Origin of the sequence: Comamonas testosteroni ATCC 11996 (assembly GCF_000241525.1) — a bacterium.
Lineage (GTDB): Bacteria > Pseudomonadota > Gammaproteobacteria > Burkholderiales > Burkholderiaceae_C > Comamonas > Comamonas testosteroni.
On sequence record NZ_AHIL01000043.1, the window covers coordinates 346,029 to 403,387 of the forward strand.

Below are 57,359 nucleotides of genomic sequence, written 5' to 3' on the forward strand. Positions count from 1 at the left end.
TATCAAGGCCTTGCCATTGATGGAGTAGCTGATACCCGGACCAGGCATCACTGCCACGAACTCCAGCCCTTGACTCAGGTTATCCACGATGCTGGAGACGGCTTCGTTCAGGGCTGCATTACGGACATCCATCTCCACCACATAGCTGATGATGTCACCCACTCGTGCGCTGGTGTTCGGCGAGGTCTTGCTAAAGACCACCTCAGGCTTGACAACCGGCGTATCGGTCACACAAGCGATGGCGCAGCTTGGATTGTCATATCCGCTGCCGATCACGGCATTGCGCACCGTACCGGTCGCCTGCGGGGTCACTTTGGCCGTGTACGTCAGACTATGGATCTGCTCTGCACCAGCAGCACCGGAAACCAAGCCGGCGGGAATCGTTACCTTGATGTCGCTTCCAGAGTTCGTCACAGTCCAGCCCACTGGGCTGGCCTGAACTGCGACAAAGGCCAGGCCCTTGCCAAGCGTGTCCAACAGTTCCAGCTCACCCAAGGTCGGCGCATTCTTGACTTTGACATTGAGCCTGAAGGTCAGAACGTCACCCACCTTGACGGGCCCGGAGGCGCCGACGAGCTCCTTGTCATAACGCACATCGGAAACGACCAAGGGCGTGGATGTTTCGCAGCGTGCCCCAGCCAAGCAAGTGGGTGGTGTGCCGCCACCAGCTCCGGGGGTGACCACATTGGTCAATGGATTGCTAGCTCCGGCAGTGACCTTCACCTTGTAGGCCACTTTATAGCTACCCGGCAGACTTGGTGCGGGCAGTCTCAAAGTAATGCTCTTGGAGCCAGGAGTCGCCGAGATCTGCCAGGCACCGGAGGAGCTGACCGAGTCAAACTCAAGACCGGCACCCAGGGTGTCAACCAGAACCACATCCGAGGTGGTCTGAGCGTCCGAGACCTTGGCCACTACCTGATACTCGATCAAATCCCCTTCCTGCGCCTTCACCGCCGTTGTGGACTTGGAGTACTCCACTTTGGGATCGCTCTTCTTGTGCTCGGTCTGACATTGCGTGCAGCCCGGCCCGGGATCTGATGGATTGCCGCCACCCGAAGCGGTCACCACGTTTGTCAGGTTGGCGCTCGAACTGGCATTTGCCTTGACCTGGGCCGTATAGCGCAGCACATAGGTGCCCGGAAGCTTGCCCGCAGGCAAGGTGAACACTCGTTGATTGCCCGATCCAGACAGCACAAAGCCATCATTGGCAACCACGACGCCAAAGAGCAGATCAGCGCCCAGGACATCGGACAGGACCACCGGAGACACCGTCTGAGAACGAGACACCACAGTGGTCAAGGTATAGGTAATGGTCTGACCAGACTTCACCATCTGGCCAGAGACAGGGTCTGAAGACTTGCTGACCGTCACCAGCGGGCTTTCCAGCGAATGCTCTGTAGAGCAGGTCACACATGCTGGCACGGACGGGATCGGGTCGGAAGGATTCCCACCACCGGAAGGCACAACCTTGTTTTCCACCTTGGAAACGGCACTGGCAAGTACTTTGGCGCGATAACTGACCGAGTAGTTACCGGGAGCAACTCCCGCAGCCAGCGTGAACGTCCGGGTACTTGCGCTGCCGCCCTCAACAAAACCCCCAGTGTTGCTTGCGATGCCGGCATATTCCAGTCCCACACCCAATGTGTCCGTCAGAACGACAGGGGACAAGGTTGCCGAATCTTTCACGGAGACTTGCAAGGTATAGGTAATGATGTCATCGACCTTGACTTTGGAGCGATCGGCTGGGAGAGCGATCTTGGATACCGAGATCGCAGGTGCCTTGACCGTCACCGATGTGGAGGCACAGTAGTTGGCTGCACTGCAAGCTCCGGGAGCAGGTGGCTCGCCCCCATTGTTAGGGTCCATGCCACCGCCCACGCTGGCGTAATTAGTAATGGCCGATCCGGTCGCTGCCTGGCTAGTGATCTTCACCGGCAGTTCGATGCTCGACTGTGAAGTTGCACTACCACTTTCACCCAGATGCATGGACGCGTTTTCGCAGGTCACGAGTTGACCGCTGAATGAACAGTTCCAGCCTGTCGCGGTAGTCAGCACACCGCTCCAGGCAGGCTGAACACCATCAGGCATCAGATCCAGCACTTTCAGCGGCTTCCAATAAGGAGCCGGGCCTGGCCCCGTCGGGATCGAGCCACGGTTGGAAACCGTCAGTCGGTACAGCGCCCCCGCTTGGTCCACGGTCCACGCGCCGGAGATCGCATTGCTGCTCTTGATAATGGCTAGCGCAGGCGCCAAGATGGTGACCGCGTGATCCTCCACTTCACCGTCGCGAGCCACGCCCTCGGCCTTGTCTACATCAACCCCGACACCGCCGATGCGCAAACGTACAAAAGTTGTACCGCTCTTAACGTCCACTGGCACATTCCAGCTCAGTTGCGCCCAACTGCCGCTGCAGATACCCGATGCTTTTTCCGCTGGCGAATCAAACGCGCCATTTTGGTTGAAATCAATCCAGCCCGAAACGACTGCAGAACCAGAACCAGCCGTCCCAAGATTGCAGGCAATGCTCACCGTGTGCGTTGTACCTGCTTTCAGCACGCTGATTTTTTCGTTTGCAGGCCAGCCATTTTCCTCACCAGCAAAGGCCGGACTGCTGGCGCTTTGGCCGCTATTGTCATCACCCAGCGCATCGGCACTGAATTTGGAGCTGGGTTCGGAGTCAGGACCCTTGGTCCCCAGATACAGTGTTCTGGGCGGCTGCATATAGGCCACATTTAAGGCAGTCACTGTCTCAATTGAGTTCTGGCCAATACCATCCGACGAGAGATTGACATCATCAATCAGATGCATGGCCGCACCATAGCTCGCAGGAGCATCGCCAAAGTCGGCAAAAGGCGTCAATACACCTACTGCAATTGCAGTGTTGCCGCCACCTTTGATCTGAAAGCTCATAACCTGTGAAGCCGCCGGCTGCGAAACCGGAAACTCCAGAAATGTCACCACCGAGCGATTGCCATCCGCCGTGCCACCAGTCGTGAGTTTCACAAAGCTATCGCCCGAATTACCAATGGCAGGTGTTCCCAGTTGGGTGTCGCTCTTTTCGACAAAGTAGGGATCCGAACTGCTGCCAAAACGCTCAATCGCATGCCAGTTTCCCTTTGCAGCGCCCACGATGTATTCACGTGTCCCGCCAGGTGCCATAGCCTCGGCGTCGGCGATGGCAAAACCGCGCAAGGCAATCGGGGTACGGGTTGCGCCCCCCACGAACTCCGATGTACAACTGATCTGGAAGCTGGTTGTAGTTGATCGGGTCATCAACCCCGCCACCAACTGATTGGCTCCGCCAGAACCGCCGATGTTGTATGCATCGTCGAAGGTGTCACCGCCAAAGCCACCAGGAGCGTAGCTCTCCAGGCTGCCATTGATATTCAGCAACTTGCACTGAACGTCAATGTTCACACCATTGGCCACCTGGATGCTGGCCTTTGAGATGGAGGTATTGGAAAGCGCCTTCCCCTTTACTCCCAAAGGATTGGTATCACTCCCCCAAGTCAGCCAGAGGATTTCATTCTTGTATTTTCCGTCTCCGCTGGTTGCATAGGCTGCCGAATTCGCCAGTTGCGGCAGCCAAAGCAGCTGCAAAATCAGAAAAATCCGCCCTAGCCAAGCAAAGAGATTAAGTCGCCCCATATTCAATCTCAGAAGTGAAATTGGAGGCGATTTTCTTTAGATCAATTTAGTTCTGAAAATTACAAAAATTTACCTAACTAAAAATTGCCAGATTATCTTGACAAGAAGAAAGCACTAAAACCCTCCCCGCAAAACCTCGGTAAATTATTGCCGCACAAGAAGATATCCCAAATTCAACAACCAATCGAATAGATATGAACCTCCAGAAAAATCTATAAGAAACGGATGAAAATACAAACAAAAAATAAAAAACAACATGTCAAATTGTTAATTTTTGTAAATTCCATTGATCAGCAATTCATTCAATGAATACAGATAATTAGATTGGAATTTTTCTCCATATACCAGAAATAGATTAAATTGATTTCCTTGGAATAAAAAAAACGCCCCTCAGGGCGTTTTTTGAAAATATTTAACAATTACTTTTTTCGAGCCTGCAATAGAGTCAGCAGCAAAACAATCGTGAAAGCAGCAAAGGCTACAAACGACCAGTTGGCAATGGAGCCGCCCAGCAAGGTCCAGTCAATGGCCGCACAGTCGCCCGAGCCCTGGAAGATCATGGGAATGGAGCGGCTGAAGGAGTAGTGCTCGATCATTCCATAGAAGTCACGGCCACAGGTCGCAAACTCGGGGGGATACCACTGCAGCCAGCTCTGACGTGCGGCCACAAATGCGCCGAAGCCGCTGGACAGCAGAGCCAGAACGCCAAAGCTCATCCACCAGCCTTTTTGACCTCTAAGGCTTGCCAAGCCTGTGAAGATAGCTACCAAAATCAGTGCATAGCGCTGCACGATGCACATGGGGCAAGGCTCCAGGCCCACCACATGCTGCAGGTAAAGGCCAAACGCCAGCATGGCCACACAGGCAACGCTGATGAGCGCCAGGATGCGCCGCGGCGCGGTTTCAAACCATTGAAGCATCAAGATTCTTTCTGCGAAATAAACGGATCATGCCTGAGGCAAGGATAACGCCCCCCTGCACCTGCACGATTCCTTTCGCAGGAGACACCTAGGAAGCGCTGTCGCGCACCGAGGGTGCCGTCCCCCTCCCGCAACAAAGCGAGAGAGGGTGAAGGCGCGTAGCGCCTCAGGGGGTATCAAATCCCAGCCGCCTCATCCAGGAACACCTTGGCACGGCGCGGCGTCACCACCAGGGTTTCACCTTCGCGCAAGCCCATGTCCTTGAACTGCTGCGCGGGAATCTGGGCTTCGATCAGCCCGTCTTCACCGGCATTGCTGGCGTTTGGTGTGGTCTCTGAGGGAATAAGTTCCAGCCTGGCGATGGGGCCGACCACAATGGCGCGCGAAAGCTGGGCCACGATGCCTGTGGGGCGCCCCTGGGCGTCGAGATTCTGGCCCGGGGAATAGCGCTCCACTTCCAGATCATGGGGCCGCACATAGGCAAAAGCCTGACTGTCCTGAGCACCGCGCGCATCGCTGCTGTCGAGCTGCATGCCTTCGTCCAGATAGACCCGGCCGTCGCTGGCGCGGCCCTTGAACAGGTTCACATCGCCCAGGAAGCCATAGACAAATGGCGTGGCAGGATTGTCCCAGACCTGCTGGGGCGTGCCTTCCTGCTCGATCTTGCCCTGGTTGATGACCACCACACGATCCGCTACCTCCAAGGCTTCCTCCTGGTCGTGGGTCACGAAGATGGAAGTCACATGCAGCTCGTCGTGCAGCTGACGCAGCCAGCGGCGCAGCTCCTTGCGCACCTTGGCATCGAGAGCGCCAAAGGGCTCGTCGAGCAGCAGCACCTTGGGTTCGACAGCCAGGGCACGGGCCAGCGCGATACGCTGACGCTGGCCACCCGAGAGCTGCGATGGGTAGCGCTCGGCAATCCAGTCCAGCTGCACCAGCTTGAGCAGCTTCATGACCTTTTCCTTGATGACTGCCTCGCTGGGGCGCTCCTTGCGCGGCTTGACACGCAGGCCGAAGGCCACGTTCTCGAACACGGTCATGTGACGAAACAGCGCATAGTGCTGGAACACAAAGCCTACGTTGCGGTCGCGCACATGCACATCAGTCGTGTCTTCGCCGCTGAAGTGGATGCTGCCCACATCAGCCGTCTCCAGACCCGCGATGATGCGCAGCAGCGTGGTCTTGCCGCAGCCCGAGGGGCCGAGCAAGGCGATCAGCTCGCCCGACTTGATATCCAGACTCACGTCGCGCAGGGCCTGAAAATCGCCGAACTGCTTGCTGACATTACGAATTTCGATACTCATGATGAATCTCTTGTTCTGATCCGGGCAGCTCAGGCTGCCTTGGCGGTTTTGTTCGTTGTGAGGCTGATCTGGCCTGGGCGCTCGGGTGGTGCTTCGGCTGCGGCCTTGGCCTGCTGCTCGGCACGCCACTCGGCGAGGGACTTGATGACCAACGTCACCAGCGCCAGCAGCGCCAGCAGCGATGCCACGGCAAAGGCGGCAGCCGCCTGATAGTCGGCATACAGCACTTCCACATGCAAAGGCATGGTGTTGGTCTGGCCCCGGATATGGCCGGAAACCACGGACACGGCGCCGAACTCGCCCATGGCGCGCGCATTGCAGAGAATCACACCATAGACCAGACCCCATTTAATATTGGGCAGGGTGACATTCCAGAAGGTCTGCCAGCCCGAGGCACCGAGCACGATGGCGGCCTGCTCCTCATCGCTGCCCTGGGCCTGCATCAGCGGAATCAGTTCGCGGGCGATGAAGGGGAAGGTCACGAACACGGTGGCCAGCACAATGCCGGGCACGGCAAAGATGATCTGGATCTCATGCTTGGCCAGCCAGGGGCCCAGCCAGCCATTGGCACCAAACACCAGCACATACATCAGACCCGCGACCACGGGCGAGATGGAGAACGGCAGATCGATCAAGGTGGTCAAAAATGCCTTGCCCTTGAACTCGTACTTGGCAATGCACCATGCGGCAGCCACACCGAAGACCAGATTCAGGGGCACGGCAATCAGCGCCGTGATCAGCGTGAGCTTGATGGACGAAATCGCATCGGGCTCGCCCAGCGACGTGACATAGACATCCCAGCCCTTGCGCAGCGCCTCGCCAAAAACGGACAGCAGCGGCAGGATCAGGAACACCAGCATGAAAAGCAGAGCCACCGTGGTCAGAACCCAGCGCACCCAGCGCGGCTCGGTCGTGGTCATCTTCTCCAGCTTGGCACTCTTGGGCGGGGCCGTGATCTTGTACAGCGCGACCAGCACCACCAGGGCAATCGCGACGATGGTGATGAGGTGTGCCCAGATGGGCAGCAGATTGGGGAACAGCGCTTGAATGGCTGCGTGAATCGAAGACATCTCAGCGGCCTCCCTGCGCCTTGCGCTGCCATGCCTGCAGTGCGTTGATCAGCAGCAGCAATACAAAAGAGATCAGCAGCATGACCACGGCCACGGCCGTGGCACCGGCCACATCATGTTGGTCCAGCTTGGCCATGATGATCAGCGGAGTGATTTCCGAGACCATGGGAATGTTGCCGGCAATGAAGATCACCGAGCCATATTCACCCACGGCGCGCGCAAAAGCCATGGCAAAGCCCGTCAGCAGCGCCGGGCCGATATGCGGCAGGATGACCTTGTAGAAAATCTGCCAACGCGATGCCCCCAGGCTGGTCGCGGCCTCTTCCAGCTCCTTCTCGAAGTCTTCGAGCACCGGTTGCACGGTACGCACCACAAACGGCAGGCCGATGAAAATCAGTGCAATCGCGATGCCCTTGGGGTTGTAGGCCATCTGGATGCCCAGTGACTCGAAGTACTGCCCAATCCAGCCATTACCCGCATACAGCGCCGACAGCGAGATGCCGGCCACGGCCGTGGGCAACGCAAACGGCAGATCGACCAGCGCATCCACCACCTTCTTGCCGGGGAACTGGTAGCGCACCAGCACCCAGGCAATCAGCATGCCGAACACCACGTTCACGCAGGCCGCGATAAAGGACATGGTGAAGGACAGCTCGTAAGACGCCACCACGGCCGGTGCCGAGACTGCCGCCCAGAACTGATCCCAGGTCAGGGTAAAACTGGCGGACAGCAGGGCCACCAGCGGGATGAGCACGATGATGCTCAGATAAAAAATGGTGTAGCCCAGCGTCAACCCGAAACCGGGCAACACTCGCTTGGCACTACGCGCCTTGCGGGGGGCTAGAGCAGCAGAGGACATATTCAAGGACGAAACGGGGGGTGGATTTCACTGAAGGTCAATCAAGCACGGCCCAGCTCAAAAACATCGAGCAAGGGCCGTCCCGCAGCGAGGATGTTGCCCCCTCCCGCGCAGCGAGAGAGGAGGAAGCCGCAAAGCGGCCAAGGGGGAGTAGGTTACTTACCGGGGGTATACAGCTTGTCGAACTGACCGCCATCGTTGAAATGCACCTTCTGCGCTTCGGTCAGCGAGCCGAAGTACTTGGCCACGGTGAACTGCTTGATGGGCTTGAACTGGTCGGCGTGCTTCTTCAGCACCGCTTCGGAGCGAGGACGGATCGCATGCTTGGCAGCAATTTCCTGGGCTTCGTCAGAGTACAGCCACTGCAGATAGTCGGTGGCCAGCTGTGTCGTGCCCTTCTTGGCCACGGTGCGCTCAACCACGGCCACGGGGTTCTCGGCCACGATGCTCACCGAGGGGTAGACGGCGTCGACCTTGCCCTGGCCGAATTCACGGTCCACGGACACGACTTCGGATTCGAAGGTGATCAGCACATCGCCGATATTGCGCTGCAAGAAGATGCTGGTCGCATCGCGGCCGCCCTTGCCCAGCACGGGCACGTTCTTGTAGAGCTTTTGCACGAATTCGGCCGCTTGCGCATCGGTGCCGCCCTTTTCACGCACCGAGCCCCAGGCGGCCAAATAGGCGTAGCGACCATTGCCGCCGGTCTTGGGGTTGACCACCACGACCTTCACATCGGGGCGCACCAGATCGGACCAGTCCTTGATGTTCTTGGGATTGCCGTTGCGCACCAGGAACAGCATGGTCGATGTGGTGGGCGATGCATCATGCGGGAACTTCTTGTTCCAGTCCTTGGCGACCACGCCGTTCTGGGCCAGAAAATCCACATCGGTGGTCGTATTAAAGGTCACTACATCCGCAGCCAGACCGTCATTGACAGCGCGCGCCTGGGCACTGGAGCCGCCATGGGACTGGTCCACCTTGATATCCACGCCCTTGGTCTTCTTGTAGTGGGCGATAAAGGCAGCGTTGTAATCCTTGTAGAACTCACGGGCCACGTCATAGGAGACATTGAGCAGTTGAGTCTGAGCCGAGGCAGCGCCTGCTGCTGCCAGTGCGATGGATGCCAACAATGTCTTGAGCTTCACGGAATGCATGGTTCGCTGCCTTTTCTTGAGCAATGTGTATAGATGTACACATTGTGCGAACGAGTCCTTAAAACTCAAAAGAATATATTTTTCTTTGTTTTTCTGAAATTCAATATAAAGAATAAAACAGCACGCAAAGCCAACGCAAAAGTAGCTGAAAACGCTTTATCAGCAAGCGCTTTAAGCTATCAAAAGTAAAGCATAATCGGGAACCTGGTCAAGAATTTCAAGCCGCAAGTGCAGCTGACTGCAAGGGCCGGCCTGAGGTCTGGGCATTCCAGCCGCCCTGCTCGGTCAGCGACTGCAGCAGTGCCAGCCCCAGCGGCCAGGCGCCGAAGCCCGATTCGATATTGATATGTCCGGCGTTCTGCAAGCGCACCAGCTCGCTGCCCCAGGCCCTGGCATAAGCGCCCGCACGGCGAATAGGGCAGAACGGATCATTGCTGCTGGCCACCAGCACGCTGCGATAAGGCAGCGGCGCATAGGGCACGGGAGCGAAGTCGGCCAACTGGGCGCGGCGCTCGGGATCGGCAGGAGCCACCAGCAAGGCGCCATGAACGCGCGCTGCAGCAGCCTCACCCAGATGTGCGGTCGTGATGCAACCCAGGCTGTGAGCCACGATGACGGCAGGACGCTCATCGGCGAGCAAGACTTTTTCCAGCTCCCCAACCCAGGCATCGCGGTGCGGCACCAGCCAGTCCTGCTGCTGTACACGCACTGCTCCCTCCAGCTGCTCGGCCCACAGGCTTTGCCAATGACCGGGGCCGGAGTTGCGCCAGCCCGGCACGATCACGATGCGAAATGGGGATGTCATGCTGCCTCCTGTAATCTCGGAGCGACAGCCAAGCCAGGGGAAAAAGCCCGGCGCGCTCCTGATCTGATAACAAGGCAGTCATTGTGGGCAGGGCCTGCACAAATCCCAACGAATGTTTTGTTGTTACCTTATGGGCAGAAGCTAATGCAGCGCCGAGGCAGATGCAGCCTTCTGCGCGGCAGAGATGCTGCTGCCCGGCATGCGCTCACCGAGAAAGTCCAGAAAATGCCGGACTGCCGGCGCCAGCCCGCGCCGCGAAGGAAACACCGCATGCACAATGCCGCGTGGAGGCGCCCATTGCGGCAGCAACTGCACCAGAGTGCCTCGGGTCAATTCGTCCTGACACATATAGTCAGGCAGCCAGCACATGCCGCTGCCGGCCAGGGCTGCAAACTTCAGCGTCAGCAAATCGTCGACCACATAGCGCGGCTGCAACTGCAGCCGGTGCTCCTTGCCTTCGGGCCCGACAAGCAACAGGCTGGAATGGCCGTCAACTGCCGCCATCGCCATGCTGTCGAGCAACTGCAAGTCCTCCAGCGACCTGGGAGTGCCCTGGCGCTGCAGCAGGTCGGGGCTGGCCACCAGGATCTGGCGTGAGCTGTCGAGTCGCTTGACGACCATGGAGCCGCTGTCCTCTAAAGTGGCACGCACGCGCAATGCGACATCCACCCCCTCCTCGACCAGATTGACAGGGCGGTTGGTGACCTGCATCTCCACCTGCACCAGCGGGCAGCGCTTGAGGAATTCGGGCATCAGCTCACCCAGCACCGTCTGCGCGAGTGTCACCGGACAGGTCACACGAATGGTGCCGCGCGGCTCGGTCTGGACTTCGGCCACAGCATCCGACGCGGCCAGGGCGGCATCGCGCATGGCCTGGCCATGGCGCAGAAAGGTCTCCCCCACTTGCGTCAGAGACAGCTTTCGGGTGGTGCGTTGCAGCAAGCGCACCCCAAGATGGGCCTCCAACTCGGCAACACGACGCGAGAGGCGCGACTTGGGAATACCCAGTGCTCGCCCCGCAGCGGCAAAGCCGCCGCGCTCGACCACTTCGACGAAGTACAGCATGTCGTTGAGATCCACCATGCATAAATCCTTGGACTCGATTGAATTGATATTTGGAACGATCTATCGCATTTTTGCAGACTTATTGCCGAATCTAAACAAATCTACAATCTATCCCATTGCAATTCAAAACGAATCACTGTTTTGCCGCAACGCAGCATCCGGGCTGGGCAAGAAGTGCTCTCTTACTCATTTTTAGAGGTATAGGTACCAATATGCAAATCCTGCACATCGACTCTTCCATCACTGGCTCCAATTCCGTTACCCGCGCACTGACAGCCGATATCGTTGCCAGCCTCAAGCAGGCCAACCCCGAAGCCAAGGTGGACTACCTGGATCTGGCCGTGAGCGCCCCCAGCCACCTGAGCGCGCAGTCTCTGGGCTTTCGCACCGGCCAGGCCGCTGCCACCGAAGTCGAACGTCAGGAAAACGCTGTCTCCGAAGCGCTGGTCAGCCAGTTCCTCGCAGCTGATGTGATCGTCGTGGGCGCTCCCTTCTACAACTTCACCATTCCCTCGCAGCTGAAGGCCTGGCTGGACCGCATCGCCCAGGCTGGCCGTACCTTCAAGTACACCGCTACCGGCCCCGTGGGTCTGGCCGGCGACAAGAAGGTCATCGTCGCTTCCGCTCGCGGCGGCGCTTACTCCACCAGCGAAGCGGGCCAGGCCATGGAACACCAGGAAAGCTATCTGAAGGTGATCTTCGGCTTCATGGGCGTGACCGACGTGACCATTGTTCGTGCTGAAGGCGTGGCCATGGGTCCCGACGCCAAGGCTGCGGCCATGGAAGCTGCCAAGGCTCAGATCGAGCAAGCACAAGCCGTCGCTGCCTGATAGCTGACTGAGGTGAAAAAGCCGGCATCGCGTAAGGCATGCCGGCTTTTTTTTGCACGACAAAACTGGTCCCTACCGGGGTTTCGACATTTCCGACTGAAGTTCTCGAAAAAAATGCCGATCTGAAGGCCTGAGCCCGCTGTTTTTGATACGCTGAAAACAGTTAGATACTTATCAGGACCGAGTCCCGCTTGACCCGGTCACGCTTTCCCAGATGCCAGCTTCCCGCCCCATGTCCACCGCCATCCATCAAGCGCCTCAGCGCTCCGACGAGAACCTCGTCGTTACCGCTATTGCCGCGTTTCTGGTGGCAGCACTGATTCTGGGTACGGTCGCCTATCAATATCTCAAGCATTCGCAGCAGCAGGAGCAGACCCGTACCGACCGTCAGGCCTACAAGCGCTACAACGACTATCTGAACTCCACCGAGCAAGCCGCTCCCAAGCCTGCCACCAGGCCGTCGGCCCCCGCTCAGGTCAGCGCACCTGCCGCAGCGCCCAGCATGGCCGAGAAGCTGCTCAGCCACCCGGCCGTCACGCCTGGCCCGGGCTTCAACGCCCCCGGCGTACAACAGACCGGCGTGGCCATCATCGATGCGATGGATCACGCCCAGGCATCTGCCAAGCAGTAAGGTCAAGAAGGCAGACAGGCTTTGCCTTGCTGCCTGGCAGTTCAGCGCATCACCAGGCCGCCGTCGACAAGCAGCAGCTGCCCGGTCATGAAACCGCTGAGTTCCGACGCCAGGAACAGCACCGGCCCCGCCACATCTTCGGGCCGCGCCAGCCGACGCAGCGGCGTGGCCGCCATCAGCGATTCACGAAAAGACTCCTTGCTGCCCTGTGTGCCCTGCGTGGGATAGACCAGACCGGGCGCCACGCAGTTGACGCGGATGCCCACTGGCCCCAGCTCGCTGGCCAGATTGCGGCTGAAAGCCAGCAAGGCGCCCTTGGATGTCGTGTAGTCGTGGTAGGCGACGACAGGCTGCTCCACCAGATTGCTGACGATGTTGACAATGCTGCCGCGCGCGCGCTGGCGCATCAACGGCAGCACCGCACGGCAGACATTGAAGCTTGCACCTACGGCCCCGTCGAACTGTGCCTGATAGTCCGCCCATTGCAGATCGTCAAACCGGCTGCGTCGTTCGGGGTCAAATGCATAGGGCCTGAAGGCATTGTTGACCACGATATCGATGCCCCCCGCTTCGCGCACGATGCCGTCCACCATGCTCTGCACTGCATCGGGCGAACCCACATCGGCCTTGACCGCCCAGGCATCCCCCCCCGAGTCCTTGCCCGCGGCCAGGCAGGCATCCACAGTGCTGGCTGCAGCCTCGTCGTTGGACAGGTAGTTGATGGCCACCGTCGCGCCCTCGCGTGCAAACGCCAGGGCAATCGCAGCGCCAATGCCGCGGCTGCCCCCCGTCACCAGCACCACCTTGCCGCGCAAGCCCATTGAAGAAGACTGACTCATATTCACGATTTCCGCTCAAACACTAGCAGGCCCCAAGCAAGAGACAGCAAGCAAGGTCCTGCCCAACGATGCTGTCGCCCCCCTCCCCCAGAGAGAAGAGGAAGGCGCTGGCCGCCCAGGTAACACGCCTCAGGGGGAGATTTACAGCGGCACAACCACATCCGCCACCTTGATCTGTCGCTGCACCATGCCCAGCGCACGATAGGCATCGGCGCCTTTTTGCAGCGCGGCCATATCGAAGCTGCCCAGCGGCTGACCCTGGACTGCCGGCATGGAAGAGGCGTTACGCAGGCGGATCACATCCAGATTGATATCGCGACGCGTACCGTCGATGGCATATTTGCTGGCCAGCACCGAGGCTTCCTCGGGATTCGCCATCATCCAGGCAGCGCTTTCGCGGTAGCCCTTGACGAATGCCTTGAGCAAGTCCTTCTTCTGCTGGAACACTTCCTCGCGCACCACAAACATGTCGCTGGACATATTGAGGTGGTCGCTGACCTGCATCACATTGACCTCGCCTATGCCCTTGCGCAGCCCCACCGCCAGGCCTGTATCCGTGGCGGCAGTCGCATCAACCTGCCCTTGCATCAGGGGCGCAAAGTTCAGCAGGCCGGTCACGACAATGCTGACATCCGACTCCTTGAGGCCGGCCTGATGCAGCATCACCAGCAGGTTCTGGCGCGTTCCGCTGGCAAGGCTGTAGACACCGATCTTCTTGCCCTTGAGGTCTGCCGGCTTGCGAATGCCCGAGGACTTGAGCGAGACCACGTTGAACACGTTCTGCGGATAGATGTCGTAGATCGCCACCAGCTTCTCGCCCTTGTCCAGAGCCATGAAGAAGGAGCCGGGGTCGGTAAACGCCACGTCGGCCTGGCCGCTGAGGATATTGCGGATCGCATCGCCGCCGCCCGCGCCGGGCAGATAGGCCAGTTCCACGCCATTCGCCTTGAAGAAGCCTTTTTCGGGCTCGACCAGAATATTGGTGATCTCGCTGATGGGCTTGCTCCAGCCGGCCAGGCGAATCTTGCCCTGCAGGGGAACCGCCATGCTGGTGCCGGTCATGGCAAGGCCGCTCAGGCCTGCACAGGCGCCGAGCAGGCTGCGGCGAGAGATGAACGAAGTCTGGTTGCTGTTGTGCATGACAAATGGTTTGAAGATGCAGTCAGGCCCGGTTGCCCGACTGCGAGGTTGAAAAGTGATGGGAGCGCAGCAAATAGCGCTCCAGAACAAGACAGGCCTGATACAGCAGCAGCCCCATGGCGGCAATCAGCACCAGCGCCGCAAACATCAGCGTGGTGTCCATCATTCCCTGGGCTGCAATGACCACTGCCCCCAGGCCCTGGCTGGCGCCCATGAACTCGGCCACCACGGCGCCGACCAGCGCCAGCACCACGGCCACGCGCAGCCCGGCCAGAATCGCGGGCAGCCCCGTCGGCAGTTTCAGGCGCAGCAAGGTCTGCAGACGTGTAGCGCCCAGCATGCGAAACAGCTGCAGGCGCTGAGCATCCACCTGCCGCAGGCCCGTCAATGTGTTTTCCATCAACGGAAAAAAGCAGATCAGCGCCGTGATCAGCACCGTTGGCAACATGCCGAAGCCGAACCACAGCACAAACAATGGCGCCAGGGCCAGCTTGGGCACGACCTGGCTGACCACCACATAGGGCTTGAGCACGCGCTCCAGCAGTTCAGACTCGGCCAGTGCCATGCCGGCCAGCAGGCCCACGGCGCTGCCTATGAGTAGGCCCAGCAGCAAGGCCTGCAAGGTCGCCCAGAGATGCGGCCAGAAATAGCCGGATGCCAGACCCGAGCACAGCGACAGCGCCACTGCCGAGGGCGCAGGCAACACCAGCGCCGACAAGCCAAATTGCCTCGCAGCCAGCTCCCATATTGAAAGAACGGCTATCAAAAGCAAGGCAGACAGCCAATGTGTCTTGCTCAGCAAGCTGCTCATGCGCCCCCCCGGTCCATCGAGGTGCGCACCCGGGCGCAGTAGTCGTTGAACGCCGCACCATGGCGCATGCTTTGCTGACGCGGCTGCGGCAGCTCTATCGACCAGTCGTCCACGATGCGGCCCCCATGCATGAGTGCAATGCGGTCGCCCAGATAGACGGCCTCGTTGATGTCGTGGGTAACAAACAGCACCGTCGTTCCATGCCTATGGCAGGTGCGCAGCAAGTCGTCCTGCAGCTCGGAGCGTGTGATGGCATCCAGCGCCGCAAAAGGCTCGTCGAGCAGCAGCAGCGGCGGCTCCAGGATCAGGGCTCGCGCCAGAGCCACGCGACTTTGTTGTCCGCCCGAGAGCTGGCCCGGGTAAAGCCGTGAATGGGTGGCAAGACCCAGTTGCTCCAGCAACTGCATGGCCGCCTGTTGATCTTGCTGTGTGGGTTTGCGCTGCAGCGACACGGGCAGCAGCACGTTATCGATCACCGTATGCCAGTCCAGCAGTGTCGGTGCCTGGAACATGAAGCCCAGCTGCGGCCCCGGCGCTGCCAGTTCGCTGCCGCGCAGCAAGACATGCCCCGACTGAGGCCTGAGCAGGCCTGCCGCCAGCTTGAGCAGCGTGGTCTTGCCGCAGCCGCTGCGCCCCAGCAGGCAGTGAAACTCTCCGGCCCCGACCTGCCAGTCCACGCCATCCACCACGGGCACTCGTCCCGGGTAGCTGAATCGGGCCTGTTTGAACTCCATGAATGCCACGGCTGTATCCACTCCCTCAGTCCGCATAAGAGGCCAGCGGCTGGGCCGCCAGTTCTGCCGACTGCTCGATCTCCGTCATGCGCACCAGATCCAGCAGGTTGAAGCGCCCGTCATGGTGCCAACCCGCCTCGGGCATGCTCATGGAGCCGATGGCGCTGATACGCGTGACGCCAGCCGCACCCAGCAGCCCGGCCAGGCGGTACAGCTCTTCGGGGCCGGCCGCAATGCCGGCGGTCTGCAGATAGTCGCGCTGAGCGGCCACCACGGGCAGCACGGCATCGAGCCGGTCCACGGCCACCACGGCAATCGTGCGGTACAGCGCGGTCGGTGCCAGAGGCTGAAGACTCTCGCTGTAGGCAACGCTCCAGGGTGCATCCACAGGCCCCAGCAGCTGATGAGCTTCGCCGCCCCACTCCATGTTCTGCTGCCAGCGGGCCAGCGCCGCCCCTTCTTCAAGATCCAGCTCGCGGCGTGCAAAACGTCGCTGCAGATTGGCAAGCTCGGCCGCCAGATAGTCGGCAAAAGCACGCGGCGAAACCGGCGCCCCACGCTGCACATAGAACACATGGGGCGAATAGCAGCCCTGCTGGTCGTAGCGCATCACGTCCCAGGCTGCCTGCCTTGCCATGGCCGGAGCCTTGAGCGTATCCAGCGCCTGGGCCCCGATCAGGCCAAAGCCCAGCTTGTGGCCATGGGGCAAAAAGCGCGTCGTCACGGGCAGACGACGGCGCAGTGCATCCAGCGTCTGATTGCCGCCATAGGCCAGCACCGTATCGGCCTGGGCATAGAGCGCGTCGGCCTCCTCCCCGCCTGCACCGCGCCACCACACCACGGCCAGGCAATCGGCCAGCGGCGGGTGAACCTCGGCCAGCAGGCGTGCAAACCATCCCGCAAACAAGGGCTCGGCACTGGCCAGCTTGCCAATCGCAGGGGCCTTGACCAGCAAGCCACAGACCAGACTCCACAGCGACAGCGCAGGCACGTTGCCCGCCCAGCTATGCACCAGCAGATCCGGGCCGAAAGCACGTACGGCGCCGCCCTTGGCTGCCGGTTGAAAGCCATCGAGCACCGCCGGGTTGGCAAAATCCTCGGCCACAAAGCGCTTGAGCTGCGCTGCACGAAAGGTCTTGAAAAATCCTGTCAGCCCCAGCCGCACCATATCGGCGTCATAGCCGCTGACCACGGGCAGCCAGGCTTCGGCCTGCTGGCGGTAGATGTCGTTACGGTCCAGCAGGCGAGCCATCGCACGATCGACGGCATCGATGATCTCGGCCACCGGCATGGGACGCAGATGGATGGCCGCAGCTGTACGCACACGACAGGCCAGTGCCTGCATCTGCGGCGCCGTCAGCACGGGAACGCAGACTTCCAGCACCTGGCCGTTCCGAGACTTGAAGTCCAGCGTCTGCCACTGCACTTCATCGTCGTTCAGGCCTGGCAGATAGCCAGCCCTGATGCGCTGTAGCTTGCGCTGCTCGTTCATGCGCCGGCAGCTTTCACAAACTCTTCAACCGCCAGCGAGCAGCCCTTGGCTGCGGCCCCTTCGGCCCGTCCAAGCAGCAAAAAGCCGTCTTTTTCCTGCGGGCCGGCCCACAGGCCCACATCCTCGGTCAGGATGGTGGTCACCGCGTTGTAGTTGGCCAGATCGCAATGCACCAGAATGCCGCGCTCACCAGCGGCCACGTCCCTGCCGGTGATCGGCTCGACCAGACGCGAGCGAATCCAGTGCGGGCCGGACTTGACCGAAGGCAGCACCGCATTGCCATCGTCATAGAACTGGGTGCTCAGCTCCGTCATGCCATACATATTGATGCACAGACTGCGCGGCACGCCCAGCAACTGGGAAAGCTCGGCATAGAACTGCTCAAGCGGCAGCTCGCGCGACTGCCCCTTGTAGCCGCCCGTATCCAGCACGCGGCTGCCTGCGGGCAGGCGGAAGCTGCGGCCCTGCGCACGCAGGGCATCCATCACATGGACCAGGCTGAAGCTCGCGCCCAGCAGGGCAAAGGGCTGGCCGCTGCGCTCTGACTCCTCCAGCGCGGCGCACAGGGCCGGCATGTCCAGCCCTTCCGAGTTCAGGTAGTAGCGGCTGCCGGCCGAGCCGAATTCGGAGCGGGCAAGTGCCAAATAGTGGGCCAGCGAGGAATTGGGCATGGCCTGCTCATCGGGAAACAGAATGCCCATGGGCATGCGCTCCAGCCCCTGCATGAAACGCCTGGAGAAATAGCGCTTCATGGACAGGTCGTAGACATCGAGCTGCGGATGGAAATGACGTCCACGTGCGGCGCGGCCCGTGGTGCCACTGGTCATGAATACGCGCTCGGCGGGCGATGGCGGCTCGCTGCGCAGCTCCATCGCCTTGAAGGCATCGATGGGCACAGCAGGGACATCGCGCCAGCTCCTGACATTGCGCAGCGTGGCGCCGCGTCGCTGGCAAAAGCTGCGAAACGGCGCATTGCATTCGTACTGGTAGGCGAAAAGGCGCAGGGCGAATTGATTGAACTGGTCGTCGGTGCAGTCATCCATTGCGATGAAAGCAAGCAGATCGGCGACCAGCGAAGCGGCCTTGTCCATGAAATTCCTTCGAGAGCGGGGACGTCATGCTCCGAAGGCTTGCTGACCATGCGAGAACGCACTGCCCTGAGGTCAGCTTGCAAGCTCTTCTTCCGCCGGTATGAACCGGGTCAAGTTCGCGGGTGTAGATCTCAGCACTGGTGTGCACCCCGGAGCGCGGCGCCATCTTACCCCAACGGCATCGCTGCAAGGGGCCGGAGCTGGCGCATGAAAGTCGCGTCACTTGTAACCTGGGGTAAGGCTCCAGCACGCGCAAGAAGGACATCCAGGGCAAAAACATCAAAACACTGCTGCCCAAATACAATCGACCCAGCACCGCAAGCTGCCTGAGACGCAACCTGCCGCTGCGCCGACAATGGCGCAGGTACGACATGCCTGAAAGCGCGGCATGGCGCGGCGATGGACGGCGTCAGCAGAGCTTGCAAGCCATCCAGGGCACTGAACGCCCGCCCCAAGCCCCAGAGATATTCACATGCATTTTTCGCGCCTTTGTCATCTGGCAGGCTGGCCTGTGGCCGCCGCCGGACTGCTGCTGACGGCACAGTCCGCAACAGCCCAGCAAGCCGCCGCCCAACCGGACCTGCCCCAGTTGTCCGAAGTCACCGTGCGCAGCACCTTGCAGGAGTCCGCGCTTGAGCAGACCCCGGCCTCCGTCACCGTGCTCGACGGCGAACGCATGCGCGAGCGCAATCTGCAGGTCAATCTCTCGGAGTCCCTGAGCGCAGCTCCGGGACTGCAGCTGCAGAACCGCCAGAACTATGCGCAAGACCTGCAGCTGTCGATTCGCGGCTTTGGCGCGCGCTCCACCTTCGGTGTGCGCGGCATACAGATCTATGTGGACGGCATCCCCTCCACCATGCCCGACGGCCAGGGTCAGACCAACAATATCGATATCGCCTCGCTGGAGCGCGTGGAAGTGCTGCGCGGCCCCTACTCTGCGCTCTATGGCAACGCCTCTGGCGGCGTGATCAATGCCTATACCGAACGCGGCGAGGGCGCGCCCTCGGTGGAAAGCAGCTTTGCACTGGGCAGCGACGGGCAGAAGCGTCTGGGCCTCAAGGCCAAGGGCGAAGCCAACGGGATTGGCTATGTGCTCAGCGCCAGCCGTTTTCTCACCGACGGCTACCGAGCCCAGAGCGCAGCGGACAAAAACCTGTTCAACGCCCGTATCGATGTCAAGCCCGACGAATACAGCCAGCTGACCCTGGTGGCCAACCACGTGGGCATCGATGCAAAGGACCCCGGCGGCATAGAGCCAGCGAACTGGGCCAAGAATCCGCAGATGACCACGCCAAATGCGCTGACATACAACTCGCGCAAAAGCGTGAAACAGACCCAGGCCGGCCTGACCTACGAGCGCGAGCTTGGCGCAGGCCAGGCGCTGCGCCTCATGGCCTATGCCGGTCAGCGCGAAATGATGCAGTTCCAGTCCATCCCGTCGGCATCTCAAACTGTCACAAAACCAGAAAATGAAGGAAACCGGTACAGAGGCGGGGTGATCGGCCTCAGGCGCGACTATGGCGGCATCGATGCGCGCTGGAGCGGCAAGTACGAGCTGGGCAGCGGCAGCCTGAGCCTGATTGCCGGCCTGTCCGCCAATACCGTCAGGGAAGACCGCCAGGGCTACAAGAACTTTGTGGGCAACCAGCTGGGCGTGGTCGGCGAGCTGGTGCGCGACGAGCGCAACACCCTCACCAGCGTTGACCCCTATCTGCAAGCTTCCTGGGCCTTTGCGCCGCGCTGGAAGCTCGATGCCGGCCTGCGCTGGAGCAATGTGCAGTTCCAGTCGCGCGACCATTTCCTGGCCGACAAGGACGATAGCGGCAATGCCGGATTCCACAAGCTGCTGCCGGTTGTTTCACTGCAGCACGAGCTCAATCAGGACACCAATGTCTATGCCTCACTGGGTCGCGGCATGGAAACACCTACCTTCAACGAGATCTCGTACCGCCCCGATCTGATGGGAGGCCTGAACATCGGCCTCAAGCCCGCAGTATCGACCAGTGCCGAGCTGGGCATCAAGCAACGCTTCAATGTGGCCGGACTGCGCGGCGACTGGTCTGCCGCGCTGTTCCAGACCCAGACCGACAATGAAATCGTGGTGGCCAGCAACGACAACGGCCGCACCTCCTATCAGAACGCAGGCAAAACACGCCGCCGCGGCATGGAGCTGAGCGGCAGCACCTGGCTGATGCCCCAATTGCGCCTGAACGGCGCGCTGACCATGCTCGACGCCAGCCTGCGCAGCGGCTATTGCGACAGCACAGGCAAGGACTGCATTCCCGCCGGCAACCGCATTGCTGGCACGGCCAGACATCTGGGCTACCTGGGGCTGGAATGGCTTCCCGCCACCGACTGGCGTGTGGGCCTGGACTGGCGTCATGTGGGCCGCATTGCCGCCGACGACAAAAACCAGGTCTATGCCCCCAGCTACGACGTGGCCAGCCTGAGCGTGGGCTACACCCGGCGCCTGGGTGCCTGGAAGCTCAGTGCTTTTGCCCGCATCGACAATCTGGCGGACAAGAACTATGTGGGCTCGGTCATCGTCAACGAAGGCAACGGACGTTATTACGAGCCGGCCCCGGGACGTCAATGGATGACTGGTGCCAGCCTCAGCTATCAGTTCTAGTTAGGTCATCCGCGTTGCCGGACAGCCAAAAAGCGGGCCCAGAGCCCGCTTTTTTTATATCCGGACGGCTCAAAAGCGATTTCTTCAGAAAAATTTTGGTGCTTGCAAACTGCCTGTCTGAGCCCGAAAACTGCCAATCTCGCGCCGGCTTGACTGCCTAAAGGCAGACGCCTGCAACAGGCTTGCGCTCATCAGCCATGCAAGCCGCGTCAAAACATGGCTATCCACGGCCAATCTCATGAATCTTCACGCCAGCGCTCATGCAGATTGAGCGAAGTTAGCCTCTGAAGTCGGCAAGAACAGCACACAGAAATTCTTCACTCTGCAACACGCTGCTATCAGGCGTGCAACAGCCACGAAATGCGGGACAAACGACAACGACCGCCAGCCCAAAGTAAAGAAATCATTTCTTATAGGAAATTCACATAAAAAGAGCTCAGATGGCAGTCTTTTGAAAGCAAATTCACAGCGCTAGAATCCGCCACCAACGCTGCCTCGTATGTTTGAAGCCGGGGCACGGTTTCAGATTCGTCCCCGTATGTCAGCCCTTTTCGTTTCTTGCCATCCACATTCCAGCCCGGCGCCTTGCAGCCCTGCCCTTGCCGCAGCAGGAGCTGGCGCATGAGCGGCGGTTTGCAGATCCCGGCCCCGCAAGGCGTGCAGTTGGTCGACATACGGCTGCAGCGTGGCCAGACCCAGGTGTTTGACGGCCTGAACCTGGCCCTGACGCAAAAGCGCATCGGCGTGATCGGCAACAACGGCGCGGGCAAATCGAGCCTGTTCCGCCTGCTTTGCGGACTTGAGCTGCCCCAGGCCGGACAGGTACTGGTGGATGGCATGCCCTTGCTGCAAGCGCGCCAGCACAAGCCCGGCCTGATCGGCCTGATGTTCCAGAACCCGGACGACCAGATCATCTTCCCCACTGTGGAGGAAGAACTGGCCCTGGGCCTGCGCCCCCAGGGCCTGAACAAGCAGCAGGCCAGAGCCAGGGCACGCGAGCTGCTGGCCGCGCGCGGTCTGGCCCACTGGGCCGAGCGGGCCGTTGGCAGCCTTAGCCAGGGCCAGCGCCAGCAGGTGTGCTGGCTCTCGCTGCTGATTGCCGCGCCCCAGTTGCTGCTGCTGGACGAGCCCTTCGCCAGCCTGGACCTGCCCGGTCAGGCCCGCCTGGCCCAGGATATCGCTGCCGCGCCGCAACAGGTGCTGGTCTCCACCCATGTGCTCGACCATGTGCGCGACTTTGAGCGCGTGATCTGGCTGGAGCAAGGCCGGCTGCGCGGCGACGGAGCGGGCCGCGACATCTGCAGCGCCTACGAGGCCTCAGTGCGGGAGCAGTTGCTGAAGAAAAACGCGCACGGAGACCTGCATGGGTAGTCTCTACAGCGAAGTTGCGACCTGGCTGCATCGCTGGTCGGCCGGCCTCAAGCTCTTGCTGCTGGCAGTTTTCGGCACGCTATTGTTCTTGATGACCGACCCCTGGGTGCAGGCGGGCTGCGGCGTGGCTTGCCTGGTTCTCTGGATCTCGCTGGGTCAGGCCACGCAGGTGGCGCGCCGGCTGATGCGCTCGGTTATCGTCGCGGCGCTGCTGGTGGCGGGCTTTCATGTCTTCATGGGCAACCCTGTGCTGGCAGCCCTCAGCAGTCTGCGGCTGGTCTGCGCCTCGACTCTGGGCATTGCGCTGACCATCACCACGCGCCCCAGCGATCTGGTCGAGGTGCTGGAATGGCTGCTGGCCCCGCTGGCCCGCCTGGGCATCCCCACCGAGCGCGTGGCCATGCAGCTTGCACTCATGCTGCGCTTTACCGAACATTTCTTTGTGCAATGGACAAAGCTGGACGAGGCATACCGCCTGCGCACCGGCAAAAGCGGCGGCCTGCGCCTGATTGCACCGCTGACGATTCATATGCTGCAGGCCACGCGCCGTGTAGCCGACGCCCTCTGGGCAAGACTGGGTTTCTAGGAGAGCATTGATGACTACCACCCCCTCTCACACCGTATCGCGCGGCGGCGCACGCTCCATGGCTCAGGTATCTCTGTTCGCCGCACTGATGGCCGTGATGGGCCTGATTCCCAAGATCGACCTGCCGTTCGGCGTGCCCATCACCATCCAGTCGCTGGGCGTGATGCTGGCAGGCGTCATGCTCGGGCCCTGGCGCGGCCTGCAGTCCATGGCGCTGTTTCTCGCGGCCGTGGCCGTGGGCCTTCCCCTGTTGTCTGGCGGCCGCGGCGGCATCGGCGTCTTCATGGCGCCTTCTGCCGGCTATCTGATCGGCTATATGCTGGCCGCCGCCGTGACCGGCGCCATCATGGCCGCCCTGCCGCAAAGCACGCCACGTCGCACGGCGCTGAGCGCCTTCATCGCCTCCTTGATCGGCGGCCTGCTGTGCCTGCATGCCTTTGGCGTGCTGGGCCTGATGCTGGTCGCCAAGATGAGCCTGAGTCAGGCCTTTGCCGTGACGCTGGCCTTTGTGCCCGGCGACTTCATCAAATGCATTCTCTGCGCCATCATCGTCCACACCGTGGCGCGCGGAATGCCTGACTGGCGCTTTGGCGGTCGCCGGTGAACGCGCTGTCCGCTGCAGCGCCGCTGCAGGGCTTCTGGCAGCTGGTTCACGGCCCGCTGGCCCATTGGGCGCAGCACCGGCCCGATGTGGTGGCCCTGCAAAGCGAGGCCGATTCCTGGACCTTTGGCCGGCTGCATGCCGAGGTCGAGCAGCGCTCGGCACGCCTGGTGGCGCAACGCGCGCCGCACATGCTGCTGCTGGATGCCAGCCGCTCCACGCTGGAGCGACTGGTGGATTTTCTGGCCGTGATCCACAGCGGCCGCTGCGCAGCTGTCGCCGACCCCGACTGGCAACCGGCTGTGCGCCAGCGCATTGAAAGCTGGCTGCCCAAGCAGCCCTGCGAACTGGAATCGGCAGCACCGACGGCAGCCTTCTATACAGGCTTTACCTCGGGCAGCACCGGCCTGCCCAAGGGCTTCAAGCGCCACCATCTGTCGTGGACGGAGAGCTTTCGCGTCGGGCTGCAGGATTTCGGCCCTGTCGTCGCCCAGCGCACGCTGGCGCCGGGGCGCATCTCGCACTCGCTGTTTCTGTTCGGGGCCATGCAAGGCATCTGGTATGGCTGCGGCGCCGTCATGCAGGAGAAGTTCTCGGCCTCGCGCTGTCTCACAACCCTGGCGCGTGGCGATACCCCCTGCCTCATCGCCGTGCCCAGCCAGTTGCTGCTGATGCTGCAATGGGCGGAGCATCGACAACTCGCACCGATTCCCGAGGTCGAACTGATCACCATCAGCGGCGCGCGCTGGATGCGCTCCCACACGCCGGCGCTGCGTGCCCTGTTCCCCCGGGCTCGCATCATCGAGTTCTATGGCGCCTCCGAGGCCAGTTTTGTGGCCTGGATGGATGCCGACGAAGCCAGCGGCCCGCAGGCCGTGGGCAGGCCATTCAGCAATGTCGAGTTATCCATTCGCCCCACCGGCAGCGATGCCGCCGAGAATGCGCTGGCCGAGCATGGCACCCGCCACGCCAGCGACGGCCTGATCTATATCCGCAGTCCCATGCTGTTCATGGACTATGTGGGCGATGCCCATGACGCCACGGCCGTGCTGCGCGATGGCGACTGGCTGTCCGTGCGCGACATGGGCCATATCGACGAACGCGGCATGCTGTGCCTGGCAGGCCGCCAGAGCCGCATGATCGTCACCCAGGGCAAGAACCTGTTTCCCGAGGAAGTGGAGAACCTGCTGGCCAGCCACCCGGCCATTGCCCAGGTCTCGCTGCACGGCCAGGCCGATGCGCTGCGCGGCCTGCAGGTACACGCGGTGCTGCAATGGAGGCCGCAGACCGAGGCGCCTTCGGCCCTGGAGCTGAACCAGTGGCTGCGCGAGCGCACCGAAGCCTTCAAGGTGCCGCGCCAGTGGTGGATCTGCGAGCACTGGCCACAGACAGCCAGCGGCAAGACCGATCACGGCCAGCTGGCCCAGGCCCTGCGCGCCCGGATGACAGCGCCGGCCGATGCTGGCATATCCCCTGCCCAGCTCCCCGCATTGCGGCCGTGGCAGAGTTGAGGCCCATGCCAAGCAAGACCCCCATCATTGCCTGGGCCCGCAGCCCGGTGGCTCCGATCGGCTCGGCCCTGGCCCGGCTCAGTCCCCATGAACTGGGCCGGCCGCTGCTGCTGTCACTGCTGCAGCAAAGCGGCTTGCCGGCCCATGCCGTGGACGCGGTCGTCATCGGCAACGCCCTGGGCGCCGGCGGCAACCCGGCGCGCATGCTGGCACTGGCCGCCGGCCTGCCCGACAATTGCGCCGCACACACCATCGATACCCAGTGCTGCTCGGGCCTGGATGCCGTGGCCATGGCCGTGGGTCTGCTGCAATCAGGGCAGGCCGAGGTGGTGATTGCCGGCGGCATCGAGGCCTGGAGCCGCGCCCCCATTCGCCAGACCCGCCCGCTACACCCCGGCGAGCAACCCCAGGGCTACGAGCGCCCGCCATTTGCCCCCGATCCCGAGCGCGACCCCGATATGCTGCAGTCGGCAGCCGACTACGCGCTCGCGCATGGCTTCAGCCGCAGCCAGCAGGAGCACTATGCGCTGCTGAGCCACAGCCGGGCCCTGGCCGCCCAGGCGCAGCTCGCCCCCGAAATCGTGCCCGTGGCAGGGCTTGCGGCAGACGCCTATCCGCGCGCCCTCCAGCCCGGGCGTGCCGCGCGCATGCCGGTGGTGGCTCGGGGCAGCCATGAGGGTTCGAGTGCCGACGAAATCACCGCCCATGCGCTCAGTACGCTGACCATCTCGGCCAAGGCCGATGGTGCGGCCCTGCTGTTGCTGGCCACGCCCGAGGCCTGCGCCCGCTGGAATCTGCTGCCACGCGCACAATGGCTGGCCAGCGCCAGCGTGGGCGCCGCGCCGGAAACACCGCTGCTTGCCGCGATTGCGGCAGCGCAGATGGCGCTGGCCCGAGGCAGCCATGCGCTGGCCGGGCCGCACAAGCGACAATTGCAGGCCCAGGATCTTTCGGCCATCGAACTGCACGACGCCTTTGCCGTGCAAGGCCTGGCTTTCTGCGCCGCCATGGGCCTTGCGCCCGAGCAGATCAACAGCGCGGGCGGCGGCCTGGCGCGTGGCCACCCGATAGGTGCGTCTGGCGCGATTGCGCTGGTGCGCTGCCTGGCTCAGCTCCAGCTTCAGGCCCGCTCATCGACCACCGGCACTGCGCTCGGTCTGGCGGCCATTGCCGGCGCCGGCGGCATTGGCGCGGCAACCCTGGTGCAATGGCTGCAAGCCACCCCCTGAATTCATTTTTGATAGCTACTACCCCATGTCCAGCAAAGGCTCAACTGCTACAACACTTGAAAGCATCGACTTGCCGGCAGGCATGGCGCTGATGCAGCAACGCCGCTCCACACGTGCTTTCCTGCCCGATGCCGTGCCTGATGCGCTGCTGCAGCAGCTGCTGCTGACGGCGCGCCAGGCGCCCAGCGGCGGCAATCTGCAGCCAGGCCAGCTGATCGCGGTGCGTGGCAAGCTGCGCGAGCAACTGACGGCCGCCCTGCTGCAGGACGTCGAAAGCCAGGTGCCCGAATGCGAGGACTACACCTACTTTCCGCGCCCCATGCCCATGCAGCTGCGCAAGCGCCAGGTGGCTTCGGCCCAGGCACTTTACGGTGCCCTGGGCGTGGCGCGCGACGACCGCGCCGGGCGCGAAGCGCAGTTTGCGCGCAACTACCGCTTCTTCGATGCACCCGTGGCGCTGGTCGTCACCATCGACTCCCATTACGGCCCCGGTGGCTACATGGATCTGGGCATGACGCTCTACGGCCTTCAACTGGCAGCCGCCGCCATGGGCCTGGGCAGCTGCGCCATCGGCGCCCTGGCCTCGTACCCGGCCACCGTGCGCCGCGTGCTGGGCCTGGCCGAGAGCAAACACATCGTCTGCGGCCTGGCCCTGGGCTGGGCCGACGACTCAGCCCCCGTCAACCAGACACGCACGAACCGTGCCCCTATCGCCGAGTGGTTTCAGACGCTTGAATAAATGAGCAGCTAGCGCAATCCCACAATAGATTTCAAGCAACTTTCTATCTAAGATTCAATATAAACAAGCGCCATAAGCTATCAAATAAAGAGCAATAAAAAAGCGCTGCAAGTGCAGCGCTTAGTTAAATGCCTCAGAAACAGGCATACCCCAGCAAAGAGACAGCAAGCAAGAGCCGCCTCGCAGCGAGGCTGTCGTTCCCCTTGGGGGCGCCCGGCCAGGGGAAGGCACGAAGCGCCTCAGGGGGGAGTCATCAGAACGCCGGGAAGACCGAGCCCTTGAACTCCTTGTCGATGAACTGGCGCACCTCATCGGAGTGATAGGACTTGATCAGCTGGGCGACCCAGGGCTGATTCTTGTCGGCATCGCGCACCACCATGATGTTCACATAGGGGTTCTTGGCCGACTCCAGCGCAATCGCATCCTTCTTGGGGTTCAGACCAGCCGAGATCGCGAAATTGGTGTTGACGGTGGAGGCATCCAGATCGTCCAGCGAACGTGGCAACTGGGCCGCATCCAGCTCGACGAACTTGAGCTTCTTGGGGTTGGAGACCACATCCAGGGGCGTCGCCTTCAGGCCCGCGCCCTCCTTGAGCTTGATCAGACCCTGGGTCTGCAGCAGCAGCAGCGCGCGGCCACCATTGGTGGGGTCGTTGGGGAGGCCGAACTTGGCGCCGGTGGGGAGCTCGGACAAGGCCTTGATCTTCTTGGAGTAGATGCCGATGGGGAAATTCACCGTGTCGGCCACCCAGCTGATCTTGTAGCCGCGATCCTTGATCTGAGCATCCAGATAGGGGCGGTGCTGGTAGCTGTTGGCATCCAGATCGCCGGCGGCCAGTGCCGCATTGGGCTGGACATAGTCGCCGAACTCGATGACCTTGAGGTTCAGGCCGTTCTTGGCAGCAACCTTTTTGACCACTTCCATGATCTGCGCGTGAGGACCGGCGGTCACGCCGATCTTGATGGTCTTGTCCTGGGCCTGGGCGGCAAAGCCCAGGGTGGCCGCAGCAGCCACGGCCAATGTGGTGCGCAAAAGCGAGCGCTTGTTCAACATGCAGATTCCTTGTGCCAAAGATTGAGAGTGGCTAAGACTGTAGCGTCAGTTTCATGTGCCAGCGCGCTGTTTCTTAGACAGATTGCTCAGATGCAAACTACAGATTGGCAATACAAGCCGCAACGGCTTGCATGCGACAACCCAAGCGCCCACAAAAAAGCCCGCTCCTTCACGGTGGCGGGCTTGTCTGCATGCGCAGGCTGTCAAAGATCGGACATCGTGGGTGCTGCCAGCACCTGCTGGGCCACCACGTCAAGCACAGCATGGGACTCGTCTTGCCTGTCGATCCAGACCTTGGGCGTGAAGCTGCCACGCAAGGCAATCGCATCGCCTTCGGAGAGACTGCGCAGCACGGCGCAAGGTGCATTGTCAAAAGCGACGATATTCACGGGAATCGAGGAGCCGTCGCCGGCATTGGCTCGCATGCGAGCCACCATATAGGGGCGGCGGTTGCGGTCTACGCGACTCTCGGGGATGCCGGTCAGTCGGCCGGTAATCAAACCATCCATCATTTGCTGTTATCTACCCAGAAAAAATCATGGCCGCCCTTGAGCAAGAGCGGCCTTTCAAAAAATTTTGAACCTGCATTTTAGGGCGGCACCTGTTTCCAGGCAGCAGCCCTTTTCTTAATTTTTTGTAATGTACGGCACGGCTCAGCGATGGCTCAGACGGCGCACGGCCCAGTCGCCCAGGCTTTGAATGGCTTGCACAAAGAAGATCAGGATGATCACCACAACCAGCATCACATCGGGCAGGAAGCGCTGGTAGCCGTAGCGAATACCCAGGTCGCCCAGGCCACCGCCGCCAATGGCGCCCGCCATGGCCGAGTAGCCGGTCAGGCTGACGAAGCTGATGGTCAGACCTGCGACGATGCCAGGCAGCGCCTCGGGCAGCAGCACCTTCCAGACGATCTGGCCGGTGGTCGCGCCCATGGACTGGGCCGCTTCGATCAGGCCGCCATCAACTTCACGCAAGGCGGTCTCCACCAGACGGGCCACAAAAGGCGCCGCCGCAATCGTCAACGGCACCACGGCCGCCCAGGTGCCGATGGAAGAGCCCGTGATCAGACGCGTCAGCGGAATGATGGCCACCAGCAAGATGATGAATGGGGTCGAGCGCAGCGCATTCACGATCCAGCCAACAACCTTGTTGGCCGGGCCGTTCTGCAAGATGCCGCCATGGTCGGTCAGGCGCAGGAAGACGCCCAGCGGAATACCGATCAGACCGCCGATCAGGCCCGAGATGCCGACCATGATCAGCGTCTCCCAGAAGGAATCCAGCAGCAGCTGGAGCATCATTTCCGAAAAATTCTCAAACATCGCTCTCAATCCTTGCTGGACACGATCTGCACTTGCACACCGCTGGCGCGCAGGTGCTCCACGGCCGCGTCAATCTTGGCGGCCTCGCCGCTGGCGTACACTGCCAGCGAGCCAAAGGTCTGCTCCTGGATCTCATCGATCTGCCCGTGCAGAATCGACAGATCCAGACCCAGCTCGCGAATCAGGTGCGAGAGAATCGGCTGATAGGCGCTCTCACCCGCATAGGACAGACGCAACAACTGGCCTTGCTGGCCGGGCTGCAGCTGAGCGGCCAGCTGGTTCACGCGGGTCATCACCGACTCGGGCAGTTGCTGGGGCACGATCTCGTCGATCAGGCTCTTGGTGATCGTCTTCTGAGGGCGGGTGAAGACATCGATCACGGCCCCCAGCTCGGCGATCTCGCCACCGTCGATCACGGCCACGCGGTCGGCAATCTGCTTGATCACCAGCATCTGGTGGGTGATCAGCACCACGGTCACGCCCAGCTCGCGATTGACCTTGCGCAGCAGATCCAGAATGGAACGCGTGGTTTCGGGATCCAGTGCCGAAGTGGCTTCGTCGCTGAGCAGGACCTTGGGGTTGCTGGCCAGCGCCCGGGCAATGCCCACGCGCTGCTTCTGCCCGCCGGAAATCTGGGCCGGATAGCGGTCGGCCAGATGATCCAGGCCCACCAGCTCCAGCAGCGGCGTCACGCGCTGGTAAATCTCGTCCTTGGAAATACCGGCCAGCTCCAGCGGCAGGGCCACGTTGTCATACACGGTACGCGAGGACAGCAGATTGAAGTGCTGGAACACCATGCCGATGTCGCGGCGCGCGGCGCGCAGCTCGCCATCGGACAGCTGCATGAGGTCGCGTCCGTTGACGATGACCTTGCCTTCCGTGGGGCGGTTGAGCAGATTCAGGCAGCGCACCAGCGAGCTTTTGCCCGCGCCGGAGCGGCCGATGATGCCGAACACCTCGCCCGAAGCGATTTCCAGATTGATGCCGCGCAAGGCGTGCACAGGGCCCTTGGGGCCTTTGTATGTCAGGGATAAATCCCGAATTTCTATCATGAAAAATATTGCGTATCACGCATGAAAAATGCGCTTAACGCTATCAAAAGTGATTATTCCCATCCCAGCTGCAGCGCTGCCGGGCAGCGGGCAATGCAGGCTTTCGTTCTGGTAGATGCCGGCAGATCAAGCCAGCCTACTTTTAGTAGTAACCCTCAATAATGCCTGAGTCTAGGCAAACCTGAGAGCAACTGGGACAAGTGAATTCACTTATGGCGCCGCCAGCACGCCATCAAACGCAGGCCTTGCCCGGGCCTGCCCCCACTGGCGGCACGGCCTTGCAGGCCTTAGCATGCTTGCATCTGCCTCTGGTTTTCTCTGCCGCCCTATGCAGCCGCCCCCCCCGCCCATCCGTGTTGAATGCCCACCCGGCGCCTGCGACTGCCGGCGTCAGCAGTTGCTGAGCACGCCGGACGCGGATCTGCGCATCCTGCAGCTCACGCGCGAGGAAGAGAAAAAGCTGCTGCAGCGCCTGGAGAGCATCAGCAGCCTGGTCGATCTAGAGCATATGCAGCAGCGCATTCACGCGCTCTTGGGCCTGGAGATACGTATCACCCCCGGCAACAACGAGGTGCGCACCATGCGCGGCATCCAGATTGAGCTCGGCGACCTGCCGGGTCTATGCCGCAAAACGCGCCAGAGCATTCCTGCAGCCATCCGCAAGGGGATGGAGCGCAGGCCCGAGATTGCCTGGGCTCTGCTGGATGCGCATGACCTGTTTGGCATGCCCGGCAGCTGAGCCAAGCACCGGCAACGCCCGGCAGAAACGTAGACACTTCACCACCTGATCCTTCAGACACCGGTAGTCCTTGCGGTCTACGTCGCCCTGCCCATGGCGGCCTTTCGCTTTCAAAAGCAATACGCCCGATACCCCTCAAGCGCATTTTCATCTTGGTTTTCCCTAGGTCACCTACCACAGGTTTTCCCTTGCTTGCCCGAGTCGGCGCGGGGCTGGAGCGGCAGTCTGTCTCTGTGGTGACTTCGCTAGGCGTTAGTGGCTAGTCCAAACGAGCGATGGCGAGCCGCAAAGCTCGCTTGAACATTGAAATCGTCAACAGGCGTCAAGTCAGCGACTAGCTGACCTGGACTAGACCTTGGCCCGATTCGCGGGCAGATCGATAGTGCAAATGCTGCACACATACATCTTTGAGGATTCGTGATGGAAAGCAACCTGAGCTACCGCGCCCTGATCGCGCTGACCGTGACCGGCGTCATGGCTGGTGCTGCCACCGCCAAAGGCAGCCCCGAAGAAATTGAAAAGCTGGGCAAGTCCTTGACCTGCATCGGCGCCGAAAAGGCAGGCACCGCCAGCGGCGTGCCCGAATACACGGGCAAGTGGCTGGGAACGCCACCTGGAATTCAGTACACGCCGCACGTGGGTCAGCACCCAGTGGACCCTTATGCCAATGAAAAGCCCCTGTTCTCCATCACGGCCGAGAATGCGGCCAAGTACGCCGCCAATCTGACCGAGGGCCAGAAGGCCATGTTTGCGCGCTACCCCAAGACCTTCAGCATTCCCGTGTATCCGGGCCATCGCGACTTCCGCTATCCGGACTTTGCCTGTGCCTCGGCCAAAGCCAATGCGCAGAACGCCGTGATCAACGCAGACGGAATGGGCGCCGACAACGCGGTCAAGGGTGCCATACCGTTTCCCTTCCCCAAGACCGGCATGGAGCTGGCCTTCAACAACCTGTTTCCGCTGCGCGCGTTCACCGAACACACACTGCGTGACAACGCCTATGTGATGCAGGATGGCTCCACCGTCTTCGGCCGTGCCGACAACCGCAACATGAGCCTGCTGCACTCCCCCGAGCAGGCCGGCAAGCCGCTGGAAGGCACCATGGCCCAGGGCATGAATGCGGTCCAGCTGCCCGAGCGTGAGAAAGGCGGGGTCAGCGTCAGCCGGGAGCCAGTCAACTTCAGCAAGGACAAGCGCCTGGGCTGGAGCTATGACCCGGGCACACGCCGGGTGCGCCAGATTCCCGAGTACGGCTTTGACCAGCCCATGGGAGGCGGCGTGGGCGCCAAGATGACGATTGACTCCGACCGTCTCTTCAATGGCTCGCCCGAGCGCTACAACTGGAAGAATCTGGGCAAGAAGGAAATCTACATTCCCGCCAACGCGTACAAGATTCACGCCAATACCGTGAAGTACGCCGACCTGCTCAAGCCCGGCCATGCCAACCCCGAATACATGCGCTACGAACTGCGCCGCGTCTGGGTGCTGGAAGCCACGCTCAAGGAAGGCTATCGCCATCTCTATGGCAAGCGCGTGCTTTTCCTTGACGAAGACACCGGCCACGCCGTAATGAGCGACTTCTACGATGCACGTGGCAACCTGTGGCAGCAAGGCCTCATCAATTACTACTACGCGTTCGACTCCAACGCCTGGCATGCGGGCACGGCCTTCTACCACGACCTGATCGGCGGCGGCTACGTGGCCTACAACCTGTTCCAGGAACGCCCCAAGGGCCCCGTGCTCAACAAGGGAGACATGACCCCCTCCATGTTCACCCCTGAAGCCACACGCAACGCCGGCACCTGAGCGGCTTGTTCCCCATGAGCGGCCAGCACACGCGGTATGCGGTGCTCGCCGCAGAAAAGGCCGGGCCGGGATGGAAAAAGCCAACGGCCTCGGTCATCACCACAACAACACCATCTCAATCACATGTCAAAGTTGAATCGCGCCGGGCTGCGCGCCATGGCAGCTGCTGCATTGGGCCTTTGCCTGGGCATGACCCATGCCCAGACATCCGTAGCCACCGAAGACCAGGCACTGGACAGCCTGATCCGCGAGGCCATGCTCTACGCCTACCCCTATCAGGAATTCATGAAAATGCGACATGAAGCCCTGGAGGTCAAGGACTCGCCCACCGCCACCACGCTCAACCACTTCCGCCACTCGCGCCACCTGGCCACGCCCAAGGACCGCTGGGCCAACGGCCCGATTCGCGACACCTTCTACTCCACGGCCTGGCTGGATCTCGAAAAGTCTCCGCTGGTGCTGTCCCTGCCCGAAACCCATGGCCGCTACTACGTGATCGCCATGATTGGCGCAGACCTCAACACCTTCTCCTACGTGGGCCGGCGCATTGGCGGCACCACGGCACGCAAGGTAGCCCTGGTCGGCCCGCGCTGGAGCGGCAAGATCCCACAGGTCGACCAGATCGTGCGCGCGCCTACGCGGGACGTCTATCTGAATCTGCGCGTGCTGGTCACCGGTGAAGATGACCTCAAGAGCGCCCATGCAGTACAGGATGGGTTTCGCATGGAGCCTGTGCACAAGAACCACGAAGAAAATCCAAAAATCAAGCCGCAAGCCCAGGACTGGAGCCGCTTTGTCGATGTGAGCAATGAGGCCCTGGTGCGCAACCCACCGCCCGGCACAGAGCAACCTCTGCTGCAACGCTTTGCCAGCGTGGGCATCTGCGGCAAGGCCTGCAGCTGGGACAAGCTGCCCGAGTCCGTTCAACAGCGCTGGCTGGCTTTGGCACCCGAGATCGAGAAAAGCGAACTCAAAAATCGCCTGAATGCCGACCGCAAGACGACTGACCCTGGACACAGAAACGGCTGGACCCCCTATCGCCTGCCTGACGGCTTTGGCAGCAACTACGCCATGCGTGCCCAGTCGGCAGCCATGTCGGGCGGCATCCTGGGCCTGGAGGCCGCAGAGGCCACCTATTTCGCTGCCAGTGTGGACGGCAACAATCAGGCGCTCGGCAAGGGACAGGCTTACCGCCTGCATCTGCCCCAAGGCCGTCTGCCCTCAGATGCCTTCTGGTCCATCTCTCTTTATGAATTCGTGACCGGAGGCCAGTACATGGTGGACAACCCCATCAACCGCTACTCCATTGGCGACCGCACCAAGGGCATGAAGTTCAACGCCGACGGCAGCCTGGACATCTGGTTGCAGCCCACGGACCCGGGTCCAGAAAAGCGCGCCAACTGGCTGCCCACGCCCGAGAAGAACCTGTTCTACCTGATGGCCCGCGCCTACCAGCCCTGGCCCGAGGTGCTGGACCCTTCGTGGATTCTGGAGCCGGTGCAACGGATCAACGCCCAATGAATGCAGCAATGGCAAACATGAGAAAAGTATCTCGCCTCTCCCGATACGCCTTTGCCACAGCCCTGGCACTGAGCCAGTTCGGCACAGGCACGGCCAACGCCCACGATCAGGATGATCGCGGTGGCTCGGGAGCGAAAAGCCCCGCTGTGCTTGCTGCCCGCGCCCAGGTGTTCAAGGCCAATCCGCAGATGGTCAGGTCCATCATGGAAGGCGGTGGCTTTGGCACCGAGCTGTCGTATGCAGTAGCCAACAGCATGTACAGCCGAACCGACCAGAACGCCATTGCAGATGCCCGAGCCAAGCTCAAAGTCGAGGCCGTGGCTCCACGCACCTGGCTGCTGCGTTTCCCCATCGTCAACGTGGTGGTCTTCGAGACCGACGAAGGCCTGGTCTTGGTCGATAGCGGCTACGCACCTGCAGGCCCGGCCTTGGCCGAAACGCTGAAGAAGCTCAGCAACAAGCCGTTGCACACCGTCATCCTCACGCACTTTCATGCCGACCATGCCTTTGGCGCCTGGGCGTTGATGGACCAGAAGCCGCATGTAGTGACCGAGCAGCGCTTCATCTCCCAGATGGAGCTGGACATGCGCAGCAACGGTCTGATTGCACGCAACAACCAGCAAAGCGTGGCCGATGTGCCCCGGACCTGGGCAGATGCAGTTCGGCCCACCCAGACCTTCAGGGACAAGACCACACTCAAAATTGGCGGCGAAGACTTTGTGCTGACCCATGCGCGCGGCGAGACCGAAGACCAGATATGGGTTGCCGTTCCAGGCCGGAAAATCGTGGCCAGCGCGGATTATTTCCAGGGGTTTCTGCCCAATGCGGGCAACGGCAAGCGCCGCCAGCGCTACCCCGAGGAGTGGGCCCGGGCCCTGCGCGACATGGCAGCACTCAAACCCGAGCTGCTGCTGCCGGCGCATGGTCCGGCCATCACCAAGCCCGAGGAAATTCAGGACCGACTGCCCGCCCAGGCCCAGATGCTGGACAGCATCTCCAGGCAAGTGGTGGCCGGCCTGAACAGCGGAGTACGCCGCGATCAGGTCATTGAAAAAGTCGCACTGCCGCCGGAGCTGGCCCGGCGAAGCGATGCACGCGAGCTATATGTGTCTGCCAAAGACATAGGCCGCATGGTGGTCAGCGAGTACAGCGGCTGGTGGGACGATATTCCATCGCACTGGCGCCCGGCGTCCCTGGCCAATGAGGCCAAAGAAATCGTGCAGCTAGCTGGCGGTGCCAGGCCGGTGATTCAGCGTGCAGTGGCGCTGGCAGACAGCAATCCGGAGCTGGCCTCCCATCTGGCCGACTGGGCCTGGTATGCAGACAGCGATGACACCGAGGTGGCTCAAGGCGCACTGAAGGTCTATTCCGCGCGTGTTGCCAAGCCTCTGCCCACGCAGGAAGTGCTGGTCTATGCCGAGCACATGGTGCGCCTGCAGCTCAAGCTCAATGAGCTGAACAGCACACGCGCGGCCAGCGCCAGTCAGAGCAGCAAAGCGCATTAATCACTGCTGCAGACCCTGAGGCAGCTGCCCATTCTTGGCAAAGGCATTGATGGGCAGCTGAATATAGGTGCGGCCGTCATCCTGTGCAGGCGGCAGCTTGCCGGCGCGCACATTGACCTGCACCGAGGGCAGAATCAGTGTGGGCATCTCCAGCGTGGCGTCGCGTGCAGTGCGCATCTGCACGAACTCAGCTTCGCTGATGCCATCATGCACATGGATGTTGCTGTCGCGCTGGGCCTGTACCGTGGTCTGCCATTGCGGCTTGCGCCCCGCCGGAGGGTAATCGTGGCAGACAAAGATGCGGGTCGGCTCAGGCAGCGCCAGAATGCGCCGAATCGAACGATAGAGCGTCGCCGCATCGCCGCCGGGAAAGTCGGCACGTGCCGTGCCCACATCGGGCATGAACAGGGTATCGCCTACAAACACGGCATCCTCCACACGGTAGGCCATATCGGCAGGAGTATGGCCGGGCACATGCATGGCCAGCAACTCCAGCTGCCCCAGCGGCAGACGTTCGCCATCCTGCACCAGATGGTCGAACTGGCTGCCGTCGGGCAAGAAGCTGCGCTCGAAGTGATAGATCTTGCGAAACACGGCCTGCACATCGCAGATATGGGCTCCGATCGCCACCTTGCCGCCCAGATGGTGACGAATATGCTGGGCTGCGGAGAGATGATCCGCATGAGCGTGAGTCTCCAGAATCCACTGCAGCTGCCAGCCATTGGCTCGCACATAGTCGATCAGCTTGTCCGCGGAGCGGCTGCTCAGGGTGCCGGATTTGGGCTCGAAATCCAGCACCGGGTCAATCACTGCGGCCTGACCACTGATCGTATCGGCCAGAACATAGCTCACGGTACCGGTTGCTGCATCAAAAAACGGCTCGATATGCATCACATTGGCTGACATGGCGACTCCTAAAACGATGTACCCAAAACTCTGAAGCACACCAATCAATTTACTTTTTTATATAATATATGAAAATATTTTGAAAAGCGGAACAGTGAACTCATCAACCTTTGACGAAGCACAGTCCACGCTGGATTTGCATGCCGTGCGAGCCCATGCAAGCGAAGCCGTGGCCATGCTCAAGCTGCTGGGCAATGAAGACCGACTGCTGCTGCTGTGCCAGCTCTCCCTGCAAGAGCGCACCGTGGGCGAGCTGGAGCAACTGACAGGCGTGTCCCAGCCTACCTTGTCCCAGCAATTGGGCATTTTGCGGCGTGAAGGTCTGGTCAGCACCCGCCGCGAAGGCAAATTCATCTGGTATCAGTTGGCCGATGCCCGCGCCCTGCAGCTGATGCAGACCCTCTATCAATTGTTCTGCCAACCAGGAGAGACAGCATGAATATCTTATGGAGTGAATTCACACCCTGGACATCTCTGGCCGGTGGCCTGCTGATCGGCCTGTCCGCAGCCCTGCTCATTGCCTTGCTGGGTCGCGTGGCCGGCATCAGCGGCATTGCCGGGGCATTGCTGCAGTTGCCGACCTGGTCCTCCATCAAGCAGTGGGGCTGGCGCCTGGCATTCATCCTTGGCATGGTTGCCGCACCACTGGTCTGGTCGCTGTTTGCCCCGCTGCCAGCCATGCAGCTGCCTTCCAGCCCGGCAGTCATCATTGCCGCCGGCCTGCTGGTGGGCTTCGGCACGCGCATGGGCTCAGGCTGCACCAGTGGCCACGGCGTGTGCGGCCTGTCACGCCTGTCGCCGCGCTCTCTGGCCGCTACGGCGACCTTTATCGCCACGGGCGCCATCACCGTGTTCGTGATGCGCCATGTCATTGCCTGAGTCAGCAAGGAGCACATCATGATCATCAATATTGCTGCCTTGCTCTGCGGGCTGGTTTTTGGCCTGGGTCTGATTCTTTCGGGTATGGGCAACCCCGCCAAGGTGCAGAACTTTCTGGATTTTTTCGGTCGATGGGATCCTTCGCTGGGTTTCGTCATGGGCGGAGCCATCGCCGTAGGCCTGATTGCCTTCACCTGGGCCAAGCGCCGCAAGACCGCCTTGTTGGGCGAGCCCATGCAACTGCCCGCCAGCACCGTCATTGATCGCAAGCTGCTGACAGGCTCGGCCCTGTTTGGCATAGGCTGGGGGCTGGCAGGTTTTTGCCCCGGCCCGGCGCTGATGAATCTGGCGACCCTCACACCGCAAGTCTGGCTGTTTGTCGCCGCCATGCTGGCCGGTATGTGGGCGCAGCATCTGTGGGCTGCAAAGCAAAGCTGAGACCTGGCGGCGATTCACTCAGGAGTCATCCACCAATCGACGTGCTTGGGCCGTGCAAGCTGCCTGCATCACTTGCCCATAGCGTTGCAGGCACGCAATGGCAGACATCGGCCTTGACCGGCTGAAGTGAGTCCAGCAAAGGCAGGCAAGCAGCGCCCATATCGCTTCATGCAATCCGCTCTGCCTCACTCCTTCGGCATCAGTGCCTGTGCAAAATGTCTGGCCGGTGCAGGAAGATCGGCAAAGCTATTGGCATACAGCTTGAGGCTGCGCTCTGCCCAGGCATCGGTCAGCGGCACCGCATGCAAAGCGCGAGCCTCGCCCAGTCTCTGGTATGCGCCTTCGGGCATGACGCCTACGCCCAGCCCGCATTCGATCATTCGGCACATGGCACTGAGGCTGTCGACCTCGATGCGCTGGCGCAGCATACGTCGGCCGGCGCGGGCTTCCTGATTGAGCACCTCCTGAACGATGCTGCTGTCGCGCAAACCGATTTGGGCGTAGTCCAGGGCTTCTTCATAGGCCAGCTCCTGATGCCAGGCAAGAGCGTGGTCATTGGGCATGATCAACACCATACGTTCATGCCGGTACGGCATGGACTCCAGGCCCTCGACTTCATCACTGGGACTGCAGACCCCCAGATCTGCCATGTGATCGCGCACAGCGCGCGCTACCGAGCGACTGGTTGCCTGACGCAGATCGATGCGGATGTCTGGATGATGCTTCACGAAGACAGCAATATCCTCGGGCAAGAACTGCTCCACGGCGGAGGCATTGGCACTGAGGCGCACCAGCCCACGTACGCCCCGCGCATATTCGCCAAGGTCGTCACGCAGGTGCTCGACCCCCAGAAGAATCGTGCGCGCATGCGCCAGCAGCAACTCTCCGGCAGGAGTCGGGCGCACCCCGCGGGCATGGCGCAGCAGCAAGGGAGTGCGGGCCAGGGATTCCAGTTCGGCAACACGCTTGCTGACCGCCGAGGCGACCATGCCGCCCTGCTCGGCCGCCCGCGCAATACTGCCGTGCTCGCAGATCAGCACGAACAGATCCAGCGATGAAAGGTCTATCTGGCGCAGAAAGCTGCGCGGCGAAGTGAAGTCGGACATGGAGCGATGACAAGCAGGCGCACGCAAGCGCAGCCAGGGATTTCAGACAGGACGCAGCCGTCAACACCCCGACGCGCAGCTCAAGCCATCTCGTTTTGGAACGGCTCGAGGAATTTTAGCCACTTCTTGCTGCAGGCCTGGCTACTTAACATGCCCGCTTTGCAAACACACACTCACATGCTTCTTTCCGCTTCCGACGCGCCACGCGTTGCCCGGGCCCTGGTCGGCCTCGGCGCTGTACGCATTGCTTCGCATCAACCGTTCATCTACACCTCGGGCTGGGCGAGCCCGGTCTATGTGGATGCGCAAGTCCTGATGTCCGATGTCGCTCTGCGCAGCGAAATCATGGACATCGCAGCCCGCTGCATGCGGCCACTGATTGCCGCCCGCGGCATCAATGCCATCGTGGGAACCGAAAGCTCGGGCATTGCCTTTGCGGCATGGCTGGCCGAGCGACTGGAGCTGCCCATGCTCTATCTGCGCAAGCGCCCTGTGGGCTGGGACATCACGGCCCAGCTCGAAGGCCGCCTGCCTGCCGATGCCAAGGTCCTGCTGGTGGATGACGTCACCACCGACGGTCGCTCCAAGGCCGGGACGGTTGCCGCCCTGCGCCGCGCCGGTCCCGTGGTCGAGGACGTGCTGGTTCTGCTCGACTATGCGCTCTATGCCCCCCAGGCAGGCACCCTGGCCGATCACGCCTTGTCCCTGCATGCTCTGGCGACCTGGAATCAGCTGCATGAAGCGCTGCTGGCGAGCGGACAGCTCAGTGCCGAGCAAAAGGCCACGCTGGCGGACTTCTCGGCTTCGCCTGTGGACTGGTCCATCCGACATGGAGGTAGCGGAGCATGATGGCCTGCAACACCATGACGGATACCAGCGCACTGGCGCAAGCCCTGCTCTCTGAGATTCGCGAAGCCACCCGTGACGGCCTGGGCGTCACCCGTGAAAGCTATGGCGAAGGCGAGACGGCCGCGCTGCGCATACTTGAGGACCGGGCCGAAGACCTGGGCCTGAGTCATGAATGGGATCGAGCCGGCAACCTGTGGCTGAGCCTGCCAGAGGAAAGCCGGGCGGAACCCTACATCGTGGTCGGCTCGCATGCCGACTCCGTGCCGCAGGGCGGCAACTTCGACGGACTGGCAGGCATTGTCGCCGGCATGCTGATGCTGCTTCAGCTGCGCGGCCGCCACGAACAGGCTCCGCCACTGCGCGTTCTGGCACTGCGCGGCGAGGAAAGCGCCTGGTACGGCAAGGCCTACCTCGGCTCTCTGTCCCTGCTGGGCAAGCTGCCTGCCGCCACATTGAAGCGCCCTCACCGAGATGGCGCAGGCGTGCTCGGCGAAGCCATGTCGCGCTGCGGCGCCGATGTCGACGCCATTGAGCGCGCCGAGCCGCTGCTCGACCTCGCGAATGTATCTGCCTATCTGGAGCTGCACATCGAGCAAGGTCCGGTCATGGTCAATCGCGGCTGGCCGGTAGCCCTGGTCACCGGCATCCGCGGCAACGTCCGCCACAACCTGATCCGCTGCATCGGCGAAACCGGCCACTCGGGTGCCGTGCCGCGCTGGCTGCGCAAGGATGCATTGCTGGCGGTTGCCGAGCTGCTGTCGCGCATGGACGAACACTGGCGCGTGCTGCTGCAGATGGGCATGGACATGGTGATGACCACGGGCATCTGCTCCACCTCCGCACAATCGCATGCGGTTTCCGTCATTCCCGGCGAAGTGGCATTCAGCTTTGAGGTGCGCAGCCAGGACACCCAGACCCTGGAGCGCTTCTATACCCTGATGCGCGAAGAGTGCCAGGCCATAGAGCGCGCCCGTGGCGTGCGTTTCGAGTTCGACGAGCGCCTGTTCACGGAACCAGCCACCATGGATGCAGGTTGGCTGAACCGTCTGGAAGCAGCCGCTGAGCAAGGCATGAAACTGGAGCGCATGGCAAGCGGTGCCGGCCATGATGCAGCAGTGTTCGCCAATGCAGGCGTGCCATCGGCCATGGTCTTCATTCGCAACGAAAATGGCTCTCACAATCCGCATGAAGCCATGGACATCGGCGACTTCCTGGCAGGAGTCGATCTGCTGACTCGCGCGCTGGTTGCCTGAACCCTGCTCGGTCCGGGCGGGCACTATTGAGTGCCTTGCGAACCGTCGCTCTAACCATGCGACATCAACCTCACACCTAATTACCTGATGAAATGCAGCTTGGTCCCGACCAAGCTGCACCGGAGATACCCTCTTCGGCTTCTCCTTAGCCTGCATCCGAAGCTACGACAAGCGGCAATCGTCGCATTGCGGTGTGTAAAGGCGTCTGAACATCCAGGCATTCTTTTCCGCGGGAATGATGGATGTGATGCTGCTCTCCGTCATGACGATGAGCAGATGGCCCCCTTGCCAGGATCTGCGCCAACAACTACAGCAGCACCGCTGACATTGTTGGAGGTGACTGAAAGGGCCGGCACCTGGAAGGTCTGGGCCTCGATGCCCATGTGCAATTTGCACTAGAGTGCGATCATTGTGCTGCATTGGCCCGCTCAATACACTGCCGACTCCCGTTGCCGAACCGTGCATTGAAATCCTGGCGGACCGACTTAGTGAACAAGTGACGGTTTTCGGGCGTAGAGCGGAATTTCAGACCAAGCCTCTCGTAATGCCTGCTATCGATATGGACAGTCGTCGATTAGCAATATTCAATCTCACGGAACACTGGCGTCACTCCATCTATTCGCTCCATCCGCTTTGGATCCGCGGAACGCCTGGAGCGCTGTTGACATGGCTCTGTTGGAAAAACGCGGTCATGATTGCTGGGTATCATTTCATTGGCACCTCTTTTGAAGCATGTGGCTTGCTCTGCAAGCTCATGTCATCACACACCGCCAGGGCCTTGAACTCCGGTTCAAGACGGTCACATTTGCTTGACTTCATCTTTCGTGCTATCTCCAGAACGCCAGGGATTCATCCTTACTCGCAATTGGCGAGACACGCCAGCGGGCGTCGAGCTCGAGTACTGGCTGGCAACCGATAGCGGCCCCCTGAAGGTCCTCCTCGCTGCTCAGAAATCTGTGGCTTTCGTCGAGGCCCGGCACAGAGAAGCGGTAGAAGCGCAACTCTCGCTCCTGGCTGGAGTGGAATTGCGGGAACTGGGCCTGAAGAGTTTTCAGCAAGAGCCCGTCCTGGGTGTCTATGCCAGGAGTTTCCGTCAATTACGGCGACTTGCCCGCACCCTCCAGCAACTAGGCATACCCCTACTGGAAGCGGATGTTCGTCCACATGAGCGCTACTTGATGGAGCGTTTCATCACGGCGGGAGTCGCGCTGCAAGGCGGCCGGACGGAACATGCGGCGCTGGTGAACTGCAAGCTTGTTCCTGCGCCCGATTTCCGGCCGGTTCTGAAGGTCGTGTCATTGGACATCGAGACCAGCCAGCACCAAGATCTGTATTCGATCGCACTGGACGGCATGGCAGAGCGTGTCGTTTTCATGCTGGGTGAGCCTCCTGTCAAAACCGTAGAAACGCCCGGTTTCGAGCTGATTCATTGCACAACACGCAAAGCCATGATTGACAGGCTCAACGATTGGTTTGCACGCAATGATCCGGACGTGATCATTGGATGGAATGTCATTCAGTTCGACCTTCGTGTGCTGCAGAAAACTGCAGACGAATGTGCAACACCACTACTCCTGGGGCGCGAGCGCAAGCCCATTGCATGGCGAACTCATCCCGGCAAACAAGGCTATCTGTTTGCCCCCATGCCAGGACGAGTTGTCGTTGACGGGATTGAAGCGCTCAGGGCCGCTGTCTGGAGCTTCCCGTCCTTCAGCCTCGAGAACGTCGCGCTAGAGCTTCTGGGCGAAGGCAAGGACATCGGAGACGAATACGACAAGATGGCCGAAATCGAGCGGCGCTACCAGCTAGACAAGCCCGCTCTTGCAGCCTACAACATACGCGACTGCGAGCTGGTTCTACGAATCTTCGAAAAGGCGAAGCTGCTGCAGTTTGCGATGGAGCGTGCCCACACCACGGGCCTGCAGCTCGACCAGTTCGGTGGTTCCATTGCTGCATTCAGCCATCACTATTTGCCACGCATGCACCGCATGGGGTATGTCGCGCCCAACGTGGGCGATGTTCAAGGAAAGTCCTCCCCCGGTGGCTACGTCATGGACTCCAAGCCTGGCTTCTACGACTCCGTCGTGGTTCTGGACTACAAGAGTCTCTATCCATCAATCATCCGCACCTTCCTCGTTGACCCAGTGGGTTTGGTCGAGGGTCGACATGCGAGCTCTTCCGAGCTTTTGATCAAAGGCCCAAGAGGCACGCTCTTTTCTCGCGAGAAACACTGTCTTCCGGAAATCGTGACCACCCTCTGGCAGGCCCGAGATGAGGCCAAACGCGCCAGGAACGAACCACTGTCGCAAGCGCTCAAGCTGGTGATGAACTCCTTTGCCGGGGTGCTAGGCGCTTCGGAATGCAGATTCTTCAATCCGGATTTGATTTCAGCCATTACCTTACGTGGCCACGAAATGGTGAAGCTCACAAGGAATCTGGTCGAAGAGCGCGGATACGAAGTTATTTATGGAGACACGGACTCCATCTTTATTTGGCTCAAGAGGCCCCATAGTACCGAAGAGGCATATGCCGTGGCTGCCAGACTGGCCCAGGACATCAACGCGTGGTGGACTCAAACCCTGCGCCAGGAGCAGGACCTGAAGAGCTTTCTTGAGATCGAGTTCGACACGTATTACAAGAAGTTCTTCATGCCCACCATCCGCGGTTCGGACGTCGGCAGCAAGAAGCGCTATGCCGGCCTGAGTGTAGACGCCGCCAGAAACGAATCGATGATCTACCGCGGCCTTGAAATGGCGCGAAGCGACTGGACACCGCTGGCACGGCAGTTCCAGGAGGGCTTGCTCTCGCGCGTCTTCCAAGGTGCCCCTTACCGCGAGTTCGTCATCGAGTACGCCCATTCGACGCTGGCGGGCAAGAAGGATGATCTGCTCATCTACCGCAAACGCCTGCGGCATCGCCTGGATGCCTACGTGGCCAATGTGCCGCCACAGGTCCGTGCCGCTCGCATTGCCGATGAGTACAACGATCATGTGGAGCGACCCAGGCAGTACCAGAACGGCGGCTGGATCCAATACGTCATGACCAGGAATGGTCCTGAGCCTTTGGAAATCCGCCGCTCACGCATCGATTACGAGCACTATCTGGCCAAACAGATCAAGCCGATTGCCGACTCGATCTTGATCCCCCTCGGAGAGGATTTCGTCACCCTGACGTCCTCTCAGCAGGAGCTTTTCTAGCGCGATCCAGGCTCATGCTCTTACGCCTTCGGGAAAGGCAGCTCGCGTGGTGTATGGCCGCTCAGCTTGGCGATGGCATTGGCAAAAGCGGGTGCCAATGGCGGCACACCCGGCTCACCCATACCCGTGGGTGCATCGGCACTCGGCACGATATGCACGGTGATCGCGGGCATATCGGTCAAGCGGGCCACAGTGTAGTCATTGAAATTACCTTGCTCCACCTGCCCGTCCTTGAATGTGATGGCCGCGCCAGGCAAGCACATGCCGAGCCCCATCAAGGCACCACCCTGCACCTGGGCCTCGACACTCCGAGGGTTCACCGCCAGATTGCAATGCACGCCAGCTGTAACCGCATGCAGCTTGGGAGTGCCGTCCTTCATCGATGCCTCGACCACATAGGCAACCACCGAATCAAAAGACTGATGCACGGCCACGCCCCAGGCTCTGCCTTCGGCCAGTCGACGCTTTCCGTAGCCCGACTTTTCGACTGCCAGTTGCAACGCTGCCTTGTGACGCGGATGCCTGTCGCCAAACTGTTGCAGCCTGTATGCGACCGGATCTTGCCCTACAGCTCGGGCGATTTCGTCCATCAAGGTCTCCATCACATAAGCGGTGTGTGTGGAGCCCACGCTGCGCCACCAGAGAACCGGCGCATTGAGTTCGGGGTGATGCACCGACAGTCGCATCGGCAGGTCGTACGGCTCTTTCATTCCTTCAACCGTCGTGGTGTCCACTCCGTTCTTGACCATGAAGCCCTCAAACGCCGTACCTTTGGCAAGCGACTGGCCTACGATCACATGATCCCAGGCGATCACCTTTCCCTTACCGTCAAAACCTATCTCGGCACGATGCACATGCATGGGTCTGTAATAGCCTCCTTTGACATCGTCCTCGCGACTCCAGATCATGCGCACCGGGGCGTCAACACCAGATGCTCTAGCGGCCTTGGCAATCTCGCAGGCTTCGGCCACATAGTCACTGCGCGGGTTGGCACGGCGACCGAAACCGCCCCCTGCCATTTGAACATTGACTCGAACATTCTGAGGAGCCACGCCAAGCACGCGCGCCGCAGTTGCAACTTCCCAGCCCGGAGCCTGTGTGCCCAACCAAAGTTCAACCTTGGCATCCTTTCCTGCACCTGTCACACGCACCGTGCAGTTCAGCGGCTCCATTGGCGTATGAGCAAGGTAGGGGAATACATACTCGGCACTGATTTTGTGAACAGCACCGTTCAGTGCCGAAACATCGACATCGAACTTGAGCGCGCCCGGTTTTTTGGCCAGTTCACGATACTGCGCCAGTTGCCGAGCCGAATCGACTTTGCCAACCGCTGCGCTGTCCCACTGGATTTTCAGGGCATCGCGCCCCTGCTTGGCTGGCCAGTAACCATCGGCCAGCACCGCAACCAGCTCGCCACCCCATACGCTGGGCACACGAAGCACCGCACGCACGCCCTTGATGGCTTTGGTTGCCGCATCGTCTACCGATTGAATCTTGCTTCCATACACCGGCGGATGCGCCACAACCGCGGTCAACATGCCCGGCAGATGCATGTCGATGCCGTAGGACTGGCTGCCGCTGGACTTGGCGCGTGCATCGAGCCGCCCCGTGGCACGACCGATGATGCGAAAGTCTTTGACGCCCTTGAGCTTCACCTGCTGCGGAACAGGCATCTTCATGGCCTCATCCGCCAACTCGCCGTAGCCCAGCTTCTTGCCTCGAGGTCCGATCACCTGTCCTGCCTGAGTGCGCAAGGACTGCGGGTCTACACCCCAGCGCTTGGCCGCCGTGGCCAGCAGCATGGAGCGGGTACGCGCCCCCAGTTCACGATACTGGACATACGAGTTCTTGATGGCAGTGGAGCCGCCCGTCAGATGCATCCCCATGACCGGATCCAGATACGCGGGATCGGCATTACCGTGCACGCTGTGCAACTTGGACCAATCGGCATCCAGCTCTTCGGCCAGCACCATGGGCAGGCCGGTTTGCACGCCTTGACCGAACTCCAGACGATTGATCGTTACCGTCACCGTGCCATCGCGATCAATCTTCACAAAAGCCGATGGCTGCTGGTAAGGCTTGAGTGCGCTTGTAGAGACCTCTTCGTTACCCTTCGCCTGTGCCAGTGCAGCGGAGGGAAATACGCCCAATGCAAAACCAGAGGCCGTCGCCAGCTTGAGGAAATCGCGTCGCTCGAGCTTTGTGCCTGCATCTATCGTGTCAGCCGCCAGCGCACGCAGACCTTTGGGCATGTCTGCAAGAAAATGGTTGGGTATGGGCATGGGGTGTGCTCCTTCTCTTAGGCCGACAGGTTTTTGGCAGCATCGTGGATGGCTGCACGGATGCGTGCATAAGTTCCGCAGCGGCAGATATTGCCCGCCATGGCTGCATCGATATCTGCATCGCTGGGTCGGCGATTGCTTTTGAGCAACGCCGTCGCGCTCATGATTTGCCCACTTTGGCAATAGCCGCATTGCGCCACATCGTTGCGAACCCACGCATCCTCGACAGCCTTTCCCACCTTGTCGGCAGCCTGTGCTTCGATGGTGTCGATTTTTTGCCCTTGCGCCGCCGATATGGGCGTAATGCAAGAACGGATGGCCTGGCCATTCAGATGCACAGTGCATGCACCACACATGGCCATGCCGCAACCAAATTTGGTACCTGTCATACCCAGCGTGTCACGCAGGGTCCAGAGAATGGGTGTTGAAGAATCCACATCGGCCGATGCGGGCTTGCCGTTGAGAGTGAATTTGACAGGCATGGGGAGTGCTTTCTTATTTGCTTTTAAACACAGGAGCTGCCGCACGAGCACATGCAGCATCGCGCGAAGCAGAGGCAGTGTGCGCCAGGCGATGCAAAAGAAAAAGCCAGTCAATCTATTTAAGTTATTAAGTTTTACTTAAAAATAGAAGCCATGAAGCCCGAAATACTCGCCTATCTGGCTGCCTTTGAGCAGGTAGCTCAGCATCGCAGTCTGACCTATGCCGCCCACGCCATCGGGGTCACACCGGCCGCACTGTCCCAGACGATCAAGAAGCTGGAAACCCGTCTGGATGTACGCCTGTTCGATCGAACAACGCGCAGCCTCAATCTGACAGAAGCCGGAAGAATCTATCTGGAGCGCATTTCCCCGGCTCTCACCAACCTGCGCGAAGCGACCGAAGATCTTCAACTCCAAGCGGGCGTCGAAGGCGGCACACTGCGCCTCACCATCTCTCATCCTGCAGGCCAGGTGCTCGTCGAGCCCATGCTCGCCGAGTTCTTTGCACTGCATCCGCACATTCATGTCGAGCTGGTCTATGACGACGGCTTTGTGGACATCGTGCGAGAAGGATTTGACGTCGGCATACGCAATGGCGAGTCACTGGAGGGCGATATGGTTGCCGTGCCACTCACACAGGATCTGACCATGTGCTTCGGTGCATCCCCTGCTTATCTCAGAACGCACGGCACACCCGAGCACCCCGATGAGCTGGAGCAACACCTATGCATCAACTACCGCATGAGCAGCAGCGGTGCAGTCTACAAGTGGGAATTCAATATCGACGGCAAACTGAGCGAGCGCTCCGTGAGCGGGCCACTGACAGTCAACCATAGCGACACGGCCATGCGCGCGGCCCTGGACGGCATCGGCGTGATTACCGGCTGGCGCGAATCCATGATCGACGCATTCAACACAGGCCAGTTGGTTGAAGTGCTGAAACCCTATTGGGCAAGCTTTCCGGGCTTTTATGCCTATTACCCACACCGCACACACCTGCCTCTCAAGACCCGGATATTTCTTGATTTTCTGGTCCAGCATGTGCAGCGCAATGGCTTGTCCGAGCTAGCCAGTGGGCAAATGAGCCCCTGACCTTGGCTTCTTCTTGTGTACTCCGGAATCAGTGACTTCCAGTCATTGTTAAGTTCAAGCCTCATGCCTCATCGCCGGATATTCTTCAAGGACTGAAATATCCCTGCAGCAGCTTGGCAACGATAGTTGCTGCTCATGTCTGCCTTGCACGCTACCAGTCAACACCAGCGATTGCAGCGACTCATTGCAGTCGGTAACCGTTCCAGAGCGCTCATCCGCGCATCAATGCAGGCATCCCAACGCAAGGTTCTCGGGAAGCTGGGGACAATGAATGGCAGCTCCAGCCCGGCGACTTGCCTGGAGTCCGCTCTCACAGCTCGGGCACAAGCGCTGCAGACCCGATGCTGTGCGATTTCTACATCAAATGATCTAGCTAAATTTGAGCTCCACTCAAAATCATGAGATCAATATAAAAGGCCGATTTTCCTAAAGAAACTTCGGTAGCTCTGATCTTCTGCTTGCAAAAATGGCTCGAATTGTTTGTGGTCCTTATACGCAACTTCAAAACCTGAATTTTCCAGTTGCTCCACAAAGCCTGTGTCTTTGATCACCTTGTTGATCTCGGTGGATAGATATAGAGCCAGTTCGGATGACGCCCCCTTGGGAAGAAAGACTCCTTGCCAGTATTCGAAGCTGACGCCTTGGAGTCCCTTCTCCTGAAACGTAGGAATATCGGGGAAGCGCTTCGACCTGTGAGCCGATGCAATGCCCAATGCGTGCATCTTTTGGCTTTGAAGATGGGAGGCTATGGGAGCAAGCCCCGCAAAAAGCAAGTCCACTTGTTTGCCCATCAGGCTTGCAGTTGCAGAAGCGGCTCCCCCGTATGGAACGTGCAATAGCTCGACCCTCAGAGCTTCTCCCAGGCTCTCGCCCACCAAATGCTGCAAGCTGCCAATTCCTGAGGACGCGAAACTCAGGCCACGGGCATTTTTTTGTGCTGCAACTGCGATATCACTCAGTTGATGTATTGCGGAGTCGCCCCGAGTGGCAAGAACAATAGGAGCCGAGGAGACTTTTGCAACCGGCACCATGCCAGCGACCTCGCCTGACTCCCGACTTCTGGTGTAAACAGGATTGATGAATATTTCGGCAGGCGACGCCAAGAGCAACGTATTTCCATCGGGCCTGGATTTTGCAACATAGTTCGCAGCAATGGCTCCACCTGCCCCCACTCTGTTTTCCACATAGACGGGACGCTGCAATTGCGCTGAGAGCCTGGTGGCAAACGCGCGCGCCAAGGTATCCATCGCACCGCCGGCTTCGAAGCCGACAACGATTTTGACGGATTGGCGAGACGCAGCCTTGTCGGCACAGGCTGCACTCATCAGCAGCCCGCAAAGCAGGCAGGCTCGAATTAGCGTCGCGGCAAAGCTCATGAATCTTCAACAGAGAGGTGGTGAGTGCCCGCACTCAGAGCATTCAGGGCGGGTGGCAATGCTGTGCGAAAGCTTGAAATCAGCGGTAATCTGCCGAGCAGGCATAGAAATGAGGGTTGCTCAAATCTCGTTTGCCGTAGCTCAGAACATCTCCATTGAGCGCATGAATCTGGCCGCCTGCCGCGGCCAGCACCGCATGACCCGCAGCGATATCCCACTCCATGGTGCGCCCCAAGCGGGGATAGAGGTCAGCCTCTCCTTCGGCAATCAGACAAATCTTGAGCGATGAGCCTGCACTTTTGAGTGAGCGCACCAAGCGCCCATTGAGAAACTGACCCAGCGCCTCGGCATCGCCGTGCGAACGGCTGGCCACCACATCAAGGCCATCCTCCGGAATGCTTCTACATTCAATGGCCTGCCGCCTGCCCTGCACCTCCAGCCATGCGCCAAGTCCTAAGGCTCCCGCGTACATGCGATCCAACGCTGGAGCGAACACGACACCCAGCACAGGGGTTTCATTTTCGATCAGCGCGATATTGACTGTGAACTCGCCATTGCGGTTGATGAACTCCTTGGTTCCGTCAAGAGGATCAACCAGCCAGAAGCACTGCCCCATATCAGGTACATATCCCGCTGCAGCTGCCTCTTCGGAGACGACGGGAAACTGCGACTGCAAGGCGCCCAGGCGCTCAAGAATCAGGCGCTCGGCCTTTTCGTCGGCTTCAGTCACGGGCGATGCATCCTGCTTGCCGCGCACCTCAAAGTCGCTGCAATAGATCTTCATGATTAAAGCACCCGCTTCGCGGGTGATGGCCATTACGTCTTCAAGCAGTGCGCTTCGAGTCTGAGTCACAAAAATCTCCTGTGTTGTTATTCAGGTGGTCCGTTTGGCCTATGCGCCGATCAGAGGACAGGCCGACAGTAAATGCGTCCGGATCTTCGCAAATAAGCGATTGAATGTTTAACAGGAATGCGCATGGCTGTTGGTAAGAAACTCAGTGTTCAAGATATCAATCCACTGCGAATTCAAGCCGTGAAACTGCGGCTTGAAGGCAAAACACTCAAAGAAGTCGGTATGGCGACAGGCCTGTCCACGCCGACCATCATCGCCGCCCATAAAGCCTGGCAGCAAGGGGGATGGAACGCTGTCCCTGTGCGCGAGCGAGGTCGCAAACCGGGCGAAGGCCGCTCCTTGTCGGCCATGCAGGAGCAGGACATCTATGTCCAACTGGTCAGTACCCAGCCCTCCGACCATGGCCTGCCTTATTTGCTGTGGCAGCTAGAAGCCATGCAGCAGCTGATCTGTCAGCGCCAGCAGCTCGAGTTGCCCGAGCGCACCAACGCGCAATACCTGCAGCGCTGGAATCTCAATGCCGACCGCCCCGTCAAGCGCATGAAGCAGGCATCCCCTTCTGTGCAGCGCTGGTACGCCAGCACTTATCTGGACATTTGCGAGCAGGCAAGAAAAGAGAGCGCCAGCATTGTCTGGATCGACGATTTTGGCGCCCACAACAACTGCCCCGGACGCCTCAGGCACGGCATCCTGCGTGCAGTCGATAACCGCGGCAAGGTGTATTGGCAACCATATGAGGGCAGTTTGCGCGCCGCACATCTGGAAGATTTTTTTGATCGCCTCAGGCGCTCCAGTGACGGCAAGATCTTTGCCTTGCTTGCGGCCATGCAATGGCAGCGTGCAGCCACCTTTTCATCGCTGGCCAGCGACAGCCACGACCGGCTTCGCCTGTTTCATCTGCCTGCGGCCACAGAGATGCTCAGCCAGTCGAACGAACTGGCCAGCAGCATCTTGAAGACTGCGCAAGACGTATCGCTGGCGCCAAAGAACACCGCCGTCAGAACCCCAACGTCACCGAAGCTGGATCCTATGGCGAGCATGACCCGGCAACTTCTAAAACATCAATTCGCGCAAAGATTTGATTTAACGGACTCCTACAGTTGGCAACACCCAAAACAAAAAACCAAGGAGAAATCTGTGGTGCTGACTCATTTGCAGAGGCTGGAAGCCGAAAGCATTCAGGCCATGCGCGAGGTTGTTGCTGAGGCAGAGAACCCCGTCATGCTCTACTCCATCGGCAAGGACAGTGCGGTCATGCTGCACCTGGCGATGAAGGCCTTCTACCCGGCCAAACCTCCCTTCCCTTTGCTGCATGTGGATACGACCTGGAAGTATCAGGACATGTATCGCTTTCGCGATCAGATGGCTGCCAAGCTGGGCATGGACCTGCTGGTCCACATCAACCCTGAAGGTCTTGAAATGGGCATCAGCCCGTTCAAGCATGGCTCGCAAATTCATACCGACGTCATGAAAACCGAGGGTCTGAAGCAAGCTCTCGACAAGTATGGTTTCGACGCCGCCTTTGGCGGCGCACGCCGCGATGAAGAGAAGTCTCGCGCAAAGGAACGCATCTTTTCCTTCCGCTCGGACCAGCACCGCTGGGATCCCAAAAACCAGCGCCCGGAGCTCTGGCATCTGTACAACACGCGCAAGAACAAAGGCGAATCCATCCGGGTATTCCCGCTGTCCAACTGGACCGAGCTGGATATCTGGCAATACATCTATCTCGAAAACATTCCCATCGTTCCGCTCTATTTTTCAGCGCCTCGCCCAGTGGTGGAGCGAGACGGCACGCTGCTGATGGTCGATGACGAGCGCATGCCGCTCAAGAGTGGCGAAGTTCCCATGATGCGCAATGTGCGCTTTCGCACCCTGGGCTGCTACCCCCTGACGGGTGCGGTCGAATCCGACGCGAACAGCTTACCCAAGATCATCCAGGAAATGCTGCTGACCCGTACTTCGGAACGACAGGGCCGGATGATCGATCACGACTCGGCTGCATCCATGGAAAAGAAGAAGCAAGAGGGGTATTTCTGATGTCACATGTATCTGCACTCATCTCTGAAGATATCGAGAAATACCTGAAGTCACACGAGCAAAAAAGCCTGCTGCGCTTCATCACCTGCGGCAGCGTGGATGATGGCAAGAGCACGCTGATCGGCCGCTTGCTGTACGAATCCAAGATGCTGTTCGAAGACCAGATGGAAGCACTGGTCGCAGACTCCAAGAAAGTCGGCACGCAGGGCGGAGAGCTGGATTTCGCGCTGCTGGTTGATGGTCTGGCCGCGGAGCGCGAGCAAGGCATCACCATCGATGTGGCCTACCGCTTCTTCTCGACCGATCAGCGCAAGTTCATCGTGGCAGACACGCCTGGCCATGAGCAGTACACCCGCAATATGGTTACTGGTGCCTCCACCGCCGATGTGGCCGTGGTGATGATCGATGCGCGCCGCGGTATGCTGACGCAATCCAGACGCCATAGCTATCTGGCATCGCTGATCGGCATCCGCAAGATCGTGCTGGCCGTCAACAAGATGGACTTGATGGGCTACTCCGAGAAAGTCTTCAACGACATCGTGGCCGACTACCGCGAGTTCGCCAAGAAGATCCATCTGGAAGACATCACGGCCATCCCCATGTCTGCCTTGCGTGGCGACAACATCACCGAGCAAAGCGAGCATATGCCCTGGTACCGCGGCACCACGCTCATGGGCTATCTGGAGACGGTGGAAATCGACGAAGCGCGCCAGCAAAAGCTGCCGTTTCGCATGCCCGTGCAATGGGTCAATCGCCCCAATCTGGACTTTCGCGGTTTTGCGGGTTGCATTGCCAGTGGCCAGATTCACCCCGGAGACAGTGTCCGCATCCTGCCCAGCGGGCGGGTGACCAAGGTTGCGCGTATCGTCACCCAGGATGGTGATTTGCAACAGGCAGTTGCCGGCCAGTCCGTTACCCTGACTTTGGCTGATGAGGTGGACTGCAGCCGGGGCGATGTGATTGCGGTTGCGGATGCACCTTCCGATGTGGCCGATCAGTTCCAAGCCACGCTGATCTGGATGCATGAGCAGCCCATGCTCGGCGGCCGCCCCTATCTGATGAAGATCGGCGGCAAGACCGTTCCTGTCACCTTCGCAGCGCCAAAGTACAAGATCAATGTCAACACGCTCGAGCATCTGGCAGCCAAGGAGCTGGCACTCAATGAAATCGGTGTCTGCAATCTGTCCAGCAGCCAGCCTATCGCTTTCGATGCCTACAAGGACAATCGCGAAACCGGCAGCTTCATTCTGATCGATCGCCTGAGCAATGCCACGGTGGGTGCGGGACTGATCGACTTTGCGCTGCGCCGCTCGCAGAACATTCACATGCAGCATGTGAACGTGAACCAGGCTTCGCGCTCCGAACGCCTGCATCAAAAACCTGCCTTGCTATGGTTTACCGGTCTGTCGGGCGCTGGCAAATCCACGATTGCCAATCTACTCGAAACCCGTTTGCATGCGCGTGGCCGGCATACCTATCTGCTCGACGGCGACAACGTGCGCCACGGTCTCAATCGCGACCTTGGCTTCACCGATGCAGACCGCGTGGAAAACATTCGGCGCGTCGCTGAAGTGGGCAAGCTGTTTGTGGACGCCGGGCTGATTGCCATCACCGCCTTCATCTCACCATTCCAGGCAGAACGCGAAATGGCGCGCAAGCTGGTGAGAGATGGTGAGTTCCTCGAAGTATTCATCGACACACCGCTTGCCGTTGCCGAAGAGCGTGACCCCAAGGGCCTCTACAAGAAAGTGCGCCGTGGCGAGCTGAAGAACTTCACGGGGATCGACTCACCGTTTGAAGTGCCGGAGTCTCCGGACATTCATATCTCCACCCCCGAGATGACTGCGCAAGAGGCTGTAGACAAGATCATCGCCGAACTGGTGGCCCGCGAAATCATCGCCGCGGAAGACTAAAGCAACTGGATGAACTGTGGCGTTGCCAGCCTTTGCAACGCCCCTTTTTCTTCTTTCACCAACCGCACACAGCCACCACATGGCAATGCGCGGCACACAAAGAAAGCCAGATCATGGATACCCAAACCATTAATGAACAACTGCTAAGCGGCGAAACCTGGTCGCAGTTCTGCGATCACCTCAAACGCTGCGGCCAGCAGATTCTGCGTCCCGAAACCCCTGCCGACCCTGCAACGCGGGCAGAAGGCTATCGCTATCTGACCCGACTGCTGCGCATCGCGCTGGAGATGCATGTGGAATTCGCCGACCCGGCGTTTCCCAGCTTCTTCAAGACCTCGCACGAAACCGCCAAGATTGGTGCGGACAATCCGGACAACATCTACGAATACTCGCGCCTCAACGGTTCCATGAAGTACCGCATTCAGGGCAACCGGGGCAGTGTTTCCTACCTGAGTTTTTGCACGCAAAAAGGCGGCTATGAAACCGATGGCCGCATGGTCGTCACCGGGTTTATCGACGCTACACAGCTCAAGACTGACGAGAACGGCGACTTCGAACTCATCGTCAGCCGTGACCCGCAGCCGGGTAACTGGCTGCCCATGGAAGATGCCTCGGTGTCGCTGCTGGTGCGCCAGACCTTCATGGATCGCAAAAGCGAAGTGCCCGCCAAGCTCGCCATCGAGCGCATTGGCACCACGGACACCCCTGGCCCGCTGGACCCGCAAGTGCTGGCGCAGTCGCTGCGGCGCGTGACATCCTTTGTCGAAAACACCGCAAAGCTTTTTGCAGACTGGGCACAAAGCTATCAACCCCATAGCAATCAGTTGCCGCCAGCCGATCAGGCCTACTGCCAGTCCGTGGGCGGCGATCCCAATATCTTCTACTACCACTCGCATTGGGAACTGAGCGAGGACCAGGCCCTTGTCATTCATATCGACAAGGTGCCGGAATGCTCGTTCTGGAATCTGCAGATCAATAACTACTGGCTGGAGTCTTTGGACTACCGCTACCACCAGATCTGCATCAACAAGCATCAGGCGCAGTACGACGAGAGCGGCGGCGTCACTCTGGTGCTCAGTGAAAAAGACCCCGGCCTTGCCAACTGGCTACAGACAGCCGGTCTACGCCAGGGAACCATGTGCCTGCGCTGGGTTGGCGCCAAGGAGCAGTGCCACCCCACCACCAAAGTTATCTCGATAGACCAGTTGCTGGAGACTGTATGAATACCCCTGTGACACCCCAAACTCTGCACGTCGAAGAACTGCTGCATGCTGCACGTGAGCGTGCCCCAGGCCTCAAAGATTTTGGCAACGACAACTACCGGCAAGCGCTGGAAGTTCTGACGCGCGCCCTGAACACCGAGGCCAAGCTGTCAGCAACCGGCATTGTCATGATGCGCGAGAGACTTGTGGGTCAGCTGGTCAATCGCCTGCTCATGGAGGACTATCTCCAGCGCTTCCCAGAAATCTCGAAGATCGAGATCGAAGACCCCTTGGTTATCGTGGGCCTGCCGCGCACCGGCACCACCATGCTGCAACGAACACTGGCCGTAGACCCGCGCTTTTACTCTGTTGCCTGGTGGGAGACCCGCTACCCTGCACCACTGACCGGAGAAGGCCCGCAGGACTGCGAAAAACGCATCACCATGGCCAAAGCAGAGGTCGCTCAAACGATTGAGGCGATTCCCCAGATTCTGTCCATCCACCCCATGAGCGCCACGCTGTGCGACGAGGAATTCATGCTCATGGAGCATTCCTTTCTCTGCGCCATGGACGCTTACGCTGATGTGCCCAGCTACACCACCTGGCTCGATCAGCAGGATCAGCGCCCCGTTTACACCCAGCTCAAGAAGATGCTGCAGTTTCTGCAATGGCAAAAGAGCCAGCGCGGCGAGGCGCAGGGCCAGCGCTGGCTGCTCAAAGCCCCGCAGCATCTGCACACTTTGGAAATTCTGCTGTCCGTCTTTCCCCAGGCTCAGGTCATTCTGACCCATCGCGAGCCAGCGCAGACCATCCCGTCCATGGCCAGCATGGCGCATACGCTGTGGCAGATCTACAGCGACCAGCCCGACCCAAGCGCTGCAGGCCGCCAGTGGAACAGCCGCATGGCGCGTGGTATTCACCACACCATGCAGGTGCGCGAGCAGCAGGACAGCCGGCGCTTTCTGGATATCCACTTCTTGGACACCGTGGCCAAGCCCATGCAGGTGCTGGAGGCTGTCTATCAGTTCGCCCAGATGCCCTTCACCGAGAAAGCCCGCACCGATGCGCAGCAATGGCTTTCCAGCAATGGCCGTGAAAAACGTGCGGGACATGACTACAGCCTGGAGACCTTTGGCCTGAGCGAGCAGCAGATGCAACGCGACTACGCGCTGTATCGAGCCAGGCATCTGCAAAGCCAAAGCTAAGAGGTGGCGGCAGCTAAAAAATCATGTTCAGTCCGCGGCGCCCCGAGCGGTATTCGGCTGACAGCTGGCGCCAGTTCCTCATTGGCAGTGCTGATGGCTTCCATGACGCCCAAGGGGATGAAGAACTGTTGCGCCTGCGGCAGCAATACATGTCCGAATCCGAGGACCTCATCATGGACTTCAGCAGCCCGGACTGCATCATCCGCAGCTTTTATCAAGTCGGCCCCCAAG

50 protein-coding genes (2 of these 50 cut by a window edge) are annotated in these 57,359 nt (G+C 60.3%); 24 read left to right on the plus strand and 26 right to left on the minus strand.

What is annotated here, in order from left to right:
- From CTATCC11996_RS19970 to CTATCC11996_RS20005, 8 genes are all read right to left on the minus strand, one after another.
- Positions 1-3,648 carry the 5' portion of a CshA/CshB family fibrillar adhesin-related protein gene (locus tag CTATCC11996_RS19970; RefSeq protein WP_080569914.1) on the minus strand. 2,559 nt of this gene lie to the left of the window's left edge, so the window shows 3,648 of its 6,207 coding nt (coding positions 1-3,648); its start codon is at positions 3,646-3,648; its stop codon lies off the left edge, out of view.
- A gap of 419 nt (positions 3,649-4,067) precedes the next feature.
- Positions 4,068-4,568, minus strand: coding sequence for a disulfide bond formation protein B (locus tag CTATCC11996_RS19975; RefSeq protein WP_003079682.1), 501 nt, complete (start codon positions 4,566-4,568; stop codon positions 4,068-4,070).
- 176 nt (positions 4,569-4,744) lie between these two features.
- Positions 4,745-5,872: a sulfate/molybdate ABC transporter ATP-binding protein gene (locus tag CTATCC11996_RS19980; RefSeq protein WP_003079684.1), complete on the minus strand. Its 1,128-nt coding sequence runs from the start codon at positions 5,870-5,872 to the stop codon at positions 4,745-4,747.
- Between the two features lie 29 nt (positions 5,873-5,901).
- Positions 5,902-6,942 carry a sulfate ABC transporter permease subunit CysW gene (cysW, locus tag CTATCC11996_RS19985; protein WP_003079686.1) on the minus strand — a complete coding sequence of 347 codons (1,041 nt, stop codon included), beginning with the start codon at positions 6,940-6,942 and terminating at the stop codon, positions 5,902-5,904.
- A 1-nt stretch (position 6,943) separates the two neighbouring features.
- On the minus strand, positions 6,944-7,801 hold the full coding sequence (gene cysT / locus CTATCC11996_RS19990) for a sulfate ABC transporter permease subunit CysT (RefSeq protein WP_034349710.1): 858 nt from the start codon (positions 7,799-7,801) through the stop codon (positions 6,944-6,946).
- A gap of 155 nt (positions 7,802-7,956) precedes the next feature.
- Entirely contained in the window at positions 7,957-8,958 is a 1,002-nt protein-coding gene (locus CTATCC11996_RS19995) for a sulfate ABC transporter substrate-binding protein (RefSeq protein ID WP_003079689.1), read from the minus strand.
- A gap of 217 nt (positions 8,959-9,175) precedes the next feature.
- The gene (locus tag CTATCC11996_RS20000; protein ID WP_003079691.1) at positions 9,176-9,763 is read right to left on the minus strand and encodes an RBBP9/YdeN family alpha/beta hydrolase; all 588 of its coding nucleotides are present in this window, start codon (positions 9,761-9,763) and stop codon (positions 9,176-9,178) included.
- A gap of 141 nt (positions 9,764-9,904) precedes the next feature.
- Positions 9,905-10,846 carry a LysR family transcriptional regulator gene (locus CTATCC11996_RS20005; protein WP_003079693.1) on the minus strand — a complete coding sequence of 314 codons (942 nt, stop codon included), beginning with the start codon at positions 10,844-10,846 and terminating at the stop codon, positions 9,905-9,907.
- Positions 10,847-11,040: 194 nt separating this feature from the next.
- On the opposite strand from CTATCC11996_RS20005, the gene CTATCC11996_RS20010 reads away from it, so the two are divergent.
- Both CTATCC11996_RS20010 and CTATCC11996_RS20015 read left to right on the plus strand, forming a co-directional pair.
- Entirely contained in the window at positions 11,041-11,658 is a 618-nt protein-coding gene (locus CTATCC11996_RS20010; protein ID WP_003079696.1) for an FMN-dependent NADH-azoreductase, read from the plus strand.
- A gap of 232 nt (positions 11,659-11,890) precedes the next feature.
- The gene (locus CTATCC11996_RS20015) at positions 11,891-12,289 is read left to right on the plus strand and encodes a hypothetical protein (protein ID WP_003079698.1); all 399 of its coding nucleotides are present in this window, start codon (positions 11,891-11,893) and stop codon (positions 12,287-12,289) included.
- A gap of 41 nt (positions 12,290-12,330) precedes the next feature.
- Here the strand turns inward: CTATCC11996_RS20015 and CTATCC11996_RS20020 are convergent, their stop codons facing one another.
- The 6 genes from CTATCC11996_RS20020 to CTATCC11996_RS20045 form a co-directional block, all read right to left on the minus strand.
- Entirely contained in the window at positions 12,331-13,110 is a 780-nt protein-coding gene (locus CTATCC11996_RS20020; RefSeq protein ID WP_003079700.1) for an SDR family oxidoreductase, read from the minus strand.
- Positions 13,111-13,269: 159 nt separating this feature from the next.
- Positions 13,270-14,268: an ABC transporter substrate-binding protein gene (locus CTATCC11996_RS20025; protein WP_003079702.1), complete on the minus strand. Its 999-nt coding sequence runs from the start codon at positions 14,266-14,268 to the stop codon at positions 13,270-13,272.
- A 22-nt stretch (positions 14,269-14,290) separates the two neighbouring features.
- Positions 14,291-15,079, minus strand: coding sequence for an ABC transporter permease (locus tag CTATCC11996_RS20030; protein WP_003079704.1), 789 nt, complete (start codon positions 15,077-15,079; stop codon positions 14,291-14,293).
- The gene (locus tag CTATCC11996_RS20035; RefSeq protein ID WP_034349718.1) at positions 15,076-15,849 is read right to left on the minus strand and encodes an ABC transporter ATP-binding protein; all 774 of its coding nucleotides are present in this window, start codon (positions 15,847-15,849) and stop codon (positions 15,076-15,078) included. The genes CTATCC11996_RS20030 and CTATCC11996_RS20035 overlap by 4 nt, the downstream gene beginning before the upstream one ends.
- A complete protein-coding gene (locus tag CTATCC11996_RS20040) occupies positions 15,839-17,305 on the minus strand; it encodes an acyl-CoA reductase (RefSeq protein WP_003079708.1) in 1,467 nt (488 codons plus the stop codon). Before CTATCC11996_RS20040 ends, CTATCC11996_RS20035 begins: the two co-directional genes overlap by 11 nt.
- Positions 17,302-18,396, minus strand: coding sequence for a LuxE/PaaK family acyltransferase (locus CTATCC11996_RS20045; protein WP_003079712.1), 1,095 nt, complete (start codon positions 18,394-18,396; stop codon positions 17,302-17,304). Before CTATCC11996_RS20045 ends, CTATCC11996_RS20040 begins: the two co-directional genes overlap by 4 nt.
- 472 nt (positions 18,397-18,868) lie before the next feature.
- On the opposite strand from CTATCC11996_RS20045, the gene CTATCC11996_RS20050 reads away from it, so the two are divergent.
- Positions 18,869-21,025 carry a TonB-dependent receptor family protein gene (locus tag CTATCC11996_RS20050; protein ID WP_003079714.1) on the plus strand — a complete coding sequence of 719 codons (2,157 nt, stop codon included), beginning with the start codon at positions 18,869-18,871 and terminating at the stop codon, positions 21,023-21,025.
- Between the two features lie 410 nt (positions 21,026-21,435).
- Here CTATCC11996_RS20050 and CTATCC11996_RS26385 read toward each other — a convergent pair whose 3' ends face one another.
- Positions 21,436-21,648 (minus strand): hypothetical protein, encoded by a 213-nt coding sequence (locus CTATCC11996_RS26385; protein ID WP_034349723.1) that lies wholly within the window; start codon positions 21,646-21,648, stop codon positions 21,436-21,438.
- Here CTATCC11996_RS26385 and CTATCC11996_RS20060 point away from each other — a divergent pair.
- The 6 genes from CTATCC11996_RS20060 to CTATCC11996_RS20085 are packed head-to-tail and all read left to right on the plus strand — an operon-like array spanning position 21,647 to position 27,062.
- On the plus strand, positions 21,647-22,396 hold the full coding sequence (locus CTATCC11996_RS20060) for an energy-coupling factor ABC transporter ATP-binding protein (protein WP_003079717.1): 750 nt from the start codon (positions 21,647-21,649) through the stop codon (positions 22,394-22,396). The genes CTATCC11996_RS26385 and CTATCC11996_RS20060 overlap by 2 nt on opposite strands.
- The gene (locus tag CTATCC11996_RS20065; RefSeq protein ID WP_003079720.1) at positions 22,389-22,982 is read left to right on the plus strand and encodes an energy-coupling factor transporter transmembrane component T family protein; all 594 of its coding nucleotides are present in this window, start codon (positions 22,389-22,391) and stop codon (positions 22,980-22,982) included. Before CTATCC11996_RS20060 ends, CTATCC11996_RS20065 begins: the two co-directional genes overlap by 8 nt.
- 10 nt (positions 22,983-22,992) lie before the next feature.
- Positions 22,993-23,586 (plus strand): biotin transporter BioY, encoded by a 594-nt coding sequence (locus CTATCC11996_RS20070; RefSeq protein WP_003079721.1) that lies wholly within the window; start codon positions 22,993-22,995, stop codon positions 23,584-23,586.
- Positions 23,583-25,094, plus strand: coding sequence for an AMP-binding protein (locus CTATCC11996_RS20075; protein ID WP_003079723.1), 1,512 nt, complete (start codon positions 23,583-23,585; stop codon positions 25,092-25,094). Before CTATCC11996_RS20070 ends, CTATCC11996_RS20075 begins: the two co-directional genes overlap by 4 nt.
- A 5-nt stretch (positions 25,095-25,099) precedes the next feature.
- Entirely contained in the window at positions 25,100-26,323 is a 1,224-nt protein-coding gene (locus tag CTATCC11996_RS20080) for an acetyl-CoA C-acyltransferase (protein WP_003079726.1), read from the plus strand.
- A gap of 25 nt (positions 26,324-26,348) precedes the next feature.
- The gene (locus CTATCC11996_RS20085) at positions 26,349-27,062 is read left to right on the plus strand and encodes a nitroreductase (RefSeq protein WP_034349727.1); all 714 of its coding nucleotides are present in this window, start codon (positions 26,349-26,351) and stop codon (positions 27,060-27,062) included.
- Between the two features lie 253 nt (positions 27,063-27,315).
- Here the strand turns inward: CTATCC11996_RS20085 and CTATCC11996_RS20090 are convergent, their stop codons facing one another.
- From CTATCC11996_RS20090 to CTATCC11996_RS20105, 4 genes are all read right to left on the minus strand, one after another.
- Entirely contained in the window at positions 27,316-28,116 is an 801-nt protein-coding gene (locus CTATCC11996_RS20090; protein ID WP_003079731.1) for a MetQ/NlpA family ABC transporter substrate-binding protein, read from the minus strand.
- Positions 28,117-28,319: 203 nt separating this feature from the next.
- On the minus strand, positions 28,320-28,625 hold the full coding sequence (locus CTATCC11996_RS20095) for a single stranded DNA-binding domain-containing protein (protein WP_003070059.1): 306 nt from the start codon (positions 28,623-28,625) through the stop codon (positions 28,320-28,322).
- A 144-nt stretch (positions 28,626-28,769) separates the two neighbouring features.
- Positions 28,770-29,435 (minus strand): methionine ABC transporter permease, encoded by a 666-nt coding sequence (locus CTATCC11996_RS20100; RefSeq protein WP_003055731.1) that lies wholly within the window; start codon positions 29,433-29,435, stop codon positions 28,770-28,772.
- 5 nt (positions 29,436-29,440) lie between these two features.
- Positions 29,441-30,487: a methionine ABC transporter ATP-binding protein gene (locus CTATCC11996_RS20105; RefSeq protein ID WP_003079733.1), complete on the minus strand. Its 1,047-nt coding sequence runs from the start codon at positions 30,485-30,487 to the stop codon at positions 29,441-29,443.
- Positions 30,488-30,815: 328 nt separating this feature from the next.
- Between CTATCC11996_RS20105 and CTATCC11996_RS20110 the strand changes: the two genes are divergently transcribed.
- From CTATCC11996_RS20110 to CTATCC11996_RS20125, 4 genes are all read left to right on the plus strand, one after another.
- Positions 30,816-31,226, plus strand: a complete 411-nt coding sequence (locus CTATCC11996_RS20110; protein ID WP_034349731.1) for a hypothetical protein — start codon at positions 30,816-30,818, stop codon at positions 31,224-31,226.
- Positions 31,227-31,646: 420 nt separating this feature from the next.
- A complete protein-coding gene (locus tag CTATCC11996_RS20115) occupies positions 31,647-33,032 on the plus strand; it encodes a DUF1329 domain-containing protein (RefSeq protein ID WP_003079737.1) in 1,386 nt (461 codons plus the stop codon).
- Positions 33,033-33,155: 123 nt separating this feature from the next.
- Positions 33,156-34,553, plus strand: a complete 1,398-nt coding sequence (locus CTATCC11996_RS20120) for a DUF1254 domain-containing protein (protein WP_003079739.1) — start codon at positions 33,156-33,158, stop codon at positions 34,551-34,553.
- A 17-nt stretch (positions 34,554-34,570) separates the two neighbouring features.
- Positions 34,571-36,058, plus strand: coding sequence for an MBL fold metallo-hydrolase (locus CTATCC11996_RS20125; RefSeq protein ID WP_236597846.1), 1,488 nt, complete (start codon positions 34,571-34,573; stop codon positions 36,056-36,058).
- Here CTATCC11996_RS20125 and CTATCC11996_RS20130 read toward each other — a convergent pair whose 3' ends face one another.
- The gene (locus CTATCC11996_RS20130) at positions 36,059-36,964 is read right to left on the minus strand and encodes an MBL fold metallo-hydrolase (protein WP_003079743.1); all 906 of its coding nucleotides are present in this window, start codon (positions 36,962-36,964) and stop codon (positions 36,059-36,061) included.
- Between the two features lie 94 nt (positions 36,965-37,058).
- Between CTATCC11996_RS20130 and CTATCC11996_RS20135 the strand changes: the two genes are divergently transcribed.
- Genes CTATCC11996_RS20135 through CTATCC11996_RS20145 form a run of 3 tightly spaced genes read left to right on the plus strand, consistent with a single transcriptional unit; the run spans position 37,059 to position 38,281 of the window.
- The gene (locus tag CTATCC11996_RS20135; protein ID WP_003079745.1) at positions 37,059-37,403 is read left to right on the plus strand and encodes an ArsR/SmtB family transcription factor; all 345 of its coding nucleotides are present in this window, start codon (positions 37,059-37,061) and stop codon (positions 37,401-37,403) included.
- Complete coding sequence (locus CTATCC11996_RS20140) at positions 37,400-37,843, plus strand: YeeE/YedE family protein (protein WP_003079746.1); 444 nt, start codon at positions 37,400-37,402, stop codon at positions 37,841-37,843. Before CTATCC11996_RS20135 ends, CTATCC11996_RS20140 begins: the two co-directional genes overlap by 4 nt.
- A gap of 18 nt (positions 37,844-37,861) precedes the next feature.
- Positions 37,862-38,281 (plus strand): YeeE/YedE family protein, encoded by a 420-nt coding sequence (locus CTATCC11996_RS20145; RefSeq protein WP_003079747.1) that lies wholly within the window; start codon positions 37,862-37,864, stop codon positions 38,279-38,281.
- Between the two features lie 185 nt (positions 38,282-38,466).
- Here CTATCC11996_RS20145 and CTATCC11996_RS20150 read toward each other — a convergent pair whose 3' ends face one another.
- Positions 38,467-39,387, minus strand: coding sequence for a LysR family transcriptional regulator (locus CTATCC11996_RS20150; RefSeq protein WP_003079749.1), 921 nt, complete (start codon positions 39,385-39,387; stop codon positions 38,467-38,469).
- A gap of 177 nt (positions 39,388-39,564) precedes the next feature.
- Between CTATCC11996_RS20150 and CTATCC11996_RS20155 the strand changes: the two genes are divergently transcribed.
- The 3 genes from CTATCC11996_RS20155 to CTATCC11996_RS20170 all read left to right on the plus strand — a co-directional run bounded on the left by CTATCC11996_RS20155 (position 39,565) and on the right by CTATCC11996_RS20170 (position 44,686).
- On the plus strand, positions 39,565-40,236 hold the full coding sequence (locus tag CTATCC11996_RS20155; protein WP_003079751.1) for an orotate phosphoribosyltransferase: 672 nt from the start codon (positions 39,565-39,567) through the stop codon (positions 40,234-40,236).
- Positions 40,233-41,489 carry a hydantoinase/carbamoylase family amidase gene (locus CTATCC11996_RS20160; RefSeq protein WP_003079752.1) on the plus strand — a complete coding sequence of 419 codons (1,257 nt, stop codon included), beginning with the start codon at positions 40,233-40,235 and terminating at the stop codon, positions 41,487-41,489. Before CTATCC11996_RS20155 ends, CTATCC11996_RS20160 begins: the two co-directional genes overlap by 4 nt.
- Before the next feature lie 809 nt (positions 41,490-42,298).
- A complete protein-coding gene (locus tag CTATCC11996_RS20170) occupies positions 42,299-44,686 on the plus strand; it encodes a DNA polymerase II (RefSeq protein WP_236597847.1) in 2,388 nt (795 codons plus the stop codon).
- Positions 44,687-44,706: 20 nt separating this feature from the next.
- On the opposite strand, the gene CTATCC11996_RS20175 is transcribed toward CTATCC11996_RS20170, so the two are convergent.
- The gene (locus CTATCC11996_RS20175; protein WP_003079759.1) at positions 44,707-46,968 is read right to left on the minus strand and encodes a xanthine dehydrogenase family protein molybdopterin-binding subunit; all 2,262 of its coding nucleotides are present in this window, start codon (positions 46,966-46,968) and stop codon (positions 44,707-44,709) included.
- A 17-nt stretch (positions 46,969-46,985) separates the two neighbouring features.
- The gene (locus tag CTATCC11996_RS20180) at positions 46,986-47,450 is read right to left on the minus strand and encodes a (2Fe-2S)-binding protein (RefSeq protein ID WP_003079761.1); all 465 of its coding nucleotides are present in this window, start codon (positions 47,448-47,450) and stop codon (positions 46,986-46,988) included.
- A 153-nt stretch (positions 47,451-47,603) separates the two neighbouring features.
- On the opposite strand from CTATCC11996_RS20180, the gene CTATCC11996_RS20185 reads away from it, so the two are divergent.
- The gene (locus CTATCC11996_RS20185) at positions 47,604-48,542 is read left to right on the plus strand and encodes a LysR family transcriptional regulator (protein ID WP_003079763.1); all 939 of its coding nucleotides are present in this window, start codon (positions 47,604-47,606) and stop codon (positions 48,540-48,542) included.
- Positions 48,543-48,946: 404 nt separating this feature from the next.
- Here CTATCC11996_RS20185 and CTATCC11996_RS20190 read toward each other — a convergent pair whose 3' ends face one another.
- Positions 48,947-49,918 carry a Bug family tripartite tricarboxylate transporter substrate binding protein gene (locus CTATCC11996_RS20190; RefSeq protein WP_003079765.1) on the minus strand — a complete coding sequence of 324 codons (972 nt, stop codon included), beginning with the start codon at positions 49,916-49,918 and terminating at the stop codon, positions 48,947-48,949.
- Positions 49,919-49,997: 79 nt separating this feature from the next.
- Positions 49,998-50,771 carry a 3'(2'),5'-bisphosphate nucleotidase CysQ gene (gene cysQ, locus CTATCC11996_RS20195; protein ID WP_034349739.1) on the minus strand — a complete coding sequence of 258 codons (774 nt, stop codon included), beginning with the start codon at positions 50,769-50,771 and terminating at the stop codon, positions 49,998-50,000.
- Positions 50,772-51,809: 1,038 nt separating this feature from the next.
- Between cysQ and cysD the strand changes: the two genes are divergently transcribed.
- From cysD to CTATCC11996_RS20215, 4 genes are all read left to right on the plus strand, one after another.
- Positions 51,810-52,808: a sulfate adenylyltransferase subunit CysD gene (cysD, locus tag CTATCC11996_RS26020; RefSeq protein WP_256682786.1), complete on the plus strand. Its 999-nt coding sequence runs from the start codon at positions 51,810-51,812 to the stop codon at positions 52,806-52,808.
- A complete protein-coding gene (gene cysN, locus CTATCC11996_RS20205; RefSeq protein WP_003079772.1) occupies positions 52,808-54,721 on the plus strand; it encodes a sulfate adenylyltransferase subunit CysN in 1,914 nt (637 codons plus the stop codon). Before cysD ends, cysN begins: the two co-directional genes overlap by 1 nt.
- A gap of 113 nt (positions 54,722-54,834) precedes the next feature.
- Complete coding sequence (locus tag CTATCC11996_RS20210) at positions 54,835-55,944, plus strand: DUF1214 domain-containing protein (RefSeq protein WP_003079775.1); 1,110 nt, start codon at positions 54,835-54,837, stop codon at positions 55,942-55,944.
- Positions 55,941-57,128: a sulfotransferase family protein gene (locus CTATCC11996_RS20215; RefSeq protein ID WP_003079778.1), complete on the plus strand. Its 1,188-nt coding sequence runs from the start codon at positions 55,941-55,943 to the stop codon at positions 57,126-57,128. Before CTATCC11996_RS20210 ends, CTATCC11996_RS20215 begins: the two co-directional genes overlap by 4 nt.
- Here CTATCC11996_RS20215 and CTATCC11996_RS25740 read toward each other — a convergent pair.
- Positions 57,125-57,359, minus strand: partial view of a hypothetical protein gene (locus CTATCC11996_RS25740; RefSeq protein WP_157999253.1) — the 3' portion only. 50 nt of this gene lie beyond the right edge of the window; the window shows 235 of its 285 coding nt (coding positions 51-285); its start codon lies off the right edge, out of view — the gene reads right to left on this strand; the stop codon is at positions 57,125-57,127. The genes CTATCC11996_RS20215 and CTATCC11996_RS25740 overlap by 4 nt on opposite strands.

Coding starts and splice junctions, on each gene's coding strand:
- CTATCC11996_RS20025 (WP_003079702.1), bottom strand. CDS start 14,268: ATGCACAACAGCAACCAGACTTCGTTCATCTCTCGCCGCAGCCTGCTC.
- CTATCC11996_RS20005 (WP_003079693.1), bottom strand. CDS start 10,846: ATGGTGGATCTCAACGACATGCTGTACTTCGTCGAAGTGGTCGAGCGC.
- CTATCC11996_RS19980 (WP_003079684.1), bottom strand. CDS start 5,872: ATGAGTATCGAAATTCGTAATGTCAGCAAGCAGTTCGGCGATTTTCAG.
- CTATCC11996_RS20115 (WP_003079737.1), top strand. CDS start 31,647: ATGGAAAGCAACCTGAGCTACCGCGCCCTGATCGCGCTGACCGTGACC.
- cysT (WP_034349710.1), bottom strand. CDS start 7,801: ATGTCCTCTGCTGCTCTAGCCCCCCGCAAGGCGCGTAGTGCCAAGCGA.
- CTATCC11996_RS20210 (WP_003079775.1), top strand. CDS start 54,835: ATGGATACCCAAACCATTAATGAACAACTGCTAAGCGGCGAAACCTGG.
- CTATCC11996_RS20150 (WP_003079749.1), bottom strand. CDS start 39,387: ATGTCCGACTTCACTTCGCCGCGCAGCTTTCTGCGCCAGATAGACCTT.
- CTATCC11996_RS20050 (WP_003079714.1), top strand. CDS start 18,869: ATGCATTTTTCGCGCCTTTGTCATCTGGCAGGCTGGCCTGTGGCCGCC.
- CTATCC11996_RS20040 (WP_003079708.1), bottom strand. CDS start 17,305: ATGAACGAGCAGCGCAAGCTACAGCGCATCAGGGCTGGCTATCTGCCA.
- CTATCC11996_RS20030 (WP_003079704.1), bottom strand. CDS start 15,079: ATGAGCAGCTTGCTGAGCAAGACACATTGGCTGTCTGCCTTGCTTTTG.
- CTATCC11996_RS20095 (WP_003070059.1), bottom strand. CDS start 28,625: ATGGATGGTTTGATTACCGGCCGACTGACCGGCATCCCCGAGAGTCGC.
- CTATCC11996_RS20085 (WP_034349727.1), top strand. CDS start 26,349: ATGTCCAGCAAAGGCTCAACTGCTACAACACTTGAAAGCATCGACTTG.
- CTATCC11996_RS20090 (WP_003079731.1), bottom strand. CDS start 28,116: ATGTTGAACAAGCGCTCGCTTTTGCGCACCACATTGGCCGTGGCTGCT.
- CTATCC11996_RS20035 (WP_034349718.1), bottom strand. CDS start 15,849: ATGCGGACTGAGGGAGTGGATACAGCCGTGGCATTCATGGAGTTCAAA.
- CTATCC11996_RS20175 (WP_003079759.1), bottom strand. CDS start 46,968: ATGCCCATACCCAACCATTTTCTTGCAGACATGCCCAAAGGTCTGCGT.
- cysW (WP_003079686.1), bottom strand. CDS start 6,942: ATGTCTTCGATTCACGCAGCCATTCAAGCGCTGTTCCCCAATCTGCTG.
- CTATCC11996_RS20215 (WP_003079778.1), top strand. CDS start 55,941: ATGAATACCCCTGTGACACCCCAAACTCTGCACGTCGAAGAACTGCTG.
- CTATCC11996_RS20080 (WP_003079726.1), top strand. CDS start 25,100: ATGCCAAGCAAGACCCCCATCATTGCCTGGGCCCGCAGCCCGGTGGCT.
- CTATCC11996_RS20140 (WP_003079746.1), top strand. CDS start 37,400: ATGAATATCTTATGGAGTGAATTCACACCCTGGACATCTCTGGCCGGT.
- CTATCC11996_RS20065 (WP_003079720.1), top strand. CDS start 22,389: ATGGGTAGTCTCTACAGCGAAGTTGCGACCTGGCTGCATCGCTGGTCG.
- CTATCC11996_RS20100 (WP_003055731.1), bottom strand. CDS start 29,435: ATGTTTGAGAATTTTTCGGAAATGATGCTCCAGCTGCTGCTGGATTCC.
- CTATCC11996_RS26385 (WP_034349723.1), bottom strand. CDS start 21,648: ATGCGCCAGCTCCTGCTGCGGCAAGGGCAGGGCTGCAAGGCGCCGGGC.
- CTATCC11996_RS20105 (WP_003079733.1), bottom strand. CDS start 30,487: ATGATAGAAATTCGGGATTTATCCCTGACATACAAAGGCCCCAAGGGC.
- CTATCC11996_RS20145 (WP_003079747.1), top strand. CDS start 37,862: ATGATCATCAATATTGCTGCCTTGCTCTGCGGGCTGGTTTTTGGCCTG.
- CTATCC11996_RS20045 (WP_003079712.1), bottom strand. CDS start 18,396: ATGGACAAGGCCGCTTCGCTGGTCGCCGATCTGCTTGCTTTCATCGCA.
- CTATCC11996_RS20190 (WP_003079765.1), bottom strand. CDS start 49,918: ATGAGCTTTGCCGCGACGCTAATTCGAGCCTGCCTGCTTTGCGGGCTG.
- CTATCC11996_RS20180 (WP_003079761.1), bottom strand. CDS start 47,450: ATGCCTGTCAAATTCACTCTCAACGGCAAGCCCGCATCGGCCGATGTG.
- CTATCC11996_RS20155 (WP_003079751.1), top strand. CDS start 39,565: ATGCTTCTTTCCGCTTCCGACGCGCCACGCGTTGCCCGGGCCCTGGTC.
- CTATCC11996_RS19995 (WP_003079689.1), bottom strand. CDS start 8,958: ATGCATTCCGTGAAGCTCAAGACATTGTTGGCATCCATCGCACTGGCA.
- CTATCC11996_RS20160 (WP_003079752.1), top strand. CDS start 40,233: ATGATGGCCTGCAACACCATGACGGATACCAGCGCACTGGCGCAAGCC.
- cysD (WP_256682786.1), top strand. CDS start 51,810: ATGACCCGGCAACTTCTAAAACATCAATTCGCGCAAAGATTTGATTTA.
- CTATCC11996_RS19975 (WP_003079682.1), bottom strand. CDS start 4,568: ATGCTTCAATGGTTTGAAACCGCGCCGCGGCGCATCCTGGCGCTCATC.
- CTATCC11996_RS20060 (WP_003079717.1), top strand. CDS start 21,647: ATGAGCGGCGGTTTGCAGATCCCGGCCCCGCAAGGCGTGCAGTTGGTC.
- CTATCC11996_RS20125 (WP_236597846.1), top strand. CDS start 34,571: ATGAGAAAAGTATCTCGCCTCTCCCGATACGCCTTTGCCACAGCCCTG.
- CTATCC11996_RS20185 (WP_003079763.1), top strand. CDS start 47,604: ATGAAGCCCGAAATACTCGCCTATCTGGCTGCCTTTGAGCAGGTAGCT.
- cysN (WP_003079772.1), top strand. CDS start 52,808: ATGTCACATGTATCTGCACTCATCTCTGAAGATATCGAGAAATACCTG.
- CTATCC11996_RS20015 (WP_003079698.1), top strand. CDS start 11,891: ATGTCCACCGCCATCCATCAAGCGCCTCAGCGCTCCGACGAGAACCTC.
- CTATCC11996_RS20000 (WP_003079691.1), bottom strand. CDS start 9,763: ATGACATCCCCATTTCGCATCGTGATCGTGCCGGGCTGGCGCAACTCC.
- CTATCC11996_RS20120 (WP_003079739.1), top strand. CDS start 33,156: ATGTCAAAGTTGAATCGCGCCGGGCTGCGCGCCATGGCAGCTGCTGCA.
- CTATCC11996_RS20070 (WP_003079721.1), top strand. CDS start 22,993: ATGACTACCACCCCCTCTCACACCGTATCGCGCGGCGGCGCACGCTCC.
- CTATCC11996_RS20020 (WP_003079700.1), bottom strand. CDS start 13,110: ATGGGCTTGCGCGGCAAGGTGGTGCTGGTGACGGGGGGCAGCCGCGGC.
- CTATCC11996_RS20110 (WP_034349731.1), top strand. CDS start 30,816: ATGCAGCCGCCCCCCCCGCCCATCCGTGTTGAATGCCCACCCGGCGCC.
- CTATCC11996_RS20130 (WP_003079743.1), bottom strand. CDS start 36,964: ATGTCAGCCAATGTGATGCATATCGAGCCGTTTTTTGATGCAGCAACC.
- CTATCC11996_RS20010 (WP_003079696.1), top strand. CDS start 11,041: ATGCAAATCCTGCACATCGACTCTTCCATCACTGGCTCCAATTCCGTT.